Raw genomic sequence first — 55,571 nt, 5'->3', positions numbered from 1 at the left:
GACGTTTCCATCAGTAACACCTGCTCTTCCTCCGTGCCAAAGCGCACGGATGTTAACAATGCAGGTGGGTCAGTTTTAGATGATCATACCCACCCAAGTGGGTCACTTTTGCATGCCGATTCACATTATAAAACAGAGGTCAACGCAGCCCTGACGCAACGCAAGCGCTCATGGGCCACACCTCCTGTATAGCAATCCGTCGTTGGAAGATTCGAAAAAAATCAGTGCCCGCTTACTTTTGAATGTTTGAAATATATTGTAATACAGCGTGATCACCACATCGACACGCCGTTGGTCTGCATATCGATGCAAGCGGCAGAGCGGTGTGGCATAATGAGGAAAATTTTTTGATGGTAATTTTGGCGGTAAGGGGGAGGTGAATATAAAAAAACGTAATTAAAACAATATTTTAGGCTAAATCGTGGCGGAAGAGGTGTCCGACAAATAGTCAACCCCATCAACGTAACTAATTGATTGTAAATACTTTTAATTCTTGCCTCAAGCAAATTGTATAGCACAATGTATAGCAAACTTCAGCTATCTTCGCTGCCATCGGCTTGGCTGGACCATTAACGCGCATGACGCCTTCGTTCTCGGCAACGGCCGCGTGATCGGACATGCGCTGGTGACGACGGACAATATCCCGGACGACATGATGGCGGCGATCCACACGCGGGGCACGCTCGACGCGTGGAAGAGCGAGGTCGCGGCACGGTGCGTCGGCAATCCGCTGATGATGCTGGCGGTGTCGCACGCGTTCAGAGGACCGCTTCTGGCTGTTCTCGGCCAGACCGGTGGCGGGTTTCACATGCGCGGTGTGTCGTCGCGCGGCAAGTCGACGATCCAGTATGTCGCCACCTCGGTCTGAGGAGTAAGCGCTTCCTGACATTCAATGGCGGGAGGGGCGATCAGCCCTTCCTGATCGCCGGATCACTTGGACCGGTCGGACCGCTCGGGTCGGGAAAACGGCCTGGTTTCATTTCGGTCCAACTGGTCCAAGCGGTCCACGCTGCCAGGACTGCAATGTGATTTTACACAGACGCTGACCACACCTTGCCAGAGTAGCCTATTGCTCAAGCGCCATGAAGTGGGACATTCAGACTAATTCTTCCCCCGCCCGTTCCCCGTCGGACCGTTGCTATGAATAAAGCAAGCAGCTGATACGCTGTGAGGCAACTGACTGAAAAGGGGAAGAAAATGCCGAAGAAACCTTACGCTGACACCCGCCTCGCGAAATTCATCGACAAGCGCGTGATGGAACTCAAGCCCCGGAAGTCGCAGATCGAGATCGCCGTCGAGGCCGGGTTCGTCAGCCAGAACATGGTCACCATGATCAAGACCGGCGCGAGCAAGCTGCCGCTCGACCGCGTGCCGAGCCTGGCGCGCGCGCTCGAATGCGATCCCGCTTTTTTGTTGCGCCTGACGCTCGAGCAGATCGAAGGCGATACCGCCGCGCACGCGCTCGTGGAGATCATGGGCACGCCGATCACCGGCAACGAGCTCGGCTGGCTGCAGGAGATCCGCGAAGCTTCGGATCACAGCGACCCGCGCATGACCAGCCGTGGTCGCGCGGCGATCCGGGCGATCTTCGGGAAGTAGAGGCATGACGAACCCGAGCCGCCCGTCCGCCGCGGCAGCGCATCCCCGCGTGCGCCGCCCTGGCTTCGGACCTGAAGATCTGACCGACAACGAGGTCGCGTGGGTCGAGTTCCTGCGGATGATCAGCGATGGCCGCGATCTGCACCCGACGCTTCACCGCGTGCAACTGCTCAGGCGCGTGTGCGGGAAGTTCTGAAAGCATCGCGCATGGCCCATATTCTCGGTGGGCCGCGCCTGATGTCATGCGGACACCTCTTCACGGGGTTCATTGCGTGGGGCCCCGAACATCGGGGTCAGCGAACGCCAGGTGGCACTGTCCTGCTGAAGGGTTACACTCCATCGCGCATGCCCGGTTGGCGGGCCGCGCGATAAATCCGTGGGGGAAAAGCGGCAGCTCGGCTATTCACCAATTTCTACAGCGGAGGAATGCGCCGCCATCGCAAACAGCGTCGTCCAGAGGTCACGCATCGCTCGCCGATAGTTCGCAAACGTCCTCTTTTCGGAAGGTCATCGGTGCGATCTTCGCGAGCGCAGCATTGCGAGCGCAGCATTCAACTTGGCAGGTGATTTCCGGTCATTCTCTGCAGGTGCGCGCTGATTGATGCAGTCGGGCGGTTGCAGACATTGAAATTGCGTCAAATCCTGAGAATCTACTGCATTGCCGCAAGATGGCTCGGAACCCACATTGAACGCAGCGCCTCAGTTGTAGTTTGCACGTGCTGCACCGCATGCCCGTCGAGGACGACCCACATCAGCTGCTCGGCAATGAATACTTGAAGGGCCGCTTGGTGACGATCGGTGCCAACTCCAAAAAATCGGCTTTATCTGGCACCAATTATCCAAAGTTGAATTTCGCTTATCTTGAAGGGCTCACCAAGACCAATTCGCCCTACTAGGCGCGGACATGTGCGACCCTCACTTGCCGGCCTCTTAGAACGAATTAACTTCAATCCTTTGCATTCTTGCCATACGCGAAGGCACGGACGGCGTCCGCGTGTTCCATCGTTTCGTTCGACCTGATCTCGTCGGCAAACGCCGCATCGGCGTGATGTGCGGCGAGGGCCACGAGGGGGCGATTGATCGCAATCTTGGTCCATCGGATCGCCTTGGTCTTTCCAGTCACAAGCCGTTCGGCCAAGCTGTAGACTCGCGCGTCCAGGTCTTCGGCGGGCACTGCGTCTGTAACCAGACCGATTTCGGCGGCCTTGGTAGCCGGGATCGCATCCCCCGTCAGAAGGTATTCGCGTGCGCGCAGGTAGCCGGTCATCTGCGGCCAGAGCAATGCGCCGCCGTCCGCGGCGACCAGACCGACGGCCACGTGCGGATCACCGATCTTTGCGTTTTCGGCGGCAATCGCGACGTCGCAGGACACCGCGAGAGACGCGCCGAGCCCCATCGCGTGGCCGTTTACCCGCGCGATGATCGGCTTCTCCATCGAGAGTTGCCCGACGAGAATGCGCTTGGCTTCTCGGATCGTGACATGGAAACGCTCAGGTTCGTCGATGGCGTCCTGCATCCAGTCCAAGTCCCCGCCCGTGCTGAAGGCCCGCCCGTTTCCAGTGAGCACGATCACGTCGCTGGCAGCATCGTCGTCCAGGTCAGCAAAGAGGTGCGAAAGCTCCGTGTGAAGCGCGGCGTTGGCGGCGTTCATCGCCTCGGGCCGGTTTAGCTGGACGGTCAGGATGCGGCCCTGCCGTTCGAATTCGATATGGTGGTAACGTTCGAAGAAATCGCTCATGCGAAGGCCTTTCTGGGCTCCTGCGCCAAAGGCGCGCCGTCGAACAGAAAACCTTCATAGCCGTTTTCGCGGATGCGCGTGCACAGGTCGCGATACATCGGGTTGCCACCGATCCAGACAAGCGCGTCGCGGCCCTCGCGGCCAAGGTTCGTGTTGATGCCGGTGAACCACGAGTTGGTGGACCCGATAAGGGTCTTCGAGAGAAGTTTCTGACAAAGTCGGGTGTAATCGGCCTGCGCCTCAGGGGTCGGTTCGATCACCTGCGTGCCTTGCTCGAGCGCGGTGCGCATAAGCCCGTCCAGCCAATCGATCATCAAGGCCGAGCACCGCGGAATGTTGCAGAAGGTCGCCCCATTCTGAGGGCCGACGAGCATGAAGAAGTTTGGGAAATCAGCGACTTGCATCCCGAGATAGGTCGACATGCCGTCATCGAAGCTGTCCTTGAGCGAGATGCCGTCGCGCCCCCGGATATCGATGCGGTTCCAGGAACCAACGATGGCGTCGAAGCCTGTCGCGAAGATGATGACGTCCAGGTCAAACTTCCCGGACTCGGTCTCAATCCCTGTTTCAGTGATGCTCGTGATCGGGTCGGCGTTCACGTCGACGAGTTGGACGTTGTTCTGATTGTAGCATTCGAAATACTTGGTCTCGAGCGGCACCCGTTTGGTGCCGTAGCCGTGATCCCTAGGGATGAGCTTGTCGGCGATTTCGGGGTTGGTCACGCGTTCGCGGATCTTTTCGGCGACAAACTCGGAGACGAGATCGTTTGCCTCCTTGTTGAAGAGCACATCCTTGTAATTACCCAACCATAGCGAGAAGCCGGGGCCCTTGTAGAGCTCTTCCCAGAGCGCGCGCCGTTCTTCGGGCGCGGCCTCCAACGTGTTCTGGTCGCGGAAGATATGGCTGAACCCGGCGAGCGTGGTGTCGAGGAAGCCGATCATGTCGTCGTAGTTTGCCTTGATCTCCTGCATCTCGTCGGTCGTGATCGGCCCGTTGCCCAGCGGCGTGCACCAGTTGGGCGACCGCTGGAACACCGTCAGATCACCGGCCACCTTCGACATTTCCTGGATCACCTGCACGCCGGACGACCCGGTGCCGATGACACCGACGCGCTTGCCCTCGAAGTCGAGCGGGGCCGGCCCGAAACCGTCGGGGTCGCGCGGCCAGAGCCCGGTGTGAAGCGTGAGGCCTTCGAACGTGTCACGCCCGGGAATATTGGGGTATTGCGGCGCCGAAAGTGGGCCGAGCGCGGAGACGAGGAACCGGCAGGTCATGTCCGGCCGGTCGCCTTCGAACGAGACGGTCCAGGTCGCGGCATCGTCATTCCAAGTAGCGGCCCTGACGCGGGCGTTGAACGTGTAGTCCTGGCGCACTTCCATCACGTCCGCGGCCTTGTTGATGTAGCGCAGCACTTCCGGCTGGGCGGCGAAGCGTTCCGACCAGTCGAAATTCTCGAGCAGCTCGCGCGAGAAAAAATAGGCGTAGGTCTCGGATTCGGAATCGACCCGGGCCCCAGGGTAGCGATTCCAGTTCCAGACCCCCCCGACCTGGTCCGAAGCCTCGACCCCGCGAACGGTCATGCCCATCTGGCGCAGGCGATAGAGCATGTAGAGACCACTGATCCCGGCCCCGATGACGATCGCGTCGAATTCTGGCTGGCTTGCCATGCGCACTCCTCCACTTGGCGCGGCGCGGGGCGGCGCGTGCCTTGGCCACGATGCTGCCAGAAGCTGACACATGGGCTGAGTAACTGTCAAGTTTTGTAGTATACTAATACGTATTTCTCCTAAAACCCGAACTGACCCTTGCTGCCGCCATAGAGCGCGAGCCAGCTCCGAAGCCCTCACGCGTCACTCTAAAAGATACTAAAAATATTTCCAAATATTGGATTTCGGGATGGAAAAGGTCTTAATGCGACAAGTGGCAATGACGCGCCGGCGGTATGCATACTTGATATATTAAAATATACGTGTAAGTATCTCTCTCACGGTAAGCGCCCGACTTCACGCTCCGGGAGGGAGTTGCGACAGATCGCTCACCGCGAAGATACGGGGAGGACTTCATGGCCCGCACGTTCAGGGACCGTCATGCAGATGTTCTGAAGCGTCACCCCGTGTGGCGGCCGCGGATGTTGCACGAGATCCTCGACGAGGCGGCGGCCGAGGCCCCCGACCGACCCTTCATCATCACCGATGCGGCCATTTACACCTACGCGGATGTCGCGGAGCGCTCCAAGCACGTAGCCGGGGGACTGGCCGCGCTCGGCGTGGCGCAGGGCGATCACGTCGCACTGCTCATGGCGAACCATCCCGATTTCGTCTGGATCAAGTATGCCATCTCGCGCCTGGGCGCGGTCTGCGTGCCGGTAAACTTCTTCAACCGGCGCGACGAGCTCGCCTACGTGCTCGCGCAGTCGGACGCGAAGGTGCTGATCACAATGGATCGGTTTCGCGACCTCGATTACCTCGGCATGCTTGACGACATTGCGCCCGGCTGGGAAAGCGCCGGTGGCGGCGACGCGCTGCCTCGATTGTCCCATGTCGTCGTGCGCCCGGACACCGGCGCAGCCCGCGACGGTGTGCGGACACTCGCCGATGTTGACGGCGACGCGCCAGCCACAGTGACCTCCGAAGCCGAGCGAGTCTCCGACATCATCTACACGTCCGGGACGACCGGGCAGCCCAAGGGCGTGATGATGACGCATGACATGCTGGCGCGGGCCTCGTTCACCAGTGCGCTGACGCGTGGCTTCGATGATGGCTGGCGCGTGACCTTCTCGCTGCCGATGTATCACGTCTACGGCTACGTCGAAGGCATGCTCACCGCCCCCTGGGTCGGCGGCGCAATCATTCCGCAGACCGCGTTCCACCCGGCCGAGACCGTTAGCGCCATCGTCGAGCACAAGGCGCACGACGTGCTGCTGGTCCCGACCATGACGCTCGCGATCTTCGAGCATCTGAAGGCCAACCCAACCGAGATGCCTGACCTGGTGGCGGTCATCAGCTCCGGGCAGCGCGCGCCGAAGGGCATCTGGGACGAGATCCGCACCCATTTCGGCGACGTGGAGCTGACTACCGGCTACGGGATGAGCGAGGTCACTGCAACGATGGCGCTGACACGCGTCGGCGACCCCGACGATAAATTGCGCGAGACGAACGGACGCATGCGCGACGCGGGACCGGCGGGAAGCGAGGACCTGCGCGGCAAGCTGGTCCTCTACCGCGTTGTCGACCCGCAGACTGGCGCCGTTTTGCCCGACGGCGAGACCGGCGAACTCCAGGCGCGCGGCTTGTGTGTAACCCAAGGCTACTACAACAAGCCCAAGGAGACCGAAGAACTCTACGCCGAGGATGGCTGGATCCATACCAGAGACCTCGGGCATCTTGTCGAAGACGACTATCTCGTGCTCGATGGCCGGCTCAAGGAAAGCTACCGGTGCGGCGGCGAACAGGTGATGCCGACCGAAATCGAGGACGTGCTGACCGCGCATCCGGACGTGATGCAGGCCCACGTGGTTCCGGTGCCTGATGCCCGCATGGGCGAGGTCGGCGTAGCCTACATTGTCGCGCGAAGCGGCGCCGCGGTCACCGAGGACGACTTGGTCGAACGCTGCAAGAATTCGCTCGCCCGGTTCAAGGTGCCCAAGCACGTTCTGTTCATCGACCAGGCGGACCTCCCGGTCACGCCCTCGGGGCGGGCCCGCAAGTTCCTGCTGTCCGACCGCGCAATCCGCGAACTGGAGATCGACCCATGAGCCGGATCGCCCTCGTCACAGGCGCTGCCCGCGGGATCGGCGCGACGACTGCCCTCCGACTGGCTGATGACGGCAACGACGTCGCGGTGCTCGACCTGACGATTGAGGCCTGTGAACAGACTGTCGCGAACATAGAGTCTTGCGGTCGCAAGGCGGTCGCCGTCGCGGCCGACGTATCGAACCCTGAAGCGGCCGCGCGTGCCGTTGCCGAGGTCACCGAGCGCCTTGGGAAACCGACCGTGCTCGTGAACAACGCCGGCCTGCTGCGCGAGGGCACGCTGCGAAAGACTTCGTCCGAGACGTGGAAGTCGGTCCTCGATGTGAACCTCGCAGGCGCGTTCAACATGGCCCAGGCCGTGCAGATGGGCATGCGCTCCGAAGGACACGGCCGCATCGTGAACATCACCAGCACTGGGGCACTCGGCGCAACCGGTCTTTCGGCCTACAGCGCTGCCAAGTCCGGGCTGCACGGCCTAACTAAGTCGCTGGCGATCGAGCTGGGCCGGTTCGGGATCACCGTGAACGCGGTCGCGCCCGGCCTGACCCTGACCAACATGATCGACGAAATGTCAGGCCGCACCGGCGAAGGCGTGGACGTCATGACGGAGGACGCCTTGAAGAGCATCCCCGTCGGCCGCGTCGGAACGCCAGACGACATCGCGCACGCGATTTCCTTCTTCACCGACCCGCACTCGGATTTCGTGTCGGGCCAGATCCTCTACGTCACCGGGGGGCCGAAATGCTGAAACGAATGGACAACCAGATGAACGACCAGATGACGGCCGAAGAGGCCTACTGCATCACGCCGGACACGCCCGTCGGCTTCGAGCTGATCGGCGTGAAGAAGAAAGCGGCGATCCAGCTGATGGGGTCACGCCTCTGGGGACGGTTCAACCCGAACCACTGGGACCCGGTCTATGCCGACGAAACCGGCCTCGATGCGCCGATCCAGACCGGCGAGATGAGCTCGGCCTACATCGCCGAGATGTGCGTCAACTACCTTGGCGCTGCGATGTTCAAGGGCGCCAGGTTCAATTGCAAATACGTCGCCTCGATCCTCGCCAACGAGATTATCGAGACCGGCGGGTGCGTGACCGCGAAGGAGCCCGATGGCGATGGTTGTCGGTTCACGCTCGAGGTCTGGGTCAAGAACGACGCGGGCCAGCTCAAGTCCATCGGAACCGTCGAAGCCACAGTGGGCCCGTGAGGAGAACGAAATGAACAAGTCCATCGCCACTGATAGCCTGCGCCCGATGACCGAGGTCCAGGTCCGCCAGACCCGGGAATTCATCGAAAGCCTGAAGGAAGACTGCCAGACCTACTGGGACATGGTGGAGGTGGGCGACGTGCTGTCGCGCGACCTCACCATCACGCCGGAGCTGGTCATCCTCTACGCCGACGCGGTCGAAGATTACACGCCCTGGTATGAAGGCTGGAAGATGAACAGCTGGCGCATCGAGGGTGAAAGCCCCTTCGGCGGCGCGATTGTGCCCCCGATGATGGTCAGCCACTTCGTGCTGTCCGTGCAGTTCGACCACACCAAGCCCTTCGCGATCGGCTCGGTCCACACCATGCACGAGACCGAACTGCTCGAACCCATCCCGGTCGGCACGACCGTCACCATCTCGGCCAAGGCCGTGGACAAATACGAAAAGCGCGGGCGCCGCTACGTGCGGCACGAAGTTATCGTGACCGACGTGAACAGCGGTCTGCTCTACATGCGCGAACTAAGGGACATCATGTCGCTATGACCTCGGAACGGGTGGATAACGCGAACCGGGCCATGCTTTCGCGGACAAAGGCGAACGGGCATAACAACGGGGCCACTTCCTCAAAGGAGCCCGTTGCCGTGCCCAAAGAAAAACCTTTGAAATTTCGCGATGAAGTCGCCCAGCTGAAACGCGATCGCATCGTCGATACCGCCGCCGACCTATTCTACGAGCACGGCTACGCCAACACGACACTCGATGCGGTTGCCGAGCAAATGGGTTTCTCCAAGGCATTCATATACTCTAACTTCTCATCGAAGCCCGAACTGCTGGTCGAGATCTGCATCCGCGGCGTTGCCCACGTGCATGAGGCCGTCGAGGGCGCACTGAACCTGCGCCTCGATACCCGCACCACGCTTGCGCTGGTGGTGGAGCGCTACGTTTCTTCGGTGCTCAAATACCAGAAATACATCGCGGTCTACACGCGCGAGGAGAAGAGCCTGCCCGCCGACGAGGCCATCCGCGCGAACGAAAAGCGCCGCCAATTCTTCTCTATGATCGCCGATTTCATCGAACGGGGCCGCGACGAGGAGGCCTTCAAGAGCGACGACCCGCTTCTCAGCGCCCTCACTCTTGGCGGCTCGGTGACCTGGATGGCCTTCTGGTATCGCGAAGGCGGGCGCCTTCAGCCCCATGAAATCGCCTCGAACATCACACGCTCGACCATGCTGATGCTCGGCGCGGCAGACGCCGACAGATAGGAAGCCGATGGAGATGCCGAAAATCGCACGATACGCGGGCACCTTGGCCGGACTGGTGTCGGGCGTTCTGCTTCTCGCGACCGCGCTTCTCACGCTCGCGGACGTCGTCGGACGAAATTTCCTGAACGCGCCCGTTCCGGGCGCGACGGAGCTCACGGAACTGGCGCTGGTCGCAATCACCTTTCTGCTCTACCCGCGCGTCGCGTGGCGCGATACCCACATTTCCGTCGACCTTCTCGACGGTATCATGGGGCCGCGTGCCAAGTGGCTGCAACGGCTCCTCGCCGCCCTGATCGGTGTCGCTGCTTTCGGCGTGCTTGCCTGGCGCCTCTGGCTGCTCGGTGACCGCATCACGGGATACGGCGACGTCACGCCCTACCTGCGGATACAGCTGGGCCGGGTCTACTACGGCATGTCTGTTCTTTCCGGCGTCACTGCGATCGTTTATGCCCTGCGCGTCGCCCTCATCATCGTTATTCCGCGTCGCCTGCCCGAGCTGACGGGCACGCCTTCCAAGGGGATCGAATAATGTTGAGCGCGACGCTCGGCTTTCTTGCGGCTTTCGCGCTGATCTTCTTGCGCGTGCCCATCGCCCTGTCCCTTGGGCTGGCCGGCGCGGTCGGTTATGCCTTGCTCGTAGGCGTGAAGCCGGCCCTCTCGATGATCGGCATGTCCGCGGTCAGCTCGACTCTGAGCTATAATCTCGCTGTCATCCCGCTGTTCATCTTGATGGGCAACCTGATCGCCGGCGCAGGCATCGCGAAGGAACTCTACCGCACTGCGCAGGCCTATGTCGGTCACCTCAAGGGAGGACTCGGCGTCGCCACCATCCTGTCCTGCGGGGGGTTTGCCGCCGTCTGCGGCTCGTCCGTCGCCACCGCCGTGACGATGGGCAAGGTCGCGATACCGTCAATGCGCGAATTCGGCTATTCCGACCGGCTCGCGACCGCAACGGTCGCCGCGGGCGGCACGCTGGGCATCCTGATCCCGCCGTCGATCATCATGGTGGTCTACGGCATCTCCACCGAAACCAGCATCGGCGAGCTCTTCGCCGCTGGCGTCATCCCCGGCCTCGTGGGCATCGTCGGCTACAGCCTCGCGGTGCGTTACACCCTCTACCGCCACCCCGACGCGGCCCCGGATGTTGAGCGCGCCAGCCGCGCGGAGCGCCGCGCCACGCTGCGCAAGACATGGTCGGTTGCGGTTCTGTTCGCCGTCGTGCTGGGCGGCATCTACGCGGGCCTCTTCACGGCGACGGAAGCCGCCGGGATCGGGGCTTCGGGCGCGCTCGTCTTCGCGATCATCCGCCGGATGCCGTGGCGCGAGTTCCTGCGCATCCTCGTCGAGTCGGCCGAAACCACCGCCGTGCTATTCGCCCTGATCATCGGCGCAAAGGTGTTCGCGGAATTCGTCAACTATTCCGGTGCGCATCACGGCGTCCTGTCCTTCGTGCAGGATAGCGGCTTCAGCCCCGCGATGGTCATGCTGGTAATCTGCTTGATCTACATCCTGCTGGGGTGCCTGCTCGACAGCCTCGCCATGATGCTGCTCACGCTTCCGATGTTCTTTCCGATCGTCGTCGGCCTTGGCTACGACCCGGTCTGGTTCGGCGTCATGGTGGTCATGCTGGTCGAGCTTGGGCTGATCACGCCGCCGATCGGCATCAATCTCTTCATCCTGAAATCCGTGGTTCCCGAAGTGCCTCTGGGAACCATTATCCGCGGCATTCTGCCCTTCGTCTTGGCGGACCTGGGGCGGCTGTTGCTGATCGGACTCGTGCCGACGCTCGCTCTGGCGCTGCCACGACTTTTCTTCTGAGGCATTCGGGATTTTTTCGCTCGGGCGGGAGGCCTGGGCTCTTCAGGGAGGACCAAATGAAGACTTTCACTTTGACGACCACGACCACCGCCATGATCTTGGCCGGTGCCACAATGGCCACTGCGCAGGAAACCACGCTGACCTATTCGTCGTGGTTCCCGCCGAGCCACTCGCTCAACACGGCGCTGGGTGAATGGATCGACAACGTCGAGGAGGCAACGGACGGTCGCGTGACCGTGGAATACTTGCCGGCGACGGTAGGTGCGGTGCGTGACCAGTTTGACGTCGCCGTCGACGGCTTGGCCGACATCGTGCTGATCCTGCCGGGCTACACCCCGGGCCGGTTCCCGATCATGGAAATGGGCGAGCTGCCGCTTCTGGTCCCGACCGAACAGGCGACCGTCGCCCCGGTGTTCAACCGCGTCTACGACGAACAGCTCGCGCAATACGAGCCGTTCAAGGGCACACACGTGCTGACCGTCTTCGCGTCGGCGCCGACGAGTGTCACCACGACCGAAGGCAACGCGGTCACCACTATGGAGGACTTCGAGGGCCTGAAACTCCGTGCCCCGTCGACCACCGCCAGCGCCGTGATCGACGCCGTCGGCGCCGTCGCGGTGCAGAAGCCGGTCACGGAAATCTACGAACTCGCCTCCACCGGCGTCGTGGACGGGACGTTCTTCTCGCTCGGGCCGATCATTTCCTGGAAGACGCAGGACATCTTCAAGGAGATTACGATGATGCCCGGAGGCATGGGGCAATCGGTGATCGCGCTTCTGATGAACCAGGACCGGTGGGACTCCCTTTCGGCCGAAGACCAGGAGGCCATCGCGAGCGTGTCGGGGCCTGAACTGGCCGGGATCATCGGGCGCGTCTGGCAGGAGGACGAGGACAATGCCGAGGCCCAGCTCGAGGAGATCGGCGGCTTCACCTACCACGAAGTTTCGGACGACTTCTTCAACAACTTCGCCGAAGCCATATCGCTGGTCGAGGCCGAATGGATAGCGCGTGCGAAAGAGGCCGGGGTCGAAAATCCGCAGGCCGTGCTCGATGCGTTCCGTGCGGAATTGTCCGCCGCGAACGACTGATCACGCGCAACGTCGCCACTCAAAAACCGCACCCGCGCGCTCGTCCCGCGGGTGCCTTGCATTCAGCTCGCTGACAAGCTGGCGCGCAGGCGTTCGGCGGCCAGCGCGAGGCTGGCCTCGATCGCGGGCGTTTCCACGCCGAGCGAAAGAAAACCGTGCAGCATCCCCGCGTGATCCCTGCTCTCGATATCAACACCCAGCGACCGAAGCCGGTTAGCGAAGCCCTGACCTTCATCGCGAAGCACATCGCATCCGGCGGTCTGTAGCGTGACAGGGGGAAATGAGGCGGCGGTCGCATCATCAAGCCCCCGCAGCTCAATGGCCCGGTCGGCGCCAAGGTAGCAGTCCCAGAACCAGCGCATGCCCTCGTGGGTTAGCATCGCGCCCTCCGCGAATTCGGCGTGGCTGGGTGTGTCGCAGGCCGGGTCAAGCGCGGGATAGAAAAGCGCGAGATGTCGCGGCCGATGACCGGCCTCGAGTGCACGTGCCACGATTTCTGCGACAATCTGCCCCCCGGCACTGTCCCCGGCCAGGGCAATCCGCCCCGGGTCCACGCCATAGGCTTCAGGCCGGGCCAGGATGTCAGACAGGACCGCCCAGACATCGTCGGGAGCAGCCGGATAGTGGTGTTCGGGAGCGAGCCGGTAGGCCACACTGATGACGGCTGCACCGGTTCGGTCAGCAAGCTCGCGACACAGCGGGTCGTGCGTATCGAGACTGCCCCAGACCCAGCCACCGCCATGTGCGAAAAGGATGATAGGCAGTATTTCCTCATCGTTCGGCCGGTAGTGCCGAACGGTGATCTGCCGGTCCGGCAGCCGCACGGAGCGCTCGTTGACGCGCGCAATGTCCGGCGCGTCCGGCAGCGCCATTGCCCCGTGAGCAGCGCGACGGACCTTGTCCATCGGCACCGCAGCAGGCGGCGGACGCACGGCGTTGCGCGGATCGGCAAGAAGATCCGCAAAGCAAGGATCGATGGGCAAAAGGCACCTCCACGAAGACCATGGTCATACCCGTCATGTCGGGTCACACAGTTGTCGTCAAGCCGCCGCTCGGACCGGATGCAAAAACAATACCCGATCAGCAGCATCCGGATCAGCAACTCGGGATCGACGGAAGGGCGACCGGTGTGGCTGTAGAATTCGGTCAGATGGGCGCGGATGCTGCTTAAGTCGACGAACCGATCAATCGACCGCAAAAGGTGATCTTGTGGAACGTGATCCTCCAGCGAGAACTCGTAGAACAGCGCCGCCTGTGCTTCCTGTCTCGGTCCCATCATCGTGCTAATCCTCCCGCCCGTTGAGAGAATTGAATCAGCGACTTACCAATCGATCAAGCGCGAGTTTTTCAACAAAATATCCGCTCTGCCGCCATTCGCCCGTTAGAAATGCTGCAAGATGCACAAATGGCAGAAATGCGAAAGCTGCGGCGTGGCATGCTGGCAGCAGATGAGCGACCGCTCTGGGCCGAGCTCGTCACACAGGGCAACCAAAATTCGCATCTTTGCGCATCCTCCCTATGCGTGGATGAACAGCCGCACCGGTCTATCTAAATCGAGAGCGGAGGAGAAACGCATGTCCCTACTCGTTCTCGTGGTAGTCACCGGCTTGATATTTCTTGTTGCTGACGCCGTCATGTTATCGACTGTCATAAGGTCGATCTTCGCACAGCACTTGGCTGACACGCTCCGCGAGGGGATACGGCCTCTTCCGGCGGCACTTTTCTATCTCGTCTACATGGGGGGCGTCGTCTGGTTCGCGGGTTGGCCGGCGCTGCGCGACGGAACGCCTGCAAAAGCGTTTGTCAACGGCGCAATACTGGGCTTTGTCGCCTATGGCACTTACGAGCTAACCAGCTGGACGGTGATGCGCGACTGGCACCCCTCTATGGTGGCCGTCGACATGGCCTGGGGTGCCACACTGACTGCAGTGGCGGCCTGGGGCGGGGTTATGGCTGGCCGAGCCATGGGCTGAGAGGAAGCTCTGTCTCTTCGTGAACGCCGTGATCCTGGAGGAATACCGCGAAGACCCGGAGGTGGTTATCGGCACATTCATTGCTGCCATCCTTATCGGACAGCTCATGTCCGCCGTTTTGCTCATCCAGGTAGTGTCTCGACGCGGAGTGATCCTGCCCACCGGTTTTGGGCTTCTGACTCTTCAGATACTGGCCTACAGCCTCTTCACCTTCATACCACCAGATCACTGGCTCTTGATCGAGGCCAGCAGCGGCATGCGCGGCATTCCCGCGTCCTGAGGCAGACGTCGCACCAAGTCTGCCACTCGGATCTACGGTCAGTCTGTATCAGTTAAGCGGATTCAACGATAAATGGCGCGGGGATGTCGATAAGATCGATTACTTTTAGTATGAAAGAAACGGGACACGTTCCCGCCGGGGCTAGGAATGGCTAGCTTTACACAGATACACGGCCCGCCGGATCCCGCTACGCACGTAAAGTCCTAGGGAAATCGAGATCGTGCGACGGGGATGCCTGCTGGTGCCATCACTATCCCCGATCCAAAGCTCCCATATGGCATGACTTTGCATGGTCTCTTATCGAATGTGGTCGTCCCGTGATCCGGCGAGAATGTTTACATGGCCGCGCACAGACCTTTACATATGGAAACATTCGGCCCGCGAAAATGTTTACATATGCCCGGGGAATGCCCTCGAAAATGCTTACATCGTCCGAATTTCCAAACGGCAAATGTTTACATATGTAAACACCCAGTCTCCTAAAATCAGTCACTTAGCTAGCGTTCAGTCTACCAAAAACCCTTTTTTAGCTGTAACGCTTGAACAGACGGGGGCAAATAATGGCATATCACCCCGCGGGAAAAGACGCCCAGAAGCTCACCTGTTGCGCTCAAGCAACCCTGATGAACACCGACAGCGAAAAGAACGCGGACAGCATCAGATGACGCATACAGCCTGGCACAGCGACATGCGCTGCACATACCGGAGATAGAATGGCACCGATCAGGGAAACAAGCGACAGGGAGAGCGAGCGACAAGACCAGGCCGGGACGTGTTCGCGCCCGTGATCGCAATGATGTCCGAGAGAGGTCCATGTGGAGAAGGAGGGCAAAGGGAGGATCGCGTTCGCGCCAGTCCATTCCCGTCCGCAGCACACCGCCCCGGACCTCCCGGAGCCTGAGAAAGGTTCTTCACATCTGTCTGGTCTGACGCGAGGGTAGTGCCCCACGTGGTGGTGTAAGAGGCCGCGCGCGGAGCCTTTTGGCGTAGCGCAGCGCGCGGCCGGGCTGGCGGCCACCGCGCTTCTTCGTAGTCTGAGGTTGTTCAAAGACCGACGACAACGAAGGAGAGCACGATGACCGAGACCATGATCGACCTTCCGGAGGTGATCGCCAAGAGCGATGACACGGATTTTCTGCGAGAGCTGATCCAGGATGCCGCGCAGCGGCTGATGGACATCGAGGTGGCCGCCGTGTGCGGTGCCGGGCATGGCGAGCGCAGCCCGGAGCGGGAGAACCAGCGCAATGGATACCGGGCGCGGCAGTGGGATACCCGGGCCGGCACGATCGGGCTGAACATCCCCAAGCTGCGCAAGGGAAGCTATTTCCCGACCTTTCTGGAGCCGCGCCGCACAGCCGAGAAGGCGCTGATGGCTGTGATACAGGAAGCCTACATCCACGGCGTCTCCACGCGGGCTGTCGACGATCTGGTGCGCGCCATGGGACTGACGGGCACCTCGAAGAGCCAGGTCTCGCGGCTTTGCGGGGGAGATCGACGAGCGGGTGCAGGCGTTCCTGAACCGGCCGCTGGAGGGCGACTGGCCCTTCCTCTGGCTCGACGCCACTTATGTGAAGTTGCGCGAGGGCGGGCGGATCATCTCCATGGCGGTGATAGTGGCCGTCGCGGTCAACACGGACGGACGCCGGGAGATACTCGGGATCACCGTGATGCCCTCGGAGGCCGAGACGTTCTGGGCCGACTTCCTGCGGTCTCTCACGCGGCGCGGGTTGCGGGGCGTGCAACTGGTGATCAGCGACGCACATGAGGGCCTCAAGGCCGCCGCGCGCAAGGTTCTTGGCGCGGGATGGCAACGCTGCCGGGTTCACTTCCAGCGCAACCTCTTGGCCCGCGTGAGCAAGACCAACAAGCCCGTGGTCAGCGCGGTGGTGAAGACCGTCTTCGCCGAGAAGGACCGCGACCAAGCCCATGCCCGCTGGCGCGAGGTCGCTGACAACCTGCGCGAGCGGTTCCGGGATGTTGCCGAGCTGATGGACGAGGCCGAGTACGACGTGCTGGCCTACATGGCCTTCGACGAGAGCCTGCGCTCGAAGCTCCACAGCACCAACCCACTGGAGCGCGTCAACAAGGAGATCAAGCGGCGGACTAACGTCGTCGGGATCTTTCCCAACCGCGACGCCGTCATCCGTCTCGTCGGCGCGCTCATGCTGGAGCAGAACGACGAATGGGCCGTCTCCCGCCGCTACATGCCGGTGGAAAAGCTGACCGCCATATGCAACGATGACGACGAGACGGCCATGATCGCCGCACAGTGAACGAGCAACACCGGCTATGAAGAAGCAGGTGGACGCCAGTTCCTACACCACTTCCCGGGGCACTACCGCCCGGGCGTCCTGAGTTGCCGATTTGCAACGCGTTCCTCGAGGCTGCCGGCGAACAAGGTCTGCCGGTCGTCGAGGACATAAATGCCAACCAGACCGAAGGGGTCGGGGTCTATGACGTGAATATAAGGAACGGTCGGCGGCACAGTGCCGCCCGGGCGTTTCTCGGGCCTGCCCGGGATCGGCCGAACCTGACCATCATGCGCAACACGCAGGTAACGGCGGTGACGCTCGTGAAGGGCAGGGCGACCGGGGTGAAAGCCCTCCGCAGGGGCAGGGCGGTGACATTCTCGGCCACGCGCGAAGTGGTGCTTTGTGGCGGAGCCATCATGAGCCCGGCGCTGTTGATGCTGTCCGGGATAGGCCCGGCAGAACACCTTCGACAGCTCGGCATAGAGGTCCGGGTGGATGCGCCCGCCGTCGGTGAGAACCTGCAGAACCATCCCTCCTACCGGCCTCGATACGCCTGTTCGGCCCCGGTGACAGCCCGCAACCATCTGACCCCCCTTGGTGCGTTGCGCGCCGGCTGGCATTATCTGACCCGGGCCTCGGGCCCGCTGGCGGAAAGCTTTGCCTCGGTCGGGGGTTTCTTCAAGAGCAACCCGGAGCTGGACCACGCGGATATGCAGGTGGTGTTCCTGTCGGCGCTGCCCCCGTCGGGTGGGACGGGTGTATTCGATCTCCTGCCTCGTGAGCAGGGCTTCGGGCTGACGATCTACCAGGGCACGCCTTGCAGCCGGGGCCGGGTCAGTCTCCGCTCGGCCGATCCGCTGGATCCGCCGCGCATCGACACGGGCTATTTCACCGATTCCCGCGATATCGAGGTGCTTGCTGCAGGTGTGCAGCGGATGCGCGATATCATGCGGCAGCCCGCGATCGCCCGATACATCAGCCGCGAAATGGCGCCGGACTCCACGGTCCGGACCCGCGCGGACCTGATCGAGGAAATCCGCCGCAACGCGGGGACGTCCTACCACCAGAGCGGCACCTGCGCGATGGGGGCTGACAACCGCGCCGTGCTCGACCCGGAACTCCGGGTGCGCGGCGTCGAGGGCCTGCGGGTGGCGGATACCTCGGTGATGCCGCGCATGCCCAATGCGGCCCTGCATGCCCCCGCTCTGATGATCGGTGAGAAGGCGGCGGCGATGATCCTCGAAGACGCGGCAAGCCCGGCAGGAGGGGCCACCGCGCCATGACCGACAGTGATACCATCGCATTCGAGAAGGCGATCGAGCCAGGCATGCCGATCATCGACGCCCATCACCACCTGATGGACCGCCCGGGCCGGCCCTATCTTTTCGATGCCTACCTTGCGGACATCTCCGCCGGGCATGATATCCGAGCCACCGTTTACATCGAGAGCCAGGCCATGTGCCGTGCCAGTGGTCCGCAAGCGTTGAGGCCGGTTGGCGAAACCGAGTTCGCCGCAGGAGTTGCGGCGATGAGCGAAAGCGGCAAGTACGGGGAGTGTCATGTCAACGCCGGTATCGTGGGGCATGCCGATCTCGCTATGGGTGATCGCGTCGCCGAGTCCCTGGATGCCCACATTGCCGCCGGTGGCGGCCGTTTTCGCGGGGTCCGGCAGGTTGCGCTTTCACATCCGAGCCCGGACCCCTTCCGGTATGTCCTCAACCCGCCGATAGAGGGGCTGCTGCGATCCGACGCTTTCCGCGCCGGGTTCGCCCTGCTCGGGCCGCGGGGGCTGAGTTTCGATGCGACCGTCTTTCACACGCAGCTGGACGACATCGCGGCGCTCAGCGATGCCTTTCCCGATACGGTCATCATTCTCGATCACCTTGGATTCGCGATGAGCATGGGGATGTCCGGGGACGACCGGCGAACCGTTTTCAAGGACTGGGCGCACGCCCTGCGCGAGCTTGCCCGGCGCCCCAATGTCATGGCCAAGATTGGCGGCTTCGGCCTGCCGTTCTGGGGGTTCGGATTCGACCGGAGCGATACGCCTCCGGGCAGCGATACGCTGGCGCGGACATGGCACCCCTACATCGAAACCGGGATCGAGGCGTTCGGCGCCGGCCGCTGCATGATGGAAAGCAATTTTCCTGTCGATGGGATGACCTGCGATTACGTCACGTTGTGGAACGCCCTCAAGAAGGCCACGAGCGACGTTGAGGCAGAAGACCGGCGTCAGCTGTTTTTTGAAACGGCCGCGCGGGTGTACAGGGTCGGCGGCGCCCGATGAACCGGTCAGAAATCCCGGTACCCGCCCTGGTATGCGATGGTAACGCCAGTGTTTCCGTCCGACCGGACGCCTCTGACACCGCCGACAAGGATGACCGCCCCCTCATCTTCGACCGCCCTTTCCAATCGGCAGTCGAATACCGCGGCGGCCGTCTTCAGGATCGGCGCACCGGTCACGAAGCTGCCCCATTGTCCAGCGGCAAAACGCTCCGTCATGTCCGCGGTTCCGCCGAACATGCGCGCCATGTCCTCGGCCCCGCCTGGAAGCAGGTTGACCGCGAAATGGCCTGTGTCGCGAATGACGGGCAGCGCCGAGGTGGTCTTTCCGGCTGAGACCAGAACCGTCGGCGGCTCGGCCGAGACATGTGCGAAAGACAGACCCAGAAACCCGGCCGGACCGGCATTGTGGCTTGCCGTGATCACTGTCGCGCCCACGGGCCGCGACCCGACCGTTCGCCAGAATCCGCCCTGCGTGATTTCCCTTCCGGTCGCCTCGAACCCCATTTAACCCTCCCTTCCTGCCTTTTGACATACGGCCGCGCCGAAAGCGGGATGACATGCCGAGGCTGTCATGTGTTCCACTTGAATACAAGCTCGGGCCGCGTCCGGGCCCGGTGCGCTGGCCCTCATCTCGACGGCCGATCAAGGCTGACCCTTGCGGGCAGGGCATGCCCCCCCCGTATTGCTTTCAATCTTCAGCACCAGTGGTATACAGGCGCCCGGAACAAGCCGGAGTCAGGTTGCCGATGGCGCGACATATCCCGAAACCCCATGATGCCGCGGATCTCGATCCGCTGGCGGCCAAGGCCTACACAACCATCCTGGATCGCATCGTCCGGCTCGACTTGCCGCCGGGCAGCCTGATTTCGGAAAACTCTCTTGGGCGGGAAATGGGCCTGAGCCGCACCCCGGTGCGAGAGGCGCTGAAACGACTGGAACGCGAATACCTCGTCTCGATCATGCCCCGCCGCGGGATCGTCGTGACCGAGGTTGACCTGCGCAGCCAGATCCAGCTGCTTGAAATGCGCCGCGGACTAGAAATGCGGCTGCTGCTGCGTGGCGCCGAACGTGCCAGTGACGGCCAGCGTGACGAGATGAAAAGGCTGGCCTCCGAGATGGAAACGGCCGCGAAAGCCGGGGATCTGGAAAGCTATGTGCGCCTCGATGCGGAATTCGATTGTATAATCGAGGAGGCCTGCGGCAACCGCTTCCTGACACAGGCGATGTGGCCGGTGCACGCGCTGGTCCGGCGCTACTGGCACACACAGGTCGGCACTGCCGATCTCCTCGAGGCGCTCGAGATGCACGTGCGCGTGGTGCGTGCGGCCACCGATGGCGACCTGGATGCCCTGCGGCAACGCCTCACCGAACTGTGCGACCGGACGCAAACCCACATCCTCGACCAGATGCGATAACCACCGTGCCACCCCAGGGCCGAACCGGAATGGGGCGAGACGGCAAGCTTGACCTGTCATTCCACGGATAAGTATCCTGCTGAAATACAAGGATGGACACACGGCAGCGGTCAATCGGTCCGTTGCAAGCCGTTGGCCAATACCCGGAGGAGCGAACATGAACGAGACGAGGCCTGTGGCCTACACGAGGATTCCGCGGATCGACCCGGCCATAATCGCCCGCGCCGGCCGCAATTCGATGGCGGACCTGCATGAGGGGCTTGGCGCGATTGCCGGGCGGCGTTGCCTGCTGTCGCCGTCCATGCGCCCCGTATGGCAGGGCAGCAAGACCTGCGGTCAGGCCGTGACCTGTTACAACTACCCCGGCGACAACCTGCTTTTGCATGTTGCCGCCAAACTCGCCGAGCCAGGCGATGTCATCGTCGCCACCAACGGCGGCAGTGCGCAGGGTGCGCTTTGGGGAGACATGATCACCTATTACGCACGCTGCAAGGGTATCGCCGGGGCTGTCGTCGACGGGGCGGTCCGCGACACCGGCCGGGTCCGCGAAATGGGCTTTCCCGTTTTCTCGACGGCCGTCTCCGTCTCACATCCTGAAAAGCGCGGACCCGGCTCAGCAAACGTTCCGGTCGTGGTCGCCGGCGTCATGGTGAACCCGGGCGATCTCGTAATTGCCGATGATGACGGTGTTCTGGCGATTCCGCCCGAACTTGTCGAAGCCGCGGTCGATAACGCCGAGGCTCGTGCGGCCAAGGAAGAGGGCTTTCGCGACAGGCTCGACAAGGGCAGCACGATGTACGATCTCCTCGAGATCGAACGCGATGTCGCGGCCTGCGGACTCATCGAAATAGATGGCACCTGGATGGACGGTAAAACATCAGAGACCTGACGGCTCCGGCCGGATGCGCCTGTCGGTCCTTTGCGCGCGGCCTGTCCGATACCATCCGCCCGGTGCACGTTGCGCCAGATCGGGATCACACTTGCGCCGCGCCGGCGACGGGCAGACGCGTGAACACCCGTCTTCGAGTCGTTTCCGATTGAATGCGACATGCCTTGAATTTTGTCCCTGGCCCGGGCAGCCGTGGGCGCAGCGACAAGAACGCCGTGGTTGGCGGCCTTGTCCGGCGGGTCGATAGAGCACCGCCAGTTGCCATGAGACGCCAGTTCAAAGCCATAAAAGACGATCAGGGCCCGAAATCCTTCTGCGCCGGGCCACCGCGATCGAAGTGATCGCCGGCGATCAAGGTTTACCGGATCACCTTCCGGGTGGCATCTGTGATGGCATCCGTTTCTTCGACCGGTCCGACATTGTCCATTTCGGGCAGGAACCGCCGCATGATCTCATTGCAACCAGCGACCATTTGGGAAACAGGTCGCGCATCGCCGTCCTGTGGGGACAAGCCCCCGTTTGCGGGGGCTTGATCGCGGGGCTCACGCGGATCACACGGCTCCGGGCGCTCAGGCGGCGGCCTCTTCAAAGCAGTGTCCTGTCCATTTCCCGCCGGACCGATAATGTGCCGCAACCCGTCCATTTTCGAGGGCAAAGAGGTGCAGCCAGCCATTGTCGAAGAGCGTGCGCAGGGTCTCGTTCCTGTCGAGCACTGTCTGGATCGCGGCTTGCGGGGCCTCCAGCATCACCGATAACCGGAGTGGCTCATGCACCAGGGATTGTCCGTCATGCACGCTTTGCCATGGAAGCCCGGGGCGCATGATTCCGCCATTGCCCTGTACGACGCCGATACCGCTGGTGACATTGTGGATCAGCTTGTTGCCCCCGCCAAAGACATCCGGGGCAACCGTCGAGCCGTAATATTGCAGGCTGATCCAGCTGGCCACGACCACCGGCGCGGTCAGAATCAGCTCCAGCGTCGAGAAGTCGTCATCGGCCCGCCAATCATAGCTGTGCAGGAAGGTACGGCCCTGAAGATCGGCCCCGGCGGTGAGAGGGCGCGGCGCGGCGACGAAGGTAGCGCAACCCGCCAATCCCCATTCAGGACGCAGTTCGGCCCAGTTCGTGGCCCGTGCGGGAATGCTGTCGCCGGTCGCCCCGGGCAGGCGCAGCGCGCGTTCGGCCCGCGCCGACCGGGCAGCTTGGCCAAGCCATGAACGGGCGTCTTGCAGTTCAACGGCATGGTCCTTCGGGGCATCATCATCGAAAAGGGTAACTTGATCGGTCGTGGTATCGTGCAGGCCGGCAATGAAAACAGTGTCTTCGGGAAGTTCGATGTCATGGGCCGGCAAGCCTGCGCGCGTCTCTTGATCGTTGAGCAGACTTGCCAGCAGCCGCGCTGAAACCTCTCCGGTCTGCCCGCCACAGGCGCCGCATTGATATGCGCTTTCATGCGGATTGTTTGCAAGCTGTGCCCCATGCCCCAGCAAGAGCACCAGCCGCGCATGTCCGCCTGTCAGGCTCATCGCCTTCAGGACCGACGCCGCGGTCGCCGCCTTTTCTTGCGCGGTCAGCGCGGTCTCGAAGCGTGGGGCCGGGCCGGTCGCGCGGCCCGCGACCCCCTTGCCGAGCGCATCCTTGAGCAATTTCCAGCCGTAAACCGGCCCCGCCGCCTCCACGAAGGCGAAAGAGGAAACAGCGGCCTGGCGGAACCGGCCCCATGCGCGTGTGGCGCGGGCCGCGATCCGTGTGGCCTGTTCGGTGTCTTCGTCCGCATGGCTGCACGATGTCAACGACGGATTCAGCAACGCGGGAAGATGCGTCTGGCGCAGGTCGGTCCCGTGAGGTTTGTGCGCGACCGGCAGGCCGAAGAAACCCGCGAACCCGATGGTTTCGATGCCGGTATCCTGTGCCTCCAGTGACCGGCGGAAAACCTCCGAGCGCACATCGATGCAGAACGCGGCCTGCATGGTTGGACGCGTCTTGTCGGTCACGGATCCCTTGATCGTTTCGGCCAGGTTTCTCTGGTGGGCCCGTTCGGCCGCGTGTTGCAGGATTGCATCCAGAACCTGATCGACGGATGGTTGCACGGGTTCGGCATGGGCCTCCACGATGCTTTGCCAATGATCCGTGACGTCGGGAACGCGGGCAAGAAGCGCTTCCTCCCAGATCAGACGGACGGCCAGAAGATCGGTGATCGTGGCGTCATTGCCCCCCGCGAGTTCAGCCTCCCAGAGGATCCAGCGGGCGTGCTGTGCCCAGCCTCCGAGATCCATCAGAAGGCGGTGAAAGGCCGTTTCCGCAGCAGCGTCGGTAAGATTCAGCCGTTCGGCGGCGCGCAGGATCGCGCGTTCGGGTGTGTCGGGCGCCTCCGAGACATGGGCGCAGAACCCCTCAAGCCCGGCGATTTCCGGTGCCAGGTCATGGGTTGCCCATTCCCGCCAGGCGGCAAAGGCGGTGCGGCCCGGGGCGGGCGTCCAGAGTGCCTGTCCCCGATCGAAGTGCCCCGCCGCCCAGAGCCCGAAACTGCGCGCGATCACCGCCGGCCAATCCGTTCCGGTGGCCTTTGCCGCCAGGTGCGCGACGGTGGGCAAGGCCTGTGGTTCGGGGGGCGCGCGATCCAGCTTCGCCTTCAGAAGGGCAAGATCGGCCGGCTTAAGGGGCGATTCCGAGGCGATAAGGGCGACGGCAAGGTCGTCATCGGTGATCCGGCCGGCCCTGACCTGCGCTGCATAATCGGACCTCTTGCGCGTCAGGTTGACCCCTGCGACGCGCGCCAGCCGGGCCGAGGCGGTTGCCAGATCTTCGCCTGTCTGGCCAAGAAAGGGATTGACGGCCACGGTGGCCTCCAGCGGGAACGCCGGGGGGATGGCGCGCTCGGCGGCTTCGGCGGCGTGCAGAAGGGCGGATATCCGGTCAGGGGCGATTTCATCATTCTTGAGAAACATGGGTGTGTCTCCTTGCGGGATTATCAATTGTTATCAATGGTGCGCAGGCCGCCAATAAGACGGTCGAGAAGCGCGTTCAGATACAGCCCGTTGGCAAGGTGGACCCGCAGACCCGCCGTCGCCGGGTGATGCGCCCAGAGAGGAAAGAGCGCCTGCGCCACCGCCACCAGCCCGAATGAGGCCAGCGCCAGAAGCGTCAACGCCCATTCCAGCGGGCCGGGTGCCGGCGCGGCGGGCAGATATGGCCCCCACAGCGACCCGGCCAGGACCTGAAAGCCGAAATAGGCGACCGCCGCTGCCAGTGATGCCGTCATGGTCCGCCGTGTGAGCGCCCCGGGCGCCGCATCCGCGAGACCTTGTGCGACAAGGTAGGCCACGCCAAAGATCAGGATCGCACCAAGGGCCAGGGCCTGCGCCGACTTGGGACCGCCAACCAGGCTGAAACCGGCGGCCACCCCCGCATAAAGCAGCAGCGCCAATGCAAAGGATCTGCCCACGGCACTGATCCCGGGAACCGCGACAGGGCCGGGCCGCCGCACGCGCATCACGGTCTGAACCGCGGTGCCCGAGGCAAGGAAGGCGTGCGCCTTGTACAGCGAATGCGCCACGATATGCAGCAAGGCCAACGGCCACAGGCCCAGACCGCATTGCAGCAGCATGAAGCCCATCTGGCTGATGGTCGACCACGCAAGGGCTGTCTTGATCGCGCTTTGCGTCAGCATCACGACTGACCCGAAAAGCGCCGTCAATCCCCCCAGCATGACCAGTGCGGCCATTGCGCCGGGGCTGGCCTGAACTGCCTCGGCCATGCGTATCAGGATGAAACCGCCCGAATTTATGATGCCCGCGTGAAGCAGTGCCGAAACGGGGGTCGGGGCCTCCATCACCTCGGTCAACCAGCCGTGCAACGGGAATGTTGCCGTCTTGAGTGCCGCCGCGAGAATGAGCAGCGCCACACCGCCCTGTGCAGGGGCGGGCAGCCCGGTCTGCGCCATCGCCACCAGAGTTGCGAAATCCAGCGTGCCGAATGCCCACCAAAAGAGCCCGGCGGCCCCGATCAACGCCACGTCCCCAACGCCCCAGACAAGGGTGAACTTGGCGGCGGCACGCCGCGCCTCGGTGCGCCGTGGATAGAAAAGCAGAAGCGAGCGCAGGCATAGCCCGATCATCATGAAGGCGGGGATGAGCACCGCAAAACTGCCCGAAAGGACCAGTGTCAGCACCGCCGCCAACGCCGTCAGCATCAATGCATGAAAAGTGTTCTCGCGGGGTTCCCCATCGAGGTAGGTCCGGGAATAGCGTAGCACGACCCATCCCACGAAGGACACCAGCAGTGCCATCGTCACACTGACCGGATCGAGGCGAAGAGCAAGCCAGCCGGCCTCCGGGACCGACAGGGAGGCAGGTCCGAACGCGAGAAGATGCCAAAGACCCGCGATCATGATCCCGACAGCCACCAGTGCCGCCCCCTCCGAGAGGCGGCTGCGGCGGATCGGGCGGCTGGCACGACGCAGGGCATAGACGCCCGCCGCTGAAATCAGGGCAAGCGGGGCCAGCGGCAACAACAGCAGGAGGTGGGACATGGTTGATCTCCGGTTCAAATCAGGACTGAACCGGGACGTATCGTGAGTCAGTGAATAAAAAAATCACATAAATTCTCCGTAAACGTTCTATAATATGGAATCATGGCATACCTGAACCTGCACCACCTGCGCCTTTTCCGGGCTGTCGCCCATGACGGGACTTTGACAGGCGCGGCCCGAACCCTGAACCTGTCGCAATCCGCGCTTTCAACCCAGGTCAAGACACTTGAGGCCTCGCTCGGGCAGGACCTGTTCGAACGCCGTGGTCGCAGTCTTGTCCTGACGGAAGCCGGGCGTCTCGCGCTCGACCATGCCGAAGCGATCTTTCGGACAGCCGAAGATCTAGAAGCGACCCTCCGCGAAGCTGGTGGCGGACGCCGTGCGCTCCGGGTCGGGGCGCTCGCGACACTTTCGCGAAACTTCCAGATGCAGCTCCTGCGACCGCTCATCGGGCGACAGGACGTCGAGGTCGTGCTGCGGTCCGGCAATCAGGCCGAACTGCTGCGCGGTCTCGAAGCCATGGCTCTGGACATGGTCCTGACCAACCTCGCGCCGGCGCGGGATGCGGCCAGCCGCTATCTCGTGAAACGGATTTCGGAACAGTCGGTCAGTCTCATCGGCACCCCTGAACGGGTCGGCCCCCGCCACCGAAACCTGACCGAGCTGCTTTCCACAGAACCGTTGATCCTTCCGACGCCGGAAACGGCGTTGCGGATGTCCTTCGATGCGCTGCTGTCCCGGTTGCGTATATCGCCGCAGATCGCGGCAGAAGCGGATGACATGGCGATGCTCAGGCTCCTGGCGCGAGAGGATGCAGGGCTGGCCGTGATCCCCCCGATCGTCGTCAAGGATGAACTGGCCTCGGCAGCCCTCACGGAGGCCGCGAAACTCGAAGACATCGAAGAGGCATTTCTGGCGGTAACACTTGAGAGACGCTTTCCCAATCCGTTGGTTTCGGAGCTTCTTGAATGACGGTTTCCGACGCCCGCGGCAGCCCGAGAGCGGAGGGCCTGTTACAGGCTCGACAAGATCAAAGAGGGCCGTGCTCGACATTTTATAAGCGCAGGTGGCCAACCGCGAATGCTTACAGGCATGCCTGCGCGTTTACCATGAGGAGCGCCGTGCAGCGGCCCGAGAGGTCACAAGAAATCGTGGCAAAGTCGAGAAGCGGCTTGCGCAGGTCACGGGCTGGCGTCGGTCTTTTTCCACGGATGCCCCTGCGCATGTGGGGGCTGGTGGTAGCGGAGGAGGGACTTGAACCCCCGACACGCGGATTATGATTCCGCTGCTCTAACCACCTGAGCTACTCCGCCAGAGACGCGCAACTCGTTATGCCAGAGGATCGTGCGGGTCAAGAGCGTCCGACGCAGAAAAACGCGGCATGATCAGAATTCTGGCTGCCCCGGCCCGTCCGTCTGAGCGGGTCACACCATCATCTCCTTAGTGGCGCTCAATGCGACCTCGGGATGGTCACGCACGATGCGATCGATATCCCATTGCAAACGCGTGAGATAGACGATGTCGCCGTCGTTGTCGTGGGCGATATGGCTTTTGTTTGCCGCCACGAAACGGTCCACGGCGGCCTTGTCTCCGGTCACCCACCGGGCCGAGGTGAACTGCGACGGCTCGAAACGGACGGGCAACCCGTATTCCATCTCGATCCGCGTCGAGAGAACCTCGAATTGCAGGGCCCCGACAACACCGACAATGAACCCGGATCCGAAGGCCGGTTTGAAGACCTTCGCCGCGCCCTCCTCGGCGAATTGCATCAGCGCCTTTTCCAGATGCTTGGACTTCATCGGATCTCCGGCGCGTGCGGTCTGCAGCAGTTCGGGGGCGAAACTGGGAATGCCGGTGACCCGCAATTGCTCTCCCTCGGTGAGGGTGTCGCCGATGCGCAGTTGGCCGTGGTTGGGAATGCCGATGATATCGCCCGCCCAGGCTTCTTCGGCCAATTCGCGATCGGAAGCGAGAAACAGCACCGGCGCTGAGACGGTCATCGGCTTCTTGCTGCGCACATGGGTCAGCTTCATGCCGCGGCGGAAATGCCCCGAGGCCATGCGGACAAAGGCAACGCGATCCCGGTGCTTGGGATCCATATTCGCCTGAACTTTGAAGACAAAGCCAGAAACTTTTGTTTCTTCCGGAGAAATCTGGCGCTTATCCGCGGATTGCGGTTGTGGTTCGGGGCCGTAGAGACCTATGCCGTCCATAAGTTCGCGCACCCCGAAGGAATTGATCGCGGATCCGAACCAGATCGGTGTCATGTGCCCTTCAAGAACCGCGCGGGGCTCCAGCCCGGGCAGCAATTCACGGGCCATCTCGACCTCCTCTCGCAATTGCCCGGCCAGCGCCACCGGCACATGTTCGTCCAGCTTCGGATCGTCCAAGCCGTTGATCTTGATGGAGTCGGCCACGCGATTGCGGTCCGCCCGATCCATCAGTTCCAAACGGTCGCGCAGCATGTCGTAGCACCCGATGAAATCTCGCCCCACTCCGATCGGCCAGGAGGCCGGCGTCACGTCGATAGCAAGGTTTTCCTGGATCTCGTCGATGATATCAAATGTGTCGCGGCTTTCACGGTCCATCTTGTTGCAGAAGGTCAGGATCGGCAGGTCGCGCAGGCGGCAGACCTCAAAGAGTTTCCGCGTCTGACTTTCGACCCCCTTGGCGCCGTCGATGACCATCACCGCGGCATCCACGGCTGTCAGGGTGCGATAGGTATCCTCGGAAAAATCAGAGTGACCGGGCGTGTCCACAAGATTGAACCGGAAGTCATTGAAATCAAAAGACATGGCCGAGGCCGAAACGGAAATCCCCCGATCCTTTTCCATTTGCATGAAATCCGAGCGGGTGCGCCGCGCCTCGCCCTTGGCGCGGACCTGTCCGGCCATTTGAATGGCGCCGCCATAAAGCAGGAACTTCTCGGTCAGGGTGGTCTTGCCCGCGTCCGGGTGCGAGATGATCGCGAAGGTGCGGCGCCGCGCGATCTCGGGTGGAAGTTGCGGGCGGTTGGACGGTTGTTCAAGCATGTCCGGCATATATCGGTGGGTTTTGGGCAGTGCAACAAGGACATTCGCCGGCTCGTGGCAGTCGGCGTGCCCGGTTCAGCCGTGTCCGGGCGGCTGTTGAAGCCGGACGAATGTTGCTTATGTCAGGTGGCACAACGAGGTTTTCAATATGTCATCAGACGCGAAGAAACCTGCAACGCCGTCGCGCACGGCAAAACACGACCCGGCCAATCCGGCAGCAGAGCGTGTGCCGGGGGAGTCCGCGAAACCCGGTAACAAGGTGAAGGCCAAGGATGCGTTCGGAGCCGCGAGACCGGACCTTGACTGGACGCCCGAAGCCATCCAGAGCCAAACCCGGCAACCTTCGTTCGAAGGCGCCGGTGACGAGGTCAGGAAAGAGCAGATCAAGGAAACCAAGGGCTGAGGGCAGGCCGCCGCTACCGCCCGCAGATCGACAGAGGAAACGATGCGTGCCGGCCGTCTAGCGCGTCGAGGCCCGCCTGAGAAGGCCGGCGGCATCGGGCCGATCCAGAAGATTTTCCGTCACTTCGAATTCCAGATGGGTGCGCGGCCCGTGCCCGGGCAGGGGTTGCGCGAGCCGTTCGCTGATCTCGAGCGGCAGGGCCGGGCGCGTGCGGGTATCGACAAGAAGGGTCTCGGCCGCGATTCCTTCGGCATATATGATCTGGTGTTCGTCGAACAGGATCTGGAAATAGTCGACGAAGCCGCCATCTTCGCGCACCACGGTTTCGCCGTTCACAAGGTGGCGAGCGCGCACCAACACCTCGTGGCGTCCGGCCCCCAGGGCGTCCGATCTTTGGTAGATGAAAAGGCGGTGATCGGGGCTGACCAGCAGGTCATTGGCATTGTGCAGGGTGCCGGCGCGTATGCGAATTGGCGCGAATGCCCCGACCGCCCTCATGGTCGCGCCGCCGACCCACCGCACCTGTTGGGGGCCGTCATCGCGGGTCAGGACCATGTCGCCCACCTGCAAGGCTTCGACCGGCCGCTGTTCGCCCGACGCCATGGTAATATGGGTCCCGCGTGAAAATGAAACGCAGGAAACCTCGGCAAGGCGGCGGCGGGCGCTGTCGCGTTCGATACCCACCAGGGCATACCCGATACGGGGTGTCAGGGGCGCCAGAGGCAGGGCATAGATCGCTTCGACGTCACCACGGGTGTCGACTTCGACAAGCACCAGAACCTCGTTCGTCTCGCCGGAGCCCGACATCAGTGTCAGGCAGCAATCGACATGCAGTGTCGCTCCGGGCCGGCCCAGGGCGGTATCATTGCCGATCGTAAGCGCCGGGCCCTCGCCGGTCACGATGGAAAGCCTGTATTGATGCGCCTTTTCGGACAGTTCGTACGTGTCGTCGAGTTCGAGTTCGGCTGCGAAAGACAACTGATCGCCGAGGTTGGCGCCATGGACGACGGTGATATCGCCGGCATGGTATACGGGAACCGATTGAGCCGCGTTCGTTGTCATGGGCCGGGCGATCTCCTGAACGGTTCGGCGGTTGGGTGATGAGACGTGTGTAGCCAGGTATTGTGGCACGATCTAGTCGAAGCACCGGTGATTTGCTGGCATTGTTTGACCAATCGATGATAGAGCGGGGATCGACAAGGCAAAAGGGGAGAATGATCATGGATCTTGGCATCAAGGGACGGCGGGCGCTGGTGTGTGCTTCGTCAAAGGGCCTGGGACTGGGGTGCGCGCAGGCGCTGGCCGGCGCCGGGGTCGATCTGGTCATGAACGCGCGCGGGCGTGAGGCGCTCGAGGCTGCCGCAGAAGAGATTCGCGCGACGCACGGTGTCAGGGTGACGACCGTGGCCGCGGACGTGACCGCCGAGGAGGGGCAGGCGGCCGTCCTTGCGGAAGCGGGTGATGTCGACATCCTTGTGACGAATGCGGGCGGACCGCCGCCGGGAATGTGGACGGACTGGAGCCGCGAGGATTTCATCAAGGCGCTCGATGCCAACATGCTGACCCCGATCGCTTTGATGAAGGCGCTGATACCGGGCATGATGGAGCGTGGATGGGGCCGGGTGGTGAACATCACCTCGCAGAGCGTGAAGGCGCCGATTGCTGTGCTTGGCCTTTCCAATTCGGCCCGCGCCGGGTTGACCGGTTATGTCGCCGGGACATCGCGCCAAGTAGCCGGAAAAGGGGTCAATATCAATAATCTGCAACCCGGAATTCATGCAACGGACAGGGCTGTTTCACTGGATGCAGGCGTGGCCGAGCGCGAGGGGATAGACATGGCCGAGGCCAAGGCGCAACGCTGCGCGACGATTCCGGCAGGCCGTTACGGCACCAAGGAGGAGTTCGGCGCCGCCTGCGCGTTCCTGTGCAGCCAGCATGCCGGCTTCATCGTCGGACAAAACATCCTGCTGGACGGTGGTGCGGTCAACGCCACGATGTGACGCATATTCTCAGTCGTCAGGCGCAACCAGCCCGAGGCCGCGCAGGTAGATGCCGATCCCGGTTTCCAGAAGATCCTCGGGGGCGAAGGGTGAGGCGGTGCCGGGGCTGTTGCGGGCGAAAAGCTCGACCACGCCGTGGCTCATGGCCCAGACATGCGCAGAGAACATCGCCGGGGGCGGGCGTCTGTCGGGCGGGATGTGCTGGCTGAGTGCCTCCGCGGCCTGTTCCAGCACCCCGCGTGCCCGCGCCGCGGCGGCGGCCAATTCCGGTGTGCGATTCACCGAGACGCCGCTTTCGAACATGGCGATGTAGTGGCCGGGGTGCCTGCGCGCGAAAGCCAGATAGGCACGCCCCGTGGCCTCGAAACTTGCCAGTGCCGAGGGTTTGCCGCTGTCGAAAGCGTATTGCATCACGTCCCCGAAAATCTCGTAGCCTTGCCGCGCGGCTTCGGCGATCAGCTCTTCACGGCCGGAAAAATGACGGTAAACGGCCGCCGGGGTCACGCCGGCCTGCTTGGCCGCTTCGGACAGAGTGAAGCCCGCGGGACCACGCGCCTCGATCAGCATCAGCGCCGCCTCGACGAGCGCCTGCCGCAGATTGCCGTGATGGTATCCCCGTTTAGGCATCCCATATCTCGGGACCGCCGCAAACCGCCTGATCCTGTGCGCCGATCGCCTTTTCGTCCTTGCGGTCGTAATCGATGGCGGAAAGAACCCGGCGGATCGCCTCGACCCGGGCACGGCGTTTGTCGTCGGAGCGGATGACGGTCCACGGCGCGGGGTCGGAATGGCTGCGGAAAAGAGTTTCGCCGATTGCATGCGTGTAATCTGCCCATTTGCGCAGACCCTCCACGTCGATGCGGCTCAGCTTCCATTGCTTGAGGGGATCGCTTTCGCGTTTCAGGAACCGGCGCAATTGTTCTGCCCGGCCCACATTGAGCCAGAACTTGAAAAGGTGAATGCCCTCATCCGCCAGCATCCGCTCGACCCCCTTGACCTGGCGAAAGAAATGTTCGCGTTCATCGTCCGTGCAGAAGCCGAACACGTGCTCCACAACGCCACGATTGTACCAGCTGCGATCGAAAAACACGATCTCGCCGCCGGCCGGCAGGTGATCGATGTAACGCTGGAAATACCACTGGGTGGCTTCGGTATCCGATGGTTTGGGCAGCGCCACGACGCGGGCGCCGCGCGGATTGAGATATTCCCGGAAGCGCTTGATGGTACCGCCCTTGCCAGCCGCGTCGCGCCCTTCGAACACACAGACGACGCGGGCGCCCGATCGCTTGACCCACGCCTGAAGCTTTACCAGCTCGACCTGGAGTTCTTCCAGATCCTTCTCGTAGGTCTTGCGCGGCAGGCGTTCGGAATGGGGGTAATCGGCCTCGAGGATGTCCCCCTTGTCCGCGCGACGGATGGCGTTGCGTACGAATGCCGGCGCCTCGGTTTCGAAATACCGGCTGATCGCACCGTCGAATGGCAGCTCCATGGGATTTTTTCCTTTGTTTTGGTCAATATGGCGCCTCAGGGTCCGGCGTGCAATCCGGCCCGTCGGGCGGCGCGGCGCACGGCCTCGACGATCGCGTCCTCGGCGGCGTGATGGGGCATGTGCCCCACGCCTTCCAGACGGGTCAGGCGCGCGCCGTTTATCTGTTTGCTCAGCGGTTCGGAATGGATCGTCAGCCCCACGGTGGTGTCCGCGGTACCGTGAACGATCTCGGTCGGCACCCTGATCCTGTCATACCGGGTGTGCAGGGCCTTGATCTGTGGCAGGAGCCGTGCGCGTTGCAGCGCGTTGGCCCGCAGCGAGTGGCGGCGCAGGGTCAGCCCGGCACCGACATGGTCCGTGTAACCGTCAGGGACCGGGTCGGGCGTGAAGATCGCGGCGATTTCCGTCTTGACGCGGGCATCGGGAATGAAGGCTGTGATAAGTGGAATCGCCAGCGGCCCCAGAACCGGGTGCGACAAGATCTTGTAATAGGTGGAAAGGTCGCTTTCCCAAGGGTTGGAGGGGGCTGCCAGCGTTACCAGCGCCGAAAGCGTGCCGGGGTGGTGCACCGCCCATGCCAATGCCACGGCGCCACCATAGGAATGACCCAGCACCACGGGCCTGTCCGCGCCAAGCTCGCGCGCGGTGGCGGCCAGCAACCCGGCCTGATCCGCGATGGTGGCGCCGCTCCGGTTGATGCGGTCGGTATAGCCAAGGCCGGGCCGGTCGATCGCGATCACCCGGAAATGCCGGGCAAGCCGCGGCGCCAGCGAAAACGTCATGTCGCGTGCATTGCCGGAGGCGCCGTGGACCAGCACCAGGTCCGGTCCTTCACCGCTGACCACGGCATGAACCCGGTGTCCCTGGATCTGAAGGATGCGGCCCTGCGGGGGGTGGCTGGACTCGGCGCGCGACTCGTGGGCCTGCGCGCGATACTGCACCCAGCCCCAGAACGCCGACAGCAAGACTGCTGTGGCAAGAAGCGCCTTAATGGCCAATTTCATCCATGTCGAACGGGGTGGACTGATAGATCTGGTTGATCCAGTTGCCATAAAGCAGGTGGGCGTGGCTGCGCCAGCGGTTCAGCGGTTGCGCCGCCGGATCATCGCCGGGATAGTAGTTGCAGGGCACGCCAATGGGCGTGCCGGCGGCCACGTCCCGGTCATACTCCTGTTTCAGCGTGTCGCTGTCATATTCGAGGTGGTTGAAGATATAGAGCGCCCGGTGTTGCGCATCCTCGACCAGGCAAGGACCCACTTCGGCACTGTCCAGCAGGATGACCAGCCCGCCTGCGGACTCGATCTCGGGGCGGCGCATCTCGGTCCAGCGGCTGACGGGAATGACGCAATCGTCCGAGAACCCGCGCAGGAAAGGCGAGGCGGGCGCCATGTTGGCGTGCCTGTAGCACCCGAAGGCCTTTTGCGGCAGCATGTGCTTCTGCACGCCGTGGAAATGGTTGATCATCGCCATCCCGCCCCAGCAGACGCCGAAGGTGGAATGCACATGGGTTCGGGTCCAGTCGAAGACCTGGCGCAGTTCGTCCCAGTATGTGACAGCGTCGAACTCCAGATGCTCGATAGGGGCACCGGTGATGATCAGACCATCGAATTTCTCGCCGGATGCCGCGACTTCGGCGAAAGGCCGGTAGAAACTTTCCATGTGATCGGCTGCGGTATTGCGGGTCTTGTGTTCTGACATGCGGATCAGGGCAAAGTCGATCTGTAGCGGCGTGGCGCCTATCAGCCGGGCGAACTGGTTCTCGGTCTGGATCTTCTTGGGCATCAGGTTGAGAAGGCCGATGCGGAGCGGACGTATATCCTGCCGCGCTGCCTGATCCTCGTCCATGACCATGACCCCTTCGCGCGTGAGCACGTCGTAGGCGGGCAAGTTGGCGGGGATCTTGATGGGCATCTTCCGGGGCTCGTTTCCGTTGGAGGTGTCGGTCGGGTTTCAGCAAGCGCGGTCCAGGGCCGTGGCGACAAGGTTTTCGAAATCTGCCGGGCCGGTGACACCCGCCGCTTCCTCCGCGGTCAGGGTCACGCCCCATTTGGCCATCTTGTCGTAACGTGGCTGACGATGGGCGAGGGCGCGTGCATAGGTCCAGCGAATGAACGCATCCGGGTCGACATCGCTCTCGCCGCAGCCGTGCTCATTCAGGTAGTCGGTCCAGGCGGCATCCAGGAATTCGGGCTGGTAAGCCATCGGTTTCGGGGCTCTGTCGAAGCGGCGGATCAGTTCCTGGGTATGTGCTCGGCTGCCTTCGAGGTAGATCAGCAGGCAGTGGCGGGAAAGCTCGTTCAACAGGGTGTCTTCCGGATCATCGCCATCAACCCATTCGCAAATCGAGCCGCCCGTGTCACAGACGAAATTCGGATACCCGTAAAGCCGCTGCGCACGTTCGATGAAATGGCCGGTATCCCGGAGTGCGGCGATCTCGGCACTGCGGAACTGCTCCTGCCGGCGGCGGTATTCTCTTATCGGCAGGCCGCCCTTTGCCGGATCGCCGGGCTTGCCAAGGTAGGTCGAGACAGGCGCAAGATTGTCAAAGGTGATGTTGGACCCGATGTAGATGGAATCCGTCAGAAGCAGGTTGCGCAGGAACGGTACCTTCATCGCGTGCGCCTTGGCATTGTCAGCGATGAGTTCGCCCATGTAGCGGGTGCCGATGCGATAGTCGATCGAGTAGTGAAACCAGTCGCCATGCGCGCGCAGCATGTTCGACAGGTGGGTCTTGCCCAATCCCGACATTCCGTAAAGAAGCACCCGCTTGTGCGGGGCGCTGCGCCATTCCCGTGCTGATCTGTAAAGCATGCCTGTTCCGAAGTCCTTCCTGCGCCTGCTTGGTAGTCACCGGCAGCGCGGGGGTCAAACGCTATGTCATGGCCATGCCAAGGCCCCGCCCGTTGAGGGGCGGGGCCTGAAGCCGCGCGTGGCGGGAGAAGTCAGTAATGATAGCCGATCTTGAAGCCGACACCGATCACGTCATTGTCGGGGAAGCGTGACGTGGTCAGCGGCGCGGAGCTGACGACGGTACGGGCAGTTTCGAGCATCGTGTAGTTCAGCCCGGCAGAGACCGAATACCCGTTGTTCTTGTAGCGCGCCCCGAGCGTCACGCCGAAGCGCCCGTTCTGCGGGCCGAGATTGGTGATGAACGCGCCTTCGGATGGCTCGTAGGTGAACGCGATCGATCCCGACCAGGTATCGGTGAACTCCTTTCCGACACCCAGCTTGTACGTCACGATATCTTCCGTGTAGCTGAGGAACGGCCGCCCGGCGAGCGCGAAGAAATGTGACGGGTCGATCGAAAACGAGGACCAGTCAGTCCAGCGCACACCCCCGAAAACCAGCGTGCCCGGCGCGATGCCGGTCTGGAAATCGAGGTTGACCGCCTGCGGCGAGGTGATCTCGGTGATGCTGGTCAGCCCTCCGGGTGGCGTCACGGCCGAGGTTTCCAGCGTGCTGTGTTCGGTCTCGATCTCGGAATTGTAGGTCAGAGCGACCCGCAGGGCGATCCTCGGGATCTCGTAGGAGGCGCCGATCACGTACCCGACGCCCTCGTCGCTGCCGGCATCGGCCTGGTAGCCCGCAACCGCGGGTACCATCGTGGAGGCCGAGATTTTCTGGATCCGGAAACCGCCATGCACGCCGATGCCGCCATCGGTGACGTAGCGGCCCAGCACCGTGAGCGCATCCGCATCGAAAACGGCCTCGGTGCCCGCCAGGGGGTAGGCCCCGCCCGGATACCGGGAATCGGCGCCGAAGGGCTGATCGTAGATGAACGCGAAGCTGATGTTGTCGTTGAACTGGTGCTTGTAGGCTGCACCGACCTGCCAGTAGGTTTCCGCCATGTCGCCGGAGCCCACCGGCGGCGCCGGCGCGGCAAGGTTGCCGGACACCTCGGGGCTGACCACGCCGAAGGAAAATTCGGCGTAGTTTCCCGTCTCGAAGAGTGGAGCGATGGATTGGCCCGATCGGTCCAGGTTGCCCGCATGGGCAACGCCCGCGGTGGCGGCCAGGGCCACGGCTGCGGCTGTTGTCTTGTTCATTTTGCCTCCTCCTCGACGCTGAGTGCGGCGCCGTGCTGCAAGAGTATCCGGCACCGAATACGGAACAAGCGCTGACGTCACGTCACGAGAGGCGGGCGTCGCAAAAATGTCACGAATGGTGCGTGCCCGCCGCAGTTTCCAGGGTCCGGGTGGTGCGGCGTCAGGCCTTTCGCCGTGTTTCGATCCAGATATTCAGGTAATTGGACCCGAAAATCACCGCTGCACCGACAAAGACGAACACGTCCACCGTTTCCGCGTAGAGCAACCAGCCGACCAGGGCGATCACGGGCAGGCGGAAGAAATCCACCGGCATGACGATCGTTGCCGGGGCCATCGACAGCGCCGTGGTCAGGCAGAAATGTGCCACGAGCCCGCCGATGGCGATCACCGCGAGCCATGGCAGCGCGGCGGTGGTGGGCAGGGCAATGTCCCGGTCCGCGCCTGCACAAAAAAGGCCCATCACGGTCTGGAGGGTCACCATCCAGAAAAGGATGCAGGTCAGCGTTTCGGTCCGGGTGAGGCGGCGGGTGAAGACCGCCGACCCCGCGAACCCGATCGCCGCCAGCGCCGCGGCGACCAGCCCGAAGCTGAGTGTTTCCGGGCTTGGCCTGGTGACGATAAGAATTCCGGCGAACCCGATGCAGGCGGCCAGAACCCGCACCCGGGTCAGACGTTCGCCCAGAATCAGGGGCGACAGCACCAGCGCCCAGAGCGGTGAGGTGAATTCAAGCGCGAAGACCTGTGCCAACGGGATCGTGGCCACTGCGAAATACCACAGGTTCTGCCCCGCGAAATGAAACAGGTTCCGCAGCGTATGAAGCCAGGGACTGCGGCGGGTGATCTGCCCGTGCGTGCCTGCCATGCGGGCCAGGGCCACCACGATGACCACGCCGATGAGGCTGCGATAGAACATGATCTCGAACGTGTCGAGCTCGACACTGATTTCCCGCCCGGCCACGGCCATCGAGGAAAACGAGACCACGGCACCGATCATCCAGAAGGCGGCGACGACAACGCGCGCCGCGGGTTGGGCCCCGGCAGGCGAAGGACCGTATCCCGGTCCGGGTTGGCTCATGACCAGTTTCGGATGACGAAGATATCCTGCTCGATCCGCCAGTCAAAGCCCCGGGTGCGGGCCCAGTCCACCAGGTAGTCGATCGACGGGTAATCGCCGTAATCCTCGGCCGTGGGCAGAAAGCAGCGCACATCATCAATCAGGATCGACATGTGCCCGAACCGCGAAAGGCTGTCGTCGATGGCCGAAAGCTCGTCTTCGACGGGGCAATCCTTGTCACCCCGAAAGGTCTTGCCGGCCGAATAGTGACCGTCGAGCCAGAAACAGATGTTGCCCGAAAGCCGGGGCAGAAGATCCGGAAACACGTCTTCGCTGACGCCCTGAATCACGTCGACATTTCTGTCCTTGAAGCGGCGCGCCGCGCGGCGAAAGAGTTTTTCGCCGGGCTCGATCGTGTAAACCTTTGGCGCCATTGTCGAAAGGAACCGGGTGGTCGTGCCCATGTACGTCCCGGTCTCGATCCACGGCGCGCCGTCAATGGCGTATTTGCGCAGGATCGCCTCCTTGACGAATTGCGGGGCGTTGTCCGACCAGCCGCGTTTCTTCCAAGCGCGCAGGGCCTTTTGGCGACGCAGAAAGGCAATCGGGTTCATATTGTCATTCCCACTCGATGGTGCCTGGCGGTTTGGAGGTGACATCGTAGGTGACGCGGTTGATGCCCCGCACCTCGTTAATGATGCGGGTGGCGGTCTCGCCCAGGAATTCGTGGCTGAACGGGTAGAAATCAGCCGTCATCCCGTCAACGCTGGTCACGGCGCGCAGGGCACAGGCATAGTCATAGGTCCGCCCGTCGCCCATCACGCCGACGGTCCGTACCGGCAGGATGGCGACGAACGCCTGCCATATCTCGTCATAGAGCCCATGGCGGCGGATCTGGTCGATATAGATCGCATCCGCCTTGCGCAGGATCTCAAGCTTGTCGCGGGTGATCTCGCCGGGGCATCGAATGGCAAGGCCGGGACCGGGAAAGGGGTGGCGGCCGATGAAGCTGTCGGGCAGGCCCAGTTCGCGGCCCAGGGCGCGGACCTCGTCCTTGAAAAGCTCGCGCAGGGGCTCGACCAGCCTGAGCCCCATCTTTTCGGGCAGCCCGCCGACATTGTGATGGCTCTTGATCGTGACCGAGGGACCGCCCGAGAACGACACGCTTTCGATCACGTCCGGGTAAAGTGTGCCCTGCGCCAGAAATTCGGCGCCTTCGATGTCGCCCGCGTATTTCTGGAACACGTCGATGAAAAGACGGCCGATTGTCTTTCGCTTTTCCTCCGGGTCACTGACGCCCTCGAGTTCGCCCAGAAACAGCTCCGTTTCATCGGCATGGACAAGCGGTATGTTGTAATGGTCGCGGAACATGCCCACGACTTCGTCGGCCTCGTTGTGGCGCAGCAGCCCGTGATCGACGAAGACACAGGTCAACTGATCGCCGATGGCCTCGTGGATAAGCACCGCGGCAACGGAGCTGTCGACCCCGCCGGAAAGCCCGCAGATCACCTTGCGGTCGCCCACCTGCGCGCGGATCCTTGCGATTGCTTCCTCGCGGTAGGCGCCCATCGTCCAGTCCCCCGCGAAGCCGGCGTCGCGGATGAAATTCTCGTACAGGGTGCGCCCGTTGGGGGTGTGGTGGACCTCGGGGTGGAACTGCACGGCGTAAAAACGCCTGTCCAGATCGGCGGTGACCGCAAACGGCGCATTGGGCGAGGTGCCATAGACAGCAAAGCCGGGGGCGAGGGCGCTGACATGGTCGCCATGGCTCATCCAGACCTGTTCGGGCCCGTCGAGGAACCAGCCATTGAGGAGGTCTATGCGCGTTTCGCCTGCCGGGGTCACGAAGGCGCGGCCGAATTCCGCGGTACCGTCGCCGCGCTCCACCCGTCCGCCCAGCATTTGCATCATGATCTGCTGTCCGTAGCAGATTCCCAGAACCGGCACGCCCAGCTCGAACACCTTCTGCGGCGGGTGCGGGGCATCGGCATCCAGTACGCTGGCCGGCCCCCCCGAAAGGATCACGGCCTTGGGTCCGAACTCATCCAGGAAAGCGTCCGTGACCGTGTGGAAAGGGCGGATTTCACAATAAACACTGAGTTCGCGCAGGCGGCGCGCGATGAGCTGCGTCACCTGGCTGCCGAAATCTATGATCAGGAGGCGGTCATGGGATTGCTGGTTCATGGGTGCCTAGTAGGGCGCGGACCGGCCTCGTGCAAGACTTGGCTTGTGCGATTCGCATCTGTGCCGTGGCCAGCGGTGGCCTGATGTCGCTATAGCCCCTCAAAGGACGCAATTCTTCACTGCGCCGATCCCGCACTGCGATAAGGTTCCGCAAATCAGTGCTCCAAACGGGTGCGATCCATCGCAAGGGTAGAGAGAAAATGGCCGAAGCAGCAGCTCGCAGGCGCGGACGGGGAGGAGGCGGCGCGGCGCGTCGCGCGGAACGTACCGCCGTCAGCATCGACACCGCGAAATATATCGAGCGCAATATCCCGCTCTTCGAGATCCTCGACGACGAGGCGCTGGAGATCATCGAGACGAATGCCGAGACCATACTTGAAGAGGTCGGTGTTAGTTTCGTGGAGAATCCGAAGGCGCTTGAGCGGTGGCGCGAGGCCGGCGCCGATGTGGACGGGGAACGGGTGCGCATTCCGCGCGGCCTGGCGCGCAAGCTGTGTGAAACGGCCCCGTCAAGTTATACACAACACGCCCGCAACCCGGCTCGCAACGTCGAGATCGGCGGAAAGACCCTTGTCTGTGCCCCGGTCTACGGCCCGCCGTTCGTCCGCGACATGGAAGGTGGACGCCGCTATGCGACGATGGAGGATTTCCACCGTTTCGTGAAGCTGGGATACATGTCCAAATGGCTGCATCACTCCGGTGGCACCGTGTGCGAGCCGACCGACATACCGGTAAACAAGAGGCACCTGGACATGCTGCTGGCGCACATGACGCTCAGCGACAAGCCTTTCATGGGCTCCGTCACCGATCCCGAGCGGGCGCAGGACAGCGTGAACATGTGCGAGATCCTGTTCGGCAAGGAGTTCGTGCAGGAAAACACGGTGATGACCTCGCTGGTCAACGTGAACTCGCCCATGACCTTCGACGAGGTGATGATGGGGGCGCTGGAAATCTATGCGCAGAACAACCAGGCCTGCATCATATCGCCCTTCATCGTGGGCGGAGCGATGGCGCCGGTCAGCGTCGCGGGCACCCTGACGCAGGTTCTGGCGGAAGTGATGGCGGGCATCGCCTACAGTCAGCTCATCCGGCCCGGTGCACCTGTCATTTTCGGGGCCTTCGTGACCTCGATCGACATGAACAGCGGCGCGCCGACCTTCGGCACCCCTGAGGCCAGCCAGATCCTTTACGGGGCCGGACAGCTTGCGCGCCGTCTGGGGCTGCCGTTCCGGTCGGGTGGCGGGTTGTGCGGGTCCAAGCTGCCCGATGCGCAGGCGGCCTATGAAACCGCGCACACACACAATGCCGTTCTTCTTGGCGGCGTGAATTTCATGCTTCATTCCTGTGGCTGGCTGGAAGGTGGGCTGGTGGCCAGTTTCGAGAAATTCGTGCTCGACGCCGATCAGCTGGGCACGCTTCACAAGCTCGCGCAGGGCGTGCCCATGGACGAGAACGGCCAGGCGATGGATGCGATCCGCGAAGTCGGACCCGGCGGGCATTACCTGGGCTGCGCCCATACACAGGCCAATTTCAAGGAAGCGTTCTGGCGCTCGGATGTTTTCGACTACAAGCCCTTCGAGACGTGGGACGAGGAAGGCGCGCGCGACTCCATGACACTCGCCAACATCAAGATGAAGCAGATGCTGGAGAACTACCAGCAGCCTGCCCTTGATCCCGGTATTGCCGAAGCGCTTGGCGCCTATGTGGCGACACGCAAGGCCGAGATGCCGGACGCGTTCAGTTGATCGCAGCCGCCTGATGCGTGGCGCGCAGGAGTCGCGCCTCGCCCATCAACGCAATCAGGATCTCGACATGGCGGGCGGGTGAGTATCCGGCCGCGCCGTTGACGCGGTGGCGGTTCACCTCCGCCTCCAACTCCATCAGTTCGACGATGGCTTCGCCGCTGCGGGGCAGTTCCGCGCGCCCCAATTGCCGGGGAAGGTGAACGGAACGCCGGTACTCGGCCGCCCCGAACCGTGCCGCGCTGATCAGCAGGCGCGGTCTGCGCAGGGCGTTCAGCGATGCGAGGATGTCTTTCATGGCGTCTCTCCCGTTGGGTCCGTGTCGGATGACATCACAACTTAAACGGGTGTTGCGGAATCCGCCCTGACTCCGGTCGATGGGGTGAGGCGTTGTTAACGAAGCAGAAACAATGGTTGCAGGTATGGAAACAATTAACGAACCATTTACAACTACACTCTTAGGTTGCATGAGTGTTGTGGATAACTCTGTGGATATATCCGGGGACAATTTCTGGACCGCTGTGGACCGGATGGTCCCGGCCCTCGGCGTGATTGAGCCGCGGGGATTTCGGAGGACGTGTCATGCAAAAGCCTGCCGTGTGTACGACGGTGCGATTGCGCCTGCCGTCATGGCTGCCGAAGGCTGCGCGTCTTTACCTCGCGCATACGGAAGCGGGGATACCGATCCGCGGGCTCGCGCGCGACGCCGGATGCCATCCGTCCACGGTTCTGCGCCGCATCCGTCATTGGGAAACGCGGCGCGACGATGTCCTGGTCGACGCCGCCCTGCGGCGTCTGGGCGTGGCGGTGACGCCGATGAACGAGGGCTTAGGGGCGTATAAAATGGATGAGATGAGTCATCAAAAGGAAGATTTCACCGTGAAGGATGGTGCCGGGGGTCTTTCGGAGGCGGAACTCCGTCAGGACGCACGGCGGATCCTTGGCCGATTGTGTGAACCGGGGTCGGTTCTGGCGGTGGCGGACGGGATGAAGAATGCCGTCGTGGTGCGCGAAACCGAAGACGGTGACGGGCCAGTGCGCATTGCGGCCGTATCGCGTGAAGCGGCCGAAGCGATGGCGGTCAAGGGCTGGATCGCCTGCCGGATGCCGGGGCGCATTTCAAGGTATGCGATCACCCGGAGCGGACGGTCGGAGTTGAACATCCTGGTCGCCGAGAGCGAGAATCGTGCCACCGGCCTTGCCGAGGCGCCGGCGCATTTCGAGGCCGCGCAACGGGCCGGTGTCTTGCAGACGGCTTGGAAGGCCGGGGAGGGTACGCGTGGCAGAACCCGGTACGGCGTCATGGAGTCTCCGCTCGTGGCGTTGGCCCGGCGGCGGGACAGAGACGGCCAACCCTTTTTGTCGGAACCCCTGGTACGTGCGGGCGAACGGCTGAGGGAAGATTTCGAACTGGCCGAGATGGCCTGCGGCGATACCGGCGACTGGGAGGCGGTCCTTGCAGGTGAAATGGACCGTTCAGACGGGGAAGACGCACCGGGAAGCGCGGCCGCGGCCCGGGGCCGCGTGATCGCGGCGCTGAGCGAACTGGGCCCCGGCCTTGGTGACATCGCGTTGCGCTGCTGTTGTCATCTTGTCGGGCTGGAGCAGGCCGAGAAGGACATGGGTTGGTCGGCCCGTTCGGCCAAGATCGTTCTCAGGATCGCCTTGCAGCGCCTGCGCCGGCATTACGAGGGTTTGGGCGAGGACGGCGGGTTGATCGGTGGCTGACCCGGGCTGGGCGGTCAGGCGCCCACGATCCAGCCGACACCGAAAGCGACCGCCGCGCAGATCGCCCCCACCAGCACCGTCTCCCCGACGCAGCGCAGAATCATTTCGCCGGTGGCATTCCAGCGGAGCAGGCCGAGGCCGCATAGCGCCCCGAACGTGGCAAGCACGGACAAAAGAAAAGTCTCGTGCGTTGGATCCCGAAGGAAATACGGCACGAGCGGGACAGCCCCGAAAACGGTGAACGACAGGAACGTGACAAGCCCGCTGATCGCCGGGTTCTCCTCGTCCGGGTCCTGCATGCCGAACTCGTAGGTCATCATCAGGTCGGCCATGATCCGCGGGTGCCGCGTCAGGATCGTCGCCGCCGTGTCGGCTTCGCCGGCCGGCAGGCCACGCTGACGCAGGATCTCGAACAGTTCGGTGCGTTCCTGATCCGGGTTTCTTGATATCTCCTCCAGTTCACTGGCGCGACGGCTGCGATACAGGTCATGCTGGGAGCGCAAGGACAGGTATTCGCCAAGTCCCATGCTGACCGCGTCGGCAAAAAGGTTGGCAAGGCCGAAAACCAGCACCGCAAGCCCGCCGATCTGGGCGACGCCTTCGCTCTGCGCGCCGGCAAAACCGGCCACGATGGCAAAGGTGGTGACGATGCCGTCATTGCCACCATAGACGATCTGCTTGAGGAATTCCTGGGTGCGGCCGAGGGAATGCGCCTCTCTCCGGTGTGTTTGCCAGTCCATTTGTCTGCGCCTCCGCTTCTCCGCGCCGGATGCTCTATACGGCATGCACGGCGGCCCGCAACCCTCGTGCCGGCCGTTCTGGGCGGTCGCTGCGTGCCGCGGGGCTGGAACTTTGTCATGGCGCGTCCTATGATCCTCGGGACAACCACCTCAAGCTGCGGGGATACATTCGTGCGTGATCTCAAGATACCCGGCCAGCGCCACCCTGAAAAGGCGCATCGCCCGGACAATGCCCAGCCGAAAAAGCCCGACTGGATACGGGTCAAGGCCCCGACGGGAAAAGGATACCGGGAGACACACCGGATAATGCGTGAACACAAGCTGGTGACCGTGTGCGAGGAGGCCGGTTGCCCGAATGCCGGCGAGTGCTGGAACCAGGGCCACGCCACCATGATGATCATGGGCGAGACATGCACCCGCGGGTGCACGTTCTGCAACGTGGCCACCGGCAAGCCCGATGCGCTTGACGTGTTCGAACCGGGGCGCGTGGCCGACGCGGTGCAGAAGCTGGGCCTGAACCACGTGGTCGTGACCAGCGTCGACCGGGATGACCTCCCGGACGGCGGCGCGGAGCATTTCGCGCAGACAATCCGCGCAATCCGCCATCGCAGTCCCGGCACCACGATCGAGATCCTGACCCCGGATTTCCTGCATTGCGACCCTTCGGTCCTGGAGGTGGTCGTGGCTGCGCGCCCTGACGTGTTCAACCACAACCTGGAAACCGTTCCGGGCCTTTATCCGGATGTGCGGCCCGGCGCCCGTTACTTTCATTCCCTGCGCCTTCTGCAAAGGGTCAAGGAACTGGACCCGGCCATGTTCACCAAGTCCGGCATCATGGTGGGACTGGGAGAAGCCCGTGCGCAGGTACATCAGGTCATGGACGACATGCGCGCGGCGAACATCGATTTCCTGACCATCGGGCAGTACCTGCAACCCACGCCCAAGCATCATGCCGTGGATCGTTTCGTGCATCCGGATGAATTCGCGGCCTATGAGAAGGCGGCTTACGGCAAGGGATTCCTCATGGTTTCGGCCACACCGCTCACGCGGTCATCCTACCATGCGGGAGAGGATTTTGCCGAACTCCAGAGCAAGCGGCGCGCGCTGGTCGGATGATCAAAAGCCGGCGGCCGCGTGGTCGCCAACCCGCCAACGGATATCAGGCACCCCAGCTGCGCACGGGGCCGCAATCCATGTGCACGAAATCGCTCCCGGTGTAGCGTCCGACCCCGCCACCGTGACAGGCAATTGCGGCGCGATACATCTGGTTGACCGAACGCGAGGTCAGGCGGACATCCGCGGCCTGTCCTTTGAGGTGTCGCGATTTTTTTGCCACCCCGCCAGAGCGGCGGCGCAACATCGCGTTGGTGGCCGGGGTCCGGTAGCCTGACAGAAGAAGATACGGTTCGTCCACTTCAAGCAGGTTGTGGCTGGCAGACAGGATGTCAATTGTGCGGGTGTCGATATCCTTGACCGCGTCTTCACGCCAGTCGCGCATGAACACCGAGATTTCCCGCACCGCGTCGCGCAGGTAGTCGCCCTCGATCCAGTAGATGGTGTTGAGTGTCTCGCCATTGCGCGGATTGGCCATTCGGATGCGCCGGATATCGCCGGCGCCGCGCAGGAAACCTGCGGCATTGGCGTATGTCGGTGCTGCGGTGATCGTCGTTGCGGCAAACGCGCCCAGAAGCGCACGCCGGGTAATGCTCGGAGAGCTGGTATCGGTCATTTTGAGCGCCTGTCCCGTCGCTTCGTGTTCCGCCCTGCGTTTTTTGCAGAGACTTTTGTACATCCCCTAATGCAGGACAGAACATGGCACAGCGAGAATCGGCGGCCTAGTGTGAAAATTGCTGTACAACAACAAGCAATGGATTCCGGCAGTTTTTCGCGCATTTGTGACGAACTGTGTTGAATCGGTATCCACGAAGGTGCGCGAATGCCGCAGGTGGCCGTGTCGTGATCACCGTGAAGCAGATTTGATTAGACATGACCGGCCTGTCACCCAAAATGGTGACTGTGAAAGCGAAGATAAGCAGGGGGTTCTGATGAGGGGTTCGGGAATGTGCGCAACCGGAAGAAGTTTCGTCCTTGGGGTCGCGACCGCGCTGACCATGCTTCTTGTAGCGGTTTTCGCGCCTCAAGGTGCGTCGGCACAGGTGACGGCTTTCAAGCAGGCTGTTGCCGAGAACGCGGCCGACGATGACGATATTGCCGCCTTTTATCGTGAAAACGCCTATGTCCCGTTGTGGACCGGAGACGGTGAAGAGGATCGCCGCCGCCGTCAGGCACTGATCCAGGCGATCGGTACCGCGGGCGCGCATGGCCTGCCCGTGGAAAGGTACGATGCGGATGGCCTGCTGGACACGATGCGCTCGGCACGCACCCCCCGAGATCTTGGCCGGGTCGAGGTGCTCATGAGCCGGACCTTCCTTGAGCTGGCGCGCGCCTTGCAGACCGGGATTGTCAAACCCTCCGAAATCGACAGCGATATCAAGCGCGAGGTGCCCTACCGTGACCGCACCGGTCTTCTTGCGGAGTTCGCCGACAGTTCCCCGACAAATTTCTTCCGGTCGCTGCCCCCGCAGACAAACGAATACGCGCGGCTCATGAAGGAAAAACTTCGGCTTGAGCGGCTTGCCGATGAAGGCGGCTGGGGGCGAAAGGTTGCGGTCGGGTCTCTCGGGCCGGGGGACCGGGGCAACGCGGTCGTGGCGCTGCGCGACCGCCTGATCGCAATGGGCTTTCTGGATCGCAGCTCCAGCCTCGTCTACGACACGAGGCTGGAAGAGGCGGTGCGCAGCTTTCAGCAGGCGCACGGGCTTGAGGAGGACGGCGTCGCTGGCGGTGAAACGATGCGCCAGATCAACACGCCCATCGGGGAGCGGTTGAAATCCCTGATGGTGGCGATGGAACGCGAAAGGTGGCTCAACCGTGACCGCGGGACACGGCACGTTCTGGTCAACCTGACCGATTTCAGCGCCCGCATCGTCGATCGGGACAAGGTCACGTTCCGCACTCGTGCCGTCGTCGGCATGAACGCCCATGATCGCCGCACGCCCGAATTCTCGGACGAGATCGAGCACATGATCATCAATCCGATCTGGCACGTGCCACGTTCGATCGTGGTGGGCGAATACCTGCCGCAGATGCAGGCCAATCCGGCCGCGGCCGGCCACCTGCGGCTGTATCGCGGAGGACAGCAGATCAGCCGCGCCGGCGTGAACTTCAATGCATATAATGCACGGACTTTTCCATTCGACCTCAAGCAGCCGCCATCGGCCAGCAATGCCCTGGGCCTCGTGAAGTACATGTTCCCCAACAAGTACAACATCTACCTTCACGACACGCCCACCAAGCACCTGTTCCAGCGCAACGTGCGGGCCTACAGTCATGGCTGCATCCGCCTGCACCAGCCATTCGAATTCGGATATACCCTTCTGGCGCGGCAACGCGACGATCCCAAGCGGTATTTCGACCGGATCAAGAATTCGGGTCAGCGTACACAGGTCGATCTTGATCAGCACGTCCCGGTTCATATCATCTACCGCACGGCCTTCACCACGGCGCGCGGGCAGGCGCAGTACCGCAAGGATGTCTACGGACGCGATGCGCGTATCTGGAACGCGCTTTCCAGAGCGGGGGTTTCACTGCGCAGCGTTCGGGGCTAAACCTCGTCCCGCATCAAAGGGGGCGGGCATGACGCACACGGTGAAAGAGATCGGTACGGCGCTCGGGATGGATGTCCTGGGCGCCGTTTCACTGAAGGTGACCGGGGTTGCGGAACCCGCCGTCGCGAAGCCTGAACATCTGGTCATCGCGATGACGCCTGAATTCATCGCGGACCTGCCAAGGGGCGCCGCCCGTGTCGCCGTTCTTCCGCAGGACACGGACTGGCAGGACCTCGGGCTTGAGGCTGCCATTATCGCGCCGCGGCCACGCTATGCCATGTCCGGTGTGACCGCGATGATGGATCCGGGGCAGGGATGGGCAAACGGCATCCACCCCTCCGCCGTCATCGACGAAAGCGCCCGGATCGACGCCGGGGTCAGCATCGGGCCGCTCAGCGTCATTGGGCCTCGTGCTCACATCGGGGGCGGCACGCGCATCGGGCCGCAATGCCATGTCGGTGCCGACAGCGTGATCGGTGCGGACAGCCTGTTGCGCGAAGGGGTCCGAATCGGCGCGCGGGCAACCATCGGTGAACGGCTTTTTGCGCAGCCCGGTGCAGTTGTCGGGGGGGACGGATTTTCCTTTGTGACGCCCGAGACATCATCGGTCGAACAGGCACGCCGGACCCTTGGCGACAGTGGCGATACGGCCTCCCAGTCCTGGGCGCGCATCCACTCCCTGGGGTCGGTGACGATCGGCGACGATGTGGAGCTTGGTGCGAACTGCACGATCGACAGCGGCACCGTCCGGGATACCTGCATCGGCCCCGGGACCAAGATCGATAATCTCGTCATGATCGGGCACAATGTCGAGGTGGGACGCGATTGCCTGCTTTGCGGAATGGTGGGAATCGCCGGCTCCACCCGGATCGGCAACAATGTTGTTCTTGCCGGGCAGACCGGGGTCAGTGACAACATTTTCATCGGAGACAACGTCATCACCGGTGGCGGGACAATCGTCCTGTCGAACATCCCGGCCGGAAGGGTGATGCTTGGCTATCCGGCGATGAAGATGGATGGCCATATCGACCTCTACAAACGGCTGCGCCGCCTCGGGCGTGTGTTCGACGATGTCGCCGCGCTCAAAAAGGCTGTTTTCAAGTCGTCGCAGAGTGAGTAAATCATCCCCAACTGGCGAAGGGGAGGCATGACCATGCAGATCAGGGATCGCGTCATCGAGATCATCGCCGAACAAGCCGTTCTGGAGCCGTCCGACGTAACGATGGACAGCACCCTGGAGTCGCTTGGGATCGACAGTCTCGGGCTTGTCGAAAGCATCTTCGCGATAGAGGAAGCGTTCGATATCTCTGTTCCGTTCAACGCCAACGAACCGGAACAGAGCGATTTCGACATTTCGACCGTCGCGGCCATTGTCGATGGGGTCGAGAAACTGGTGAAAGAGCAGACGTGAAAAAGGTCGTGATCACCGGCGCCGGCACCATCAACTCGCTGGGGCAGTCGGTTCCGGACACCTTGGAGGCCATGCGCGAGGGGCGCTGCGGCATAGGCGAGCTGGAATTCCGGGATGTCGACCGGCTGGCGATCAGAATTGGCGGACAGGTCAAGGGGTTCGAGCCCGAGAAGCGTTTCAACCGGCAGCAGCTTTCGCTATTTGACCGTTTCACGCAATTCACCATCGTTGCCGCGCGCGAAGCGGTGGCGCAGTCCGGGCTGGAGTTCAGCGGCGAACTTGCCGCGCGGGCCGGTGTGGTCCTGGGTAATTCCGGTGGCGGAATGACCACCCTCGACGAGAATTACCGGACTGTCTACGAGGACGGAAAGAACCGGGTGCACCCCTTTGTGGTTCCCAAACTCATGAACAACGCGGCCGCGAGCCACTTGTCGATGGAATTCAATCTGATGGGGCCCAGCTTCACGGTTTCGACCGCCTGCGCGTCTTCGAATCACGCCATGGCACAGGCTTTCCAGATGGTGCATGGCGGAATGACACCGGTGATGATCACCGGTGGATCGGAATCGATGCTGTGTTTCGGTGGGGTCAAAGCCTGGGAGGGCCTTAGGGTGATGTCGCGCGACGGGTGCAGGCCATTCTCCGCCAACCGCAACGGGATGGTTCAGGGGGAAGGCGCTGGCATCTTCGTTTTCGAGGAATATGAGCATGCCCGCCGCCGCGGCGCCGAGATCATGGCCGAGGTGGCCGGTTTCGCGATGACCTCGGATGCGTCGGATATCGTCATGCCATCCAAACAGGGCGCGGCACGGGCAATCTCGGGTGCCATGGCAGATGCGCGCGTCAACCCCGAGGAGGTGGGTTACATCAATGCCCACGGCACCGGGACCGCGGCCAACGACAAGACCGAAAGTGCGGCTGTGGCGGATGTCTTCGGCGCCCACGCCGATGCGCTGATGATCTCGTCAACGAAATCCATGCACGGACACCTGATCGGTGCCACCGGCGCGGTAGAGCTTCTGGCCTGTATCATGGCGGTTCGGGACGGGGTGATCGCGCCTACCATCGGCTACGAAGAGCCGGACCCGGAATGCGCCCTCGACGTGGTGCCGAACGAGGCCCGCGAAAGGCATGTGGACGTGGCGCTGTCCAACGCTTTCGCCTTCGGCGGGCTGAACGCGGTTCTGGCGCTCAGGCGTGTGAGCAGAAATTGAACGAAAAAGCGCCGCCCCTGATGGGCCGGCGCCGTGAGGGCGGCCAGCAAACGCCGCCATGTGCACTTGCGTCCCGCTTATCTTTGCGCAACCGAGACATTGTCATAGGCGGCGGTAAAACCCTGGAGCGACACCGGAATGTTGATCGGTCGGCCGGGGGCCTGTGCATGCACCACCGTCACCATGGCAGTTTCGCCCTTCTTGAGGGAGTCGACATCGTCTTCGGTAAAGCCGATCTGTGCGAAACAGCCGACCTGGGAACACAGGGTGTAGGGGTAGCTCTTGGCTTTGCCGTCGTCGATTCTGATCTGCACCTCCTCGGTCAGAAGCGTGGCCAGTGGAACCGTGATCGTGGCGCCCGCTTCGGCCGGGTTGCCCTCGGGAAGGCGGAACAGGCTGATCTGGGCGACCGGGTTGCCATCCTCGCCATTGATGAGCTGGAACATCTGGCACGGATCTTCCTCTGCCTCGCTGCGGAAGCATTTGAGCTGCCAGTCTTCATACTGTTCCTTGATATAGGTCGGCTCCGCGACTTCCCGGCCCAGCGACAGGTCATCGGCATCGGTTACCGCGTCATCCTGCGCGACAGCGGCGGATGCCATGGCCATCGCGGCGATAAGTGTCAGCGTCTTGTGGAAATGGGGCATTTCTATCCTCGGGTTCGGATTGGTTGAGGCGCCGTAACATGGGCGCCGCCGGCTTGTCAGGATAAAACCGCAGAGCCTTTCCCGGTGCAAGGCGGATTTCCGCAAAACGAGGGTAGCCGGAAAAGGAAAAGGGGCCCTGAGGCCCCTTCCCGTTATTCTCCCTGCCGGACTGGCCGACTTAGTGATTGCGCAAACGGTATGCCAGCCATGTTGAGCCGTCAACAGTCAAGATGTGCAAATTCGCGGCTGGATCAAAAAGGGCCGCGCCCGGGGGCGCGGCCAGTCTGACAGGGAGGAAGTCATGCCGCGGAACGGAGGACAATCGCACCCCACGGCGGAATTCAGGGTGGCAGCAGATGTTTAAGATTGTATGGTCGCAATGCGGAGATTTTCGGCCGGAGGGCAAGGTGCTGGAAAACAGGATTTTTCTGGGCGGTGGTGGTGTTGATTACCGCTCACCACAGGGGTTGCCGTTGAACTATGCAAACCGGCATGGGCTGATTGCCGGCGCAACCGGTACAGGCAAGACCGTCACCCTGCAGATCCTTGCCGAAGGGTTTTCCGACGCCGGGGTGCCGGTTTTCCTGTCGGATGTGAAGGGTGATCTTTCCGGCCTTGCGAAGTCCGGCAGCCCGGATTTCAAGCTTCACGATGCCTTCGGCTCTCGCGCCGCGAAGATCGGATTTCATGATTACGGCTACAAGGCCTTTCCGGTCACGTTCTGGGATATCTTCGCCACACAGGGGCATCCCGTGCGAACCACCGTTGCTGAGATGGGGCCGCTGCTTCTGTCGCGGTTGCTGGACCTGAGCGCGGCGCAGGAAGGTGTGATGAACATCGCCTTCCGGGTGGCGGACGAGGGGGGTCTGCCGCTTCTCGACCTGAAGGATCTTCAGGCGATGCTGGTCTGGGTGGGACGCAACAGCGCCGATCTGTCGCTTCGGTACGGCAATGTCTCGCCGCGCTCCGTTGGCGCGATTCAAAGGGCGCTTCTGGTGCTCGAAAATCAGGGTGGTGCGCAGTTCTTCGGAGAGCCGGCACTGGACCTCGGCGACATGATGCGCGTCGAACCGGATGGACGGGGGCGTATCGGCATCCTTGCCGCGGATCGCCTTATGGCATCGCCGCGGCTGTATGCGACCTTTCTTCTCTGGCTCTTGTCCGAACTCTTCGAGTCGCTTCCCGAGGTCGGTGACCCCGACAAGCCGAAACTGGTTTTCTTCTTCGACGAGGCGCATCTTCTTTTTGATGATGCGCCCGAGGCCCTGGTGGAAAAGGTCGAGCAGGTGGCACGGTTGATCCGCTCGAAGGGGGTCGGTGTCTATTTTGTCACCCAGAACCCGGATGATGTGCCCGAGGATGTCCTGGGACAGCTCGGCAACCGGGTGCAGCACGCGTTACGGGCGTTCACCGCGCGCGACAGGAAGGCGCTGATGCGGGCTGCCGAAACCTACCGGCCCAATCCGCGGTTCGATACGGCGGACGCGATCCGGGATGTCGGCGTGGGAGAGGCGGTGACATCGGTGCTGGAAGACAAGGGCGCGCCGGGAATTGTTGAGCGCACGCTGATCCGCCCGCCCTCCTCGTGGCTCGGACCAATCGACCCGGAGGCGCGCAAGGCAGTGATCGCAGCCTCCCCGATGTCGGGCAAATACGAGACGCCGGTGGATCGTGCCTCGGCCCATGAAATGCTTGCCAAACGGGCCGAAGAGGCGGCAAAGGCCGCCGTGCGGGCCGAAGACAAGGCGGAAAACGGTGGACCTGCTGAGCGCGAGTTCAACGCAGCCCGAAGGTACAGCGGATCCCGCGTTCCCCGTTCCAGCGCCCGCAGCGAAAGTTTCGGAGGCAGGGTGGGATCCGCGATGGCCGACGCGCTGGTGCGCGAGATCAAGGGTTCAACCGGCCGCAGGATCGTGCGCGGGCTTCTTGGGGGCCTGTTTCGCGGGCTTTGAAACCGTGTTCATCTTGTGACCGGTCCCGGGATGTAATCCATATCCGGTAAGTCGCGGCAAGTTGCCTGTGGATTGGTCTGCGGTTTGCAGTTAGGGTTGCGTGGCAGTCAATGAAGCGAGGCAAACCATGGCCACGAGCCGAACAACCAGCAAGACGACCAAGCGCAAGACGTCCTCCACGGCGCGCCCGAAAGCGGCCAGTGCGGGAAAGTCTGCATCGGACGCCCCGGAGACGGGCGGGACACGCAGCCCTGCCGCCAGGACGCGCCCGGCCACCGCATCGGTCCCGGCTGCGAAACCCGCGGGTGCGGAGAGCTCGGCGGATGCGGCGCAGTTTCCTCAGGATACGGCGCTTCGCAAACGCGAATTGATCGCAACCGTCGTGGAAAAGACCGGGGTCAAGAAACGCTTTGCAAAACCGGTTGTCGAGGCGATGATCGACGAGATGGGCGCGGCGCTGGCGAAAGGGCGGGAACTCAATCTTCAGCCCTTTGGTAAGGTCAAGCAAAGCCGGACCAAGGACTCCTCCAATGCCCGGGTGATCTTCGCCAAGATCCGTCAGAGCAAGTCGGCAAGCGCCGGTCCCGATGATGGAACGGGCGAAAAAGATACGGTTGCAGACGCCGCGGAGTGACGCTAAACAGCGATCCGGCGGGTGATTAGCTCAGTGGTAGAGCGCTTCGTTCACATCGAAGATGTCAGAAGTTCGAATCTTCTATCACCCACCACGGTCCTCGTTTTTTCGCGGTGATGATGCGCATGGCAAAGCCGGTTCCCGAATTGTGGATTCTGCGCCATGGCCGCACGGAATGGAACGACGCCGAACGTCTGCAAGGCCGGCTTGACAGCCCGTTGACAGCCGAAGGCGAGGCGCAGGCGCGTCGCCAGGGCGTGATTCTGCGCCGCGAACTTCCTCAAACGCCGGTACAGATGCTGTCGAGCCCCGCCGGCCGGGCATGGCGCACCGCCGACATCGCCGGCGCGGTTGCGCGCCTTGTGCCCGAGGCCGAACCTGATCTGGTGGAGGTGGGCTTGGGTGAATGGCAGGGACAGAGCGTGGCCGAGATTCACGCCGCGCATCCGGAATTGACCCAAGCGGATGATCCGAACCTTTGGAAATTTTCCGCCCCGGGCGGCGAAACCCTGTCCGGAATCGAGACGCGGCTGCAAGCGCTGCTGGAACGGCTGGAGGGACCAACGGTTCTTGTAACCCACGGTGTCACGTCTCGTGCCCTGCGCTGCCTGGTACTGGGCCGCGCCTTGCAGGATCTGTCGGCGTTGCCGGGCGGGCAGGGCGTGGTGCATCACATCCGCGACGGGGTGGCAAGGGTTATCGAATGATCGCAGCAGCTTGGCGGCAACGCATCCAAGCCCCTTGCGCGGGCGCGACACTGCGGCTAAGACGCGCGACACGGGTGATTAGCTCAGTTGGTAGAGCGCTTCGTTTACACCGAAGATGTCGGGAGTTCGAGTCTCTCATCACCCACCATCCTACCCCATTGTAATTAAATAAAACCCTTGCATAGCAGGGGCCTCGTCCGTTTTATGGTTACAAATGGGGATCATCATGGCGGGTAAGGTCAGGCATTTGGTGAATCGCAGCGGGCGCTACCATGAATCGCCCCGAGTTTGTCGGAGACCATCAACTTAAGTAAGGATGATGGTAATGACAAAAAGCAAAATGGCAAGTCGCTACTCGCCAGAGGTCCGCGCGAGGGCGGTCCGAATGGTGTTCGAGCATCAAGGCTGCTATGAAACGCAGGCTGGCGCGATAGCGGCCATTGCACCCAAGATCGGCTGTATTCCGCAGACCTTGAGCGGATGGGTTAAACAGGCTGAAAAGGACATCGGCATGCGGAATGGCGTGACGACCGAGGAACGTGATCGCATCAAGACGCTGGAACGAGAGAACCGTGAACTGCGCCGAGCGAATGAAATTCTCCGCAAGGCGACAGCTTATTTTGCGCAGGCGGAACTCGACCGCCCACTGAAGCGATGATCGCCTTTATTGAAGAGTTCGGCATGGTGCCGCCATTGGTCCTGACCTGCCCCCGCAAAACCGGGCCATTCAAAAGTAGAGTTTGTTCTCGTAACGTTCAAAGCGACGAGGAGAACAGACGATGCGCAAATCACGCTTCACCGAAGAACAGATTGTCGGGATCCTGCAG

51 protein-coding genes, 3 tRNA genes, 3 pseudogenes and 1 other annotated feature are annotated in these 55,571 nt (G+C 62.5%); of the genes and pseudogenes, 34 read left to right on the top strand and 23 right to left on the bottom strand.

The features are described from left to right. Positions 1–493 precede the first annotated feature (493 nt). From DQW77_RS13785 to DQW77_RS13775, 3 genes are all read left to right on the top strand, one after another. Entirely contained in the window at positions 494–868 is a 375-nt protein-coding gene (locus DQW77_RS13785; RefSeq protein ID WP_113258804.1) for a DUF927 domain-containing protein, read from the top strand. Positions 869–1,197: 329 nt separating this feature from the next. Next, positions 1,198–1,599: a helix-turn-helix transcriptional regulator gene (locus DQW77_RS13780; RefSeq protein WP_113258803.1), complete on the top strand. Its 402-nt coding sequence runs from the start codon at positions 1,198–1,200 to the stop codon at positions 1,597–1,599. 4 nt (positions 1,600–1,603) lie between these two features. Next, positions 1,604–1,795, top strand: coding sequence for a hypothetical protein (locus tag DQW77_RS13775; protein ID WP_113258802.1), 192 nt, complete (start codon positions 1,604–1,606; stop codon positions 1,793–1,795). Between the two features lie 750 nt (positions 1,796–2,545). Here the strand turns inward: DQW77_RS13775 and DQW77_RS13770 are convergent. Next, on the bottom strand, positions 2,546–3,337 hold the full coding sequence (locus DQW77_RS13770) for an enoyl-CoA hydratase/isomerase family protein (protein WP_113258801.1): 792 nt from the start codon (positions 3,335–3,337) through the stop codon (positions 2,546–2,548). Then, the gene (locus DQW77_RS13765) at positions 3,334–5,004 is read right to left on the bottom strand and encodes an NAD(P)/FAD-dependent oxidoreductase (RefSeq protein WP_113258800.1); all 1,671 of its coding nucleotides are present in this window, start codon (positions 5,002–5,004) and stop codon (positions 3,334–3,336) included. The genes DQW77_RS13770 and DQW77_RS13765 overlap by 4 nt, the downstream gene beginning before the upstream one ends. Positions 5,005–5,399: 395 nt before the next feature. Here DQW77_RS13765 and DQW77_RS13760 point away from each other — a divergent pair, with 395 nt between their 5' ends. From DQW77_RS13760 to DQW77_RS13725, 8 genes are all read left to right on the top strand, one after another. Then, positions 5,400–7,091: a class I adenylate-forming enzyme family protein gene (locus tag DQW77_RS13760; RefSeq protein ID WP_113258799.1), complete on the top strand. Its 1,692-nt coding sequence runs from the start codon at positions 5,400–5,402 to the stop codon at positions 7,089–7,091. Next, positions 7,088–7,837, top strand: coding sequence for an SDR family NAD(P)-dependent oxidoreductase (locus DQW77_RS13755; RefSeq protein ID WP_113258798.1), 750 nt, complete (start codon positions 7,088–7,090; stop codon positions 7,835–7,837). The genes DQW77_RS13760 and DQW77_RS13755 overlap by 4 nt, the downstream gene beginning before the upstream one ends. Next, on the top strand, positions 7,831–8,298 hold the full coding sequence (locus DQW77_RS13750) for a MaoC family dehydratase (RefSeq protein WP_220124966.1): 468 nt from the start codon (positions 7,831–7,833) through the stop codon (positions 8,296–8,298). Before DQW77_RS13755 ends, DQW77_RS13750 begins: the two co-directional genes overlap by 7 nt. 10 nt (positions 8,299–8,308) lie before the next feature. Then, on the top strand, positions 8,309–8,842 hold the full coding sequence (locus DQW77_RS13745; RefSeq protein ID WP_113258797.1) for a MaoC family dehydratase: 534 nt from the start codon (positions 8,309–8,311) through the stop codon (positions 8,840–8,842). A 116-nt stretch (positions 8,843–8,958) separates the two neighbouring features. Next, entirely contained in the window at positions 8,959–9,561 is a 603-nt protein-coding gene (locus DQW77_RS13740) for a TetR/AcrR family transcriptional regulator (RefSeq protein ID WP_181711275.1), read from the top strand. A 13-nt stretch (positions 9,562–9,574) separates the two neighbouring features. Beyond that, a complete protein-coding gene (locus DQW77_RS13735; RefSeq protein ID WP_181711274.1) occupies positions 9,575–10,090 on the top strand; it encodes a TRAP transporter small permease in 516 nt (171 codons plus the stop codon). Next, positions 10,090–11,379 (top strand): TRAP transporter large permease, encoded by a 1,290-nt coding sequence (locus tag DQW77_RS13730; RefSeq protein WP_113258794.1) that lies wholly within the window; start codon positions 10,090–10,092, stop codon positions 11,377–11,379. Before DQW77_RS13735 ends, DQW77_RS13730 begins: the two co-directional genes overlap by 1 nt. 56 nt (positions 11,380–11,435) lie before the next feature. Then, entirely contained in the window at positions 11,436–12,467 is a 1,032-nt protein-coding gene (locus DQW77_RS13725; RefSeq protein WP_113258793.1) for a TRAP transporter substrate-binding protein, read from the top strand. Positions 12,468–12,529: 62 nt separating this feature from the next. Here DQW77_RS13725 and DQW77_RS13720 read toward each other — a convergent pair whose 3' ends face one another. Both DQW77_RS13720 and DQW77_RS13715 read right to left on the bottom strand, forming a co-directional pair. Beyond that, positions 12,530–13,450 carry an alpha/beta hydrolase gene (locus tag DQW77_RS13720; RefSeq protein ID WP_113258792.1) on the bottom strand — a complete coding sequence of 307 codons (921 nt, stop codon included), beginning with the start codon at positions 13,448–13,450 and terminating at the stop codon, positions 12,530–12,532. A gap of 53 nt (positions 13,451–13,503) precedes the next feature. Beyond that, positions 13,504–13,746 (bottom strand): annotated as a pseudogene (locus tag DQW77_RS13715) (transposase); the annotation flags it as partial. Positions 13,747–14,041: 295 nt separating this feature from the next. On the opposite strand from DQW77_RS13715, the gene DQW77_RS13710 reads away from it, so the two are divergent. The 5 genes and pseudogenes from DQW77_RS13710 to DQW77_RS13690 all read left to right on the top strand — a co-directional run bounded on the left by DQW77_RS13710 (position 14,042) and on the right by DQW77_RS13690 (position 19,259). Further along, a complete protein-coding gene (locus tag DQW77_RS13710; protein ID WP_113258814.1) occupies positions 14,042–14,440 on the top strand; it encodes a DUF2177 family protein in 399 nt (132 codons plus the stop codon). Positions 14,441–14,459: 19 nt separating this feature from the next. Further along, positions 14,460–14,720 carry a hypothetical protein gene (locus DQW77_RS13705; protein WP_113258791.1) on the top strand — a complete coding sequence of 87 codons (261 nt, stop codon included), beginning with the start codon at positions 14,460–14,462 and terminating at the stop codon, positions 14,718–14,720. Positions 14,721–15,795: 1,075 nt separating this feature from the next. Further along, positions 15,796–16,993: pseudogene (locus DQW77_RS13700) on the top strand (IS256 family transposase). Between the two features lie 83 nt (positions 16,994–17,076). Continuing rightward, complete coding sequence (locus tag DQW77_RS13695) at positions 17,077–18,255, top strand: GMC family oxidoreductase (RefSeq protein ID WP_113258790.1); 1,179 nt, start codon at positions 17,077–17,079, stop codon at positions 18,253–18,255. Next, positions 18,252–19,259 carry an amidohydrolase gene (locus DQW77_RS13690; RefSeq protein WP_113258789.1) on the top strand — a complete coding sequence of 336 codons (1,008 nt, stop codon included), beginning with the start codon at positions 18,252–18,254 and terminating at the stop codon, positions 19,257–19,259. Before DQW77_RS13695 ends, DQW77_RS13690 begins: the two co-directional genes overlap by 4 nt. A gap of 5 nt (positions 19,260–19,264) precedes the next feature. Here the strand turns inward: DQW77_RS13690 and DQW77_RS13685 are convergent, their stop codons facing one another. Next, positions 19,265–19,762, bottom strand: coding sequence for a flavin reductase family protein (locus DQW77_RS13685; RefSeq protein WP_113258788.1), 498 nt, complete (start codon positions 19,760–19,762; stop codon positions 19,265–19,267). A 242-nt stretch (positions 19,763–20,004) separates the two neighbouring features. On the opposite strand from DQW77_RS13685, the gene DQW77_RS13680 reads away from it, so the two are divergent. Both DQW77_RS13680 and DQW77_RS13675 read left to right on the top strand, forming a co-directional pair. Then, positions 20,005–20,673 (top strand): GntR family transcriptional regulator, encoded by a 669-nt coding sequence (locus DQW77_RS13680; RefSeq protein WP_181711273.1) that lies wholly within the window; start codon positions 20,005–20,007, stop codon positions 20,671–20,673. A gap of 157 nt (positions 20,674–20,830) precedes the next feature. Further along, on the top strand, positions 20,831–21,562 hold the full coding sequence (locus DQW77_RS13675; protein ID WP_113258786.1) for a 4-carboxy-4-hydroxy-2-oxoadipate aldolase/oxaloacetate decarboxylase: 732 nt from the start codon (positions 20,831–20,833) through the stop codon (positions 21,560–21,562). Positions 21,563–22,131: 569 nt separating this feature from the next. Here DQW77_RS13675 and DQW77_RS13670 read toward each other — a convergent pair. Beyond that, a complete protein-coding gene (locus DQW77_RS13670) occupies positions 22,132–24,510 on the bottom strand; it encodes a YbcC family protein (RefSeq protein ID WP_181711272.1) in 2,379 nt (792 codons plus the stop codon). 23 nt (positions 24,511–24,533) lie between these two features. After that, a complete protein-coding gene (locus tag DQW77_RS13665) occupies positions 24,534–26,093 on the bottom strand; it encodes a proton-conducting transporter membrane subunit (protein ID WP_113258785.1) in 1,560 nt (519 codons plus the stop codon). A gap of 102 nt (positions 26,094–26,195) precedes the next feature. On the opposite strand from DQW77_RS13665, the gene DQW77_RS13660 reads away from it, so the two are divergent. Next, positions 26,196–27,065 carry a LysR family transcriptional regulator gene (locus tag DQW77_RS13660; RefSeq protein ID WP_113258784.1) on the top strand — a complete coding sequence of 290 codons (870 nt, stop codon included), beginning with the start codon at positions 26,196–26,198 and terminating at the stop codon, positions 27,063–27,065. Between the two features lie 264 nt (positions 27,066–27,329). On the opposite strand, the gene DQW77_RS13655 is transcribed toward DQW77_RS13660, so the two are convergent. Continuing rightward, positions 27,330–27,406, bottom strand: a tRNA-Met gene (locus DQW77_RS13655). Between the two features lie 111 nt (positions 27,407–27,517). Next, a complete protein-coding gene (locus tag DQW77_RS13650) occupies positions 27,518–29,125 on the bottom strand; it encodes a peptide chain release factor 3 (protein ID WP_113258813.1) in 1,608 nt (535 codons plus the stop codon). Between the two features lie 148 nt (positions 29,126–29,273). Here DQW77_RS13650 and DQW77_RS13645 point away from each other — a divergent pair, with 148 nt between their 5' ends. Continuing rightward, positions 29,274–29,528 (top strand): hypothetical protein, encoded by a 255-nt coding sequence (locus DQW77_RS13645; protein ID WP_113258783.1) that lies wholly within the window; start codon positions 29,274–29,276, stop codon positions 29,526–29,528. A 57-nt stretch (positions 29,529–29,585) separates the two neighbouring features. Here DQW77_RS13645 and DQW77_RS13640 read toward each other — a convergent pair whose 3' ends face one another. After that, entirely contained in the window at positions 29,586–30,590 is a 1,005-nt protein-coding gene (locus DQW77_RS13640) for a Hint domain-containing protein (protein ID WP_113258782.1), read from the bottom strand. Between the two features lie 158 nt (positions 30,591–30,748). Here DQW77_RS13640 and DQW77_RS13635 point away from each other — a divergent pair, with 158 nt between their 5' ends. Further along, complete coding sequence (locus DQW77_RS13635) at positions 30,749–31,528, top strand: SDR family oxidoreductase (protein WP_113258812.1); 780 nt, start codon at positions 30,749–30,751, stop codon at positions 31,526–31,528. A gap of 9 nt (positions 31,529–31,537) precedes the next feature. Here DQW77_RS13635 and DQW77_RS13630 read toward each other — a convergent pair whose 3' ends face one another. From DQW77_RS13630 to guaA, 9 genes are all read right to left on the bottom strand, one after another. After that, positions 31,538–32,155, bottom strand: coding sequence for a TetR/AcrR family transcriptional regulator (locus DQW77_RS13630; protein ID WP_113258781.1), 618 nt, complete (start codon positions 32,153–32,155; stop codon positions 31,538–31,540). Next, positions 32,148–33,017 carry a polyphosphate kinase 2 gene (gene ppk2, locus DQW77_RS13625; protein WP_113258780.1) on the bottom strand — a complete coding sequence of 290 codons (870 nt, stop codon included), beginning with the start codon at positions 33,015–33,017 and terminating at the stop codon, positions 32,148–32,150. The genes DQW77_RS13630 and ppk2 overlap by 8 nt, the downstream gene beginning before the upstream one ends. Before the next feature lie 35 nt (positions 33,018–33,052). Further along, positions 33,053–34,021, bottom strand: coding sequence for an alpha/beta fold hydrolase (locus DQW77_RS13620; protein ID WP_113258779.1), 969 nt, complete (start codon positions 34,019–34,021; stop codon positions 33,053–33,055). Continuing rightward, positions 34,005–34,928 carry a homoserine O-succinyltransferase gene (gene metA, locus DQW77_RS13615; protein ID WP_113258778.1) on the bottom strand — a complete coding sequence of 308 codons (924 nt, stop codon included), beginning with the start codon at positions 34,926–34,928 and terminating at the stop codon, positions 34,005–34,007. Before metA ends, DQW77_RS13620 begins: the two co-directional genes overlap by 17 nt. 39 nt (positions 34,929–34,967) lie before the next feature. Continuing rightward, the gene (locus DQW77_RS13610) at positions 34,968–35,828 is read right to left on the bottom strand and encodes an ATPase (protein ID WP_113258777.1); all 861 of its coding nucleotides are present in this window, start codon (positions 35,826–35,828) and stop codon (positions 34,968–34,970) included. Between the two features lie 131 nt (positions 35,829–35,959). After that, a complete protein-coding gene (locus tag DQW77_RS13605; RefSeq protein WP_113258776.1) occupies positions 35,960–37,063 on the bottom strand; it encodes a hypothetical protein in 1,104 nt (367 codons plus the stop codon). 160 nt (positions 37,064–37,223) lie between these two features. Then, positions 37,224–38,138: a DMT family transporter gene (locus DQW77_RS13600; protein WP_258523863.1), complete on the bottom strand. Its 915-nt coding sequence runs from the start codon at positions 38,136–38,138 to the stop codon at positions 37,224–37,226. Then, positions 38,135–38,731 carry a hypothetical protein gene (locus tag DQW77_RS13595; RefSeq protein WP_113258775.1) on the bottom strand — a complete coding sequence of 199 codons (597 nt, stop codon included), beginning with the start codon at positions 38,729–38,731 and terminating at the stop codon, positions 38,135–38,137. The genes DQW77_RS13600 and DQW77_RS13595 overlap by 4 nt, the downstream gene beginning before the upstream one ends. Before the next feature lie 4 nt (positions 38,732–38,735). Beyond that, positions 38,736–40,301 carry a glutamine-hydrolyzing GMP synthase gene (guaA, locus tag DQW77_RS13590; RefSeq protein WP_113258774.1) on the bottom strand — a complete coding sequence of 522 codons (1,566 nt, stop codon included), beginning with the start codon at positions 40,299–40,301 and terminating at the stop codon, positions 38,736–38,738. Positions 40,302–40,501: 200 nt separating this feature from the next. Between guaA and DQW77_RS13585 the strand changes: the two genes are divergently transcribed. Beyond that, positions 40,502–42,046 (top strand): trimethylamine methyltransferase family protein, encoded by a 1,545-nt coding sequence (locus tag DQW77_RS13585; protein ID WP_113258773.1) that lies wholly within the window; start codon positions 40,502–40,504, stop codon positions 42,044–42,046. Here the strand turns inward: DQW77_RS13585 and DQW77_RS13580 are convergent. After that, positions 42,039–42,341: a DUF6477 family protein gene (locus DQW77_RS13580; RefSeq protein ID WP_113258772.1), complete on the bottom strand. Its 303-nt coding sequence runs from the start codon at positions 42,339–42,341 to the stop codon at positions 42,039–42,041. The two genes, DQW77_RS13585 and DQW77_RS13580, sit on opposite strands and share 8 nt — an antisense overlap. Positions 42,342–42,625: 284 nt before the next feature. Here DQW77_RS13580 and DQW77_RS13575 point away from each other — a divergent pair, with 284 nt between their 5' ends. Further along, positions 42,626–43,771 (top strand): DUF6456 domain-containing protein, encoded by a 1,146-nt coding sequence (locus DQW77_RS13575; protein ID WP_113258771.1) that lies wholly within the window; start codon positions 42,626–42,628, stop codon positions 43,769–43,771. Between the two features lie 14 nt (positions 43,772–43,785). Here the strand turns inward: DQW77_RS13575 and DQW77_RS13570 are convergent, their stop codons facing one another. After that, complete coding sequence (locus tag DQW77_RS13570; protein WP_113258770.1) at positions 43,786–44,511, bottom strand: VIT1/CCC1 transporter family protein; 726 nt, start codon at positions 44,509–44,511, stop codon at positions 43,786–43,788. A gap of 171 nt (positions 44,512–44,682) precedes the next feature. Between DQW77_RS13570 and lipA the strand changes: the two genes are divergently transcribed. Beyond that, on the top strand, positions 44,683–45,627 hold the full coding sequence (gene lipA, locus DQW77_RS13565; RefSeq protein WP_113258810.1) for a lipoyl synthase: 945 nt from the start codon (positions 44,683–44,685) through the stop codon (positions 45,625–45,627). A 43-nt stretch (positions 45,628–45,670) separates the two neighbouring features. Here lipA and DQW77_RS13560 read toward each other — a convergent pair whose 3' ends face one another. Continuing rightward, positions 45,671–46,240 (bottom strand): DUF882 domain-containing protein, encoded by a 570-nt coding sequence (locus DQW77_RS13560; RefSeq protein ID WP_113258809.1) that lies wholly within the window; start codon positions 46,238–46,240, stop codon positions 45,671–45,673. Between the two features lie 316 nt (positions 46,241–46,556). Between DQW77_RS13560 and DQW77_RS13555 the strand changes: the two genes are divergently transcribed. Genes DQW77_RS13555 through DQW77_RS13540 form a run of 4 tightly spaced genes read left to right on the top strand, consistent with a single transcriptional unit; the run spans position 46,557 to position 50,804 of the window. Further along, the gene (locus DQW77_RS13555) at positions 46,557–48,179 is read left to right on the top strand and encodes a murein L,D-transpeptidase (protein WP_258523862.1); all 1,623 of its coding nucleotides are present in this window, start codon (positions 46,557–46,559) and stop codon (positions 48,177–48,179) included. 28 nt (positions 48,180–48,207) lie between these two features. Further along, positions 48,208–49,299, top strand: coding sequence for a UDP-3-O-(3-hydroxymyristoyl)glucosamine N-acyltransferase (gene lpxD, locus DQW77_RS13550; protein ID WP_113258768.1), 1,092 nt, complete (start codon positions 48,208–48,210; stop codon positions 49,297–49,299). 33 nt (positions 49,300–49,332) lie between these two features. Beyond that, the gene (locus DQW77_RS13545; protein WP_113258808.1) at positions 49,333–49,590 is read left to right on the top strand and encodes an acyl carrier protein; all 258 of its coding nucleotides are present in this window, start codon (positions 49,333–49,335) and stop codon (positions 49,588–49,590) included. Next, positions 49,587–50,804 carry a beta-ketoacyl synthase gene (locus tag DQW77_RS13540; RefSeq protein WP_113258767.1) on the top strand — a complete coding sequence of 406 codons (1,218 nt, stop codon included), beginning with the start codon at positions 49,587–49,589 and terminating at the stop codon, positions 50,802–50,804. Before DQW77_RS13545 ends, DQW77_RS13540 begins: the two co-directional genes overlap by 4 nt. Positions 50,805–50,881: 77 nt before the next feature. On the opposite strand, the gene DQW77_RS13535 is transcribed toward DQW77_RS13540, so the two are convergent. Further along, a complete protein-coding gene (locus DQW77_RS13535) occupies positions 50,882–51,451 on the bottom strand; it encodes an invasion associated locus B family protein (RefSeq protein WP_113258766.1) in 570 nt (189 codons plus the stop codon). A gap of 410 nt (positions 51,452–51,861) precedes the next feature. On the opposite strand from DQW77_RS13535, the gene DQW77_RS13530 reads away from it, so the two are divergent. The 6 genes and pseudogenes from DQW77_RS13530 to DQW77_RS13505 form a co-directional block, all read left to right on the top strand. Continuing rightward, a complete protein-coding gene (locus tag DQW77_RS13530) occupies positions 51,862–53,403 on the top strand; it encodes a helicase HerA-like domain-containing protein (RefSeq protein WP_113258807.1) in 1,542 nt (513 codons plus the stop codon). Between the two features lie 127 nt (positions 53,404–53,530). Next, positions 53,531–54,037: an HU family DNA-binding protein gene (locus tag DQW77_RS18060; protein ID WP_147094977.1), complete on the top strand. Its 507-nt coding sequence runs from the start codon at positions 53,531–53,533 to the stop codon at positions 54,035–54,037. A 19-nt stretch (positions 54,038–54,056) separates the two neighbouring features. Further along, positions 54,057–54,131, top strand: a tRNA-Val gene (locus DQW77_RS13520). A 31-nt stretch (positions 54,132–54,162) separates the two neighbouring features. Then, the gene (locus tag DQW77_RS13515) at positions 54,163–54,744 is read left to right on the top strand and encodes a histidine phosphatase family protein (protein WP_113258805.1); all 582 of its coding nucleotides are present in this window, start codon (positions 54,163–54,165) and stop codon (positions 54,742–54,744) included. Between the two features lie 72 nt (positions 54,745–54,816). Further along, positions 54,817–54,892, top strand: a tRNA-Val gene (locus tag DQW77_RS13510). A gap of 177 nt (positions 54,893–55,069) precedes the next feature. Beyond that, positions 55,070–55,419 (top strand): annotated as a pseudogene (locus DQW77_RS13505) (transposase); the annotation flags it as partial. Next, positions 55,357–55,437, top strand: a sequence feature (AL1L pseudoknot). It overlaps the preceding pseudogene by 63 nt. Positions 55,438–55,571 lie beyond the last annotated feature (134 nt).

The sequence above is a fragment of the Roseovarius sp. TE539 genome (assembly GCF_003298505.1).
In the GTDB taxonomy this organism is placed as follows: Bacteria; Pseudomonadota; Alphaproteobacteria; order Rhodobacterales; family Rhodobacteraceae; genus Roseovarius.
Note: the sequence above shows the minus strand (reverse complement) of the source record. Positions and strands in the feature narration are given on the sequence as shown.

Bases quoted from the DNA above. Each gene is read 5' to 3' on its own strand.
- DQW77_RS13780 (WP_113258803.1), top strand. From the start codon at position 1,198: ATGCCGAAGAAACCTTACGCTGACACCCGCCTCGCGAAATTCATCGAC.
- DQW77_RS13775 (WP_113258802.1), top strand. From the start codon at position 1,604: ATGACGAACCCGAGCCGCCCGTCCGCCGCGGCAGCGCATCCCCGCGTG.
- DQW77_RS13770 (WP_113258801.1), bottom strand. From the start codon at position 3,337: ATGAGCGATTTCTTCGAACGTTACCACCATATCGAATTCGAACGGCAG.
- DQW77_RS13765 (WP_113258800.1), bottom strand. From the start codon at position 5,004: ATGGCAAGCCAGCCAGAATTCGACGCGATCGTCATCGGGGCCGGGATC.
- DQW77_RS13760 (WP_113258799.1), top strand. From the start codon at position 5,400: ATGGCCCGCACGTTCAGGGACCGTCATGCAGATGTTCTGAAGCGTCAC.
- DQW77_RS13755 (WP_113258798.1), top strand. From the start codon at position 7,088: ATGAGCCGGATCGCCCTCGTCACAGGCGCTGCCCGCGGGATCGGCGCG.
- DQW77_RS13750 (WP_220124966.1), top strand. From the start codon at position 7,831: ATGCTGAAACGAATGGACAACCAGATGAACGACCAGATGACGGCCGAA.
- DQW77_RS13745 (WP_113258797.1), top strand. From the start codon at position 8,309: ATGAACAAGTCCATCGCCACTGATAGCCTGCGCCCGATGACCGAGGTC.
- DQW77_RS13735 (WP_181711274.1), top strand. From the start codon at position 9,575: ATGCCGAAAATCGCACGATACGCGGGCACCTTGGCCGGACTGGTGTCG.
- DQW77_RS13730 (WP_113258794.1), top strand. From the start codon at position 10,090: ATGTTGAGCGCGACGCTCGGCTTTCTTGCGGCTTTCGCGCTGATCTTC.
- DQW77_RS13725 (WP_113258793.1), top strand. From the start codon at position 11,436: ATGAAGACTTTCACTTTGACGACCACGACCACCGCCATGATCTTGGCC.
- DQW77_RS13710 (WP_113258814.1), top strand. From the start codon at position 14,042: ATGTCCCTACTCGTTCTCGTGGTAGTCACCGGCTTGATATTTCTTGTT.
- DQW77_RS13690 (WP_113258789.1), top strand. From the start codon at position 18,252: ATGACCGACAGTGATACCATCGCATTCGAGAAGGCGATCGAGCCAGGC.
- DQW77_RS13685 (WP_113258788.1), bottom strand. From the start codon at position 19,762: ATGGGGTTCGAGGCGACCGGAAGGGAAATCACGCAGGGCGGATTCTGG.
- DQW77_RS13680 (WP_181711273.1), top strand. From the start codon at position 20,005: ATGGCGCGACATATCCCGAAACCCCATGATGCCGCGGATCTCGATCCG.
- DQW77_RS13675 (WP_113258786.1), top strand. From the start codon at position 20,831: ATGAACGAGACGAGGCCTGTGGCCTACACGAGGATTCCGCGGATCGAC.
- DQW77_RS13670 (WP_181711272.1), bottom strand. From the start codon at position 24,510: ATGTTTCTCAAGAATGATGAAATCGCCCCTGACCGGATATCCGCCCTT.
- DQW77_RS13665 (WP_113258785.1), bottom strand. From the start codon at position 26,093: ATGTCCCACCTCCTGCTGTTGTTGCCGCTGGCCCCGCTTGCCCTGATT.
- DQW77_RS13660 (WP_113258784.1), top strand. From the start codon at position 26,196: ATGGCATACCTGAACCTGCACCACCTGCGCCTTTTCCGGGCTGTCGCC.
- DQW77_RS13650 (WP_113258813.1), bottom strand. From the start codon at position 29,125: ATGCTTGAACAACCGTCCAACCGCCCGCAACTTCCACCCGAGATCGCG.
- DQW77_RS13645 (WP_113258783.1), top strand. From the start codon at position 29,274: ATGTCATCAGACGCGAAGAAACCTGCAACGCCGTCGCGCACGGCAAAA.
- DQW77_RS13640 (WP_113258782.1), bottom strand. From the start codon at position 30,590: ATGACAACGAACGCGGCTCAATCGGTTCCCGTATACCATGCCGGCGAT.
- DQW77_RS13635 (WP_113258812.1), top strand. From the start codon at position 30,749: ATGGATCTTGGCATCAAGGGACGGCGGGCGCTGGTGTGTGCTTCGTCA.
- DQW77_RS13630 (WP_113258781.1), bottom strand. From the start codon at position 32,155: ATGCCTAAACGGGGATACCATCACGGCAATCTGCGGCAGGCGCTCGTC.
- ppk2 (WP_113258780.1), bottom strand. From the start codon at position 33,017: ATGGAGCTGCCATTCGACGGTGCGATCAGCCGGTATTTCGAAACCGAG.
- DQW77_RS13620 (WP_113258779.1), bottom strand. From the start codon at position 34,021: ATGAAATTGGCCATTAAGGCGCTTCTTGCCACAGCAGTCTTGCTGTCG.
- metA (WP_113258778.1), bottom strand. From the start codon at position 34,928: ATGCCCATCAAGATCCCCGCCAACTTGCCCGCCTACGACGTGCTCACG.
- DQW77_RS13610 (WP_113258777.1), bottom strand. From the start codon at position 35,828: ATGCTTTACAGATCAGCACGGGAATGGCGCAGCGCCCCGCACAAGCGG.
- DQW77_RS13605 (WP_113258776.1), bottom strand. From the start codon at position 37,063: ATGAACAAGACAACAGCCGCAGCCGTGGCCCTGGCCGCCACCGCGGGC.
- DQW77_RS13600 (WP_258523863.1), bottom strand. From the start codon at position 38,138: ATGAGCCAACCCGGACCGGGATACGGTCCTTCGCCTGCCGGGGCCCAA.
- DQW77_RS13595 (WP_113258775.1), bottom strand. From the start codon at position 38,731: ATGAACCCGATTGCCTTTCTGCGTCGCCAAAAGGCCCTGCGCGCTTGG.
- guaA (WP_113258774.1), bottom strand. From the start codon at position 40,301: ATGAACCAGCAATCCCATGACCGCCTCCTGATCATAGATTTCGGCAGC.
- DQW77_RS13585 (WP_113258773.1), top strand. From the start codon at position 40,502: ATGGCCGAAGCAGCAGCTCGCAGGCGCGGACGGGGAGGAGGCGGCGCG.
- DQW77_RS13580 (WP_113258772.1), bottom strand. From the start codon at position 42,341: ATGAAAGACATCCTCGCATCGCTGAACGCCCTGCGCAGACCGCGCCTG.
- DQW77_RS13575 (WP_113258771.1), top strand. From the start codon at position 42,626: ATGCAAAAGCCTGCCGTGTGTACGACGGTGCGATTGCGCCTGCCGTCA.
- DQW77_RS13570 (WP_113258770.1), bottom strand. From the start codon at position 44,511: ATGGACTGGCAAACACACCGGAGAGAGGCGCATTCCCTCGGCCGCACC.
- DQW77_RS13560 (WP_113258809.1), bottom strand. From the start codon at position 46,240: ATGACCGATACCAGCTCTCCGAGCATTACCCGGCGTGCGCTTCTGGGC.
- DQW77_RS13555 (WP_258523862.1), top strand. From the start codon at position 46,557: ATGAGGGGTTCGGGAATGTGCGCAACCGGAAGAAGTTTCGTCCTTGGG.
- lpxD (WP_113258768.1), top strand. From the start codon at position 48,208: ATGACGCACACGGTGAAAGAGATCGGTACGGCGCTCGGGATGGATGTC.
- DQW77_RS13545 (WP_113258808.1), top strand. From the start codon at position 49,333: ATGCAGATCAGGGATCGCGTCATCGAGATCATCGCCGAACAAGCCGTT.
- DQW77_RS13535 (WP_113258766.1), bottom strand. From the start codon at position 51,451: ATGCCCCATTTCCACAAGACGCTGACACTTATCGCCGCGATGGCCATG.
- DQW77_RS18060 (WP_147094977.1), top strand. From the start codon at position 53,531: ATGGCCACGAGCCGAACAACCAGCAAGACGACCAAGCGCAAGACGTCC.
- DQW77_RS13515 (WP_113258805.1), top strand. From the start codon at position 54,163: ATGGCAAAGCCGGTTCCCGAATTGTGGATTCTGCGCCATGGCCGCACG.